At 65.6% G+C, this 50,642-nt stretch carries 47 protein-coding genes; 29 read left to right on the top strand and 18 right to left on the bottom strand.

Annotated features, from left to right (window positions below; genetic code table 11):
- Positions 1-78 precede the first annotated feature (78 nt).
- Both ggt and ACYP5B_RS33300 read right to left on the bottom strand, forming a co-directional pair.
- Positions 79-1,944, bottom strand: a complete 1,866-nt coding sequence (ggt, locus tag ACYP5B_RS33305; protein ID WP_459572470.1) for a gamma-glutamyltransferase — start codon at positions 1,942-1,944, stop codon at positions 79-81.
- A 29-nt stretch (positions 1,945-1,973) separates the two neighbouring features.
- Positions 1,974-2,846 carry a MurR/RpiR family transcriptional regulator gene (locus ACYP5B_RS33300; RefSeq protein WP_459572469.1) on the bottom strand — a complete coding sequence of 291 codons (873 nt, stop codon included), beginning with the start codon at positions 2,844-2,846 and terminating at the stop codon, positions 1,974-1,976.
- A 231-nt stretch (positions 2,847-3,077) separates the two neighbouring features.
- Here ACYP5B_RS33300 and pdxR point away from each other — a divergent pair, with 231 nt between their 5' ends.
- A complete protein-coding gene (gene pdxR / locus ACYP5B_RS33295) occupies positions 3,078-4,646 on the top strand; it encodes a MocR-like pyridoxine biosynthesis transcription factor PdxR (protein ID WP_459572468.1) in 1,569 nt (522 codons plus the stop codon).
- 56 nt (positions 4,647-4,702) lie between these two features.
- Here pdxR and ACYP5B_RS33290 read toward each other — a convergent pair whose 3' ends face one another.
- The gene (locus ACYP5B_RS33290; protein WP_459572467.1) at positions 4,703-5,620 is read right to left on the bottom strand and encodes an MBL fold metallo-hydrolase; all 918 of its coding nucleotides are present in this window, start codon (positions 5,618-5,620) and stop codon (positions 4,703-4,705) included.
- Between the two features lie 121 nt (positions 5,621-5,741).
- Here ACYP5B_RS33290 and ACYP5B_RS33285 point away from each other — a divergent pair, with 121 nt between their 5' ends.
- Positions 5,742-6,191, top strand: a complete 450-nt coding sequence (locus ACYP5B_RS33285) for a heavy metal-responsive transcriptional regulator (RefSeq protein ID WP_459572466.1) — start codon at positions 5,742-5,744, stop codon at positions 6,189-6,191.
- Positions 6,192-6,372: 181 nt separating this feature from the next.
- On the opposite strand, the gene ACYP5B_RS33280 is transcribed toward ACYP5B_RS33285, so the two are convergent.
- A complete protein-coding gene (locus ACYP5B_RS33280) occupies positions 6,373-7,335 on the bottom strand; it encodes a hydroxymethylglutaryl-CoA lyase (protein ID WP_459572498.1) in 963 nt (320 codons plus the stop codon).
- Positions 7,336-7,513: 178 nt separating this feature from the next.
- Between ACYP5B_RS33280 and ACYP5B_RS33275 the strand changes: the two genes are divergently transcribed.
- Positions 7,514-8,443: a LysR family transcriptional regulator gene (locus tag ACYP5B_RS33275; RefSeq protein WP_400103639.1), complete on the top strand. Its 930-nt coding sequence runs from the start codon at positions 7,514-7,516 to the stop codon at positions 8,441-8,443.
- A gap of 231 nt (positions 8,444-8,674) precedes the next feature.
- Here the strand turns inward: ACYP5B_RS33275 and ACYP5B_RS33270 are convergent, their stop codons facing one another.
- Positions 8,675-8,950 (bottom strand): tripartite tricarboxylate transporter substrate-binding protein, encoded by a 276-nt coding sequence (locus tag ACYP5B_RS33270; RefSeq protein ID WP_459572465.1) that lies wholly within the window; start codon positions 8,948-8,950, stop codon positions 8,675-8,677.
- A 107-nt stretch (positions 8,951-9,057) separates the two neighbouring features.
- Positions 9,058-9,648, bottom strand: coding sequence for a TetR/AcrR family transcriptional regulator (locus tag ACYP5B_RS33265; RefSeq protein ID WP_459572464.1), 591 nt, complete (start codon positions 9,646-9,648; stop codon positions 9,058-9,060).
- Positions 9,649-9,821: 173 nt separating this feature from the next.
- Here ACYP5B_RS33265 and ACYP5B_RS33260 point away from each other — a divergent pair, with 173 nt between their 5' ends.
- From ACYP5B_RS33260 to ACYP5B_RS33195, 14 genes are read left to right on the top strand one after another with little or no spacing between them, the layout of a single operon-like run.
- Positions 9,822-10,643, top strand: coding sequence for an alpha/beta fold hydrolase (locus tag ACYP5B_RS33260; RefSeq protein ID WP_459572463.1), 822 nt, complete (start codon positions 9,822-9,824; stop codon positions 10,641-10,643).
- A 4-nt stretch (positions 10,644-10,647) separates the two neighbouring features.
- On the top strand, positions 10,648-10,944 hold the full coding sequence (locus ACYP5B_RS33255) for a hypothetical protein (RefSeq protein ID WP_459572462.1): 297 nt from the start codon (positions 10,648-10,650) through the stop codon (positions 10,942-10,944).
- 20 nt (positions 10,945-10,964) lie between these two features.
- Positions 10,965-11,804 (top strand): DODA-type extradiol aromatic ring-opening family dioxygenase, encoded by an 840-nt coding sequence (locus ACYP5B_RS33250; protein WP_459572461.1) that lies wholly within the window; start codon positions 10,965-10,967, stop codon positions 11,802-11,804.
- Between the two features lie 34 nt (positions 11,805-11,838).
- Positions 11,839-12,183, top strand: a complete 345-nt coding sequence (locus tag ACYP5B_RS33245; RefSeq protein WP_416051952.1) for a non-heme iron oxygenase ferredoxin subunit — start codon at positions 11,839-11,841, stop codon at positions 12,181-12,183.
- A 19-nt stretch (positions 12,184-12,202) separates the two neighbouring features.
- The gene (locus ACYP5B_RS33240) at positions 12,203-13,603 is read left to right on the top strand and encodes an aromatic ring-hydroxylating dioxygenase subunit alpha (RefSeq protein WP_459572460.1); all 1,401 of its coding nucleotides are present in this window, start codon (positions 12,203-12,205) and stop codon (positions 13,601-13,603) included.
- Positions 13,600-14,151, top strand: coding sequence for a 3-phenylpropionate/cinnamic acid dioxygenase subunit beta (locus tag ACYP5B_RS33235; protein WP_459572459.1), 552 nt, complete (start codon positions 13,600-13,602; stop codon positions 14,149-14,151). The genes ACYP5B_RS33240 and ACYP5B_RS33235 overlap by 4 nt, the downstream gene beginning before the upstream one ends.
- Positions 14,152-14,153: 2 nt before the next feature.
- Positions 14,154-14,957, top strand: a complete 804-nt coding sequence (gene hcaB / locus ACYP5B_RS33230) for a 3-(cis-5,6-dihydroxycyclohexa-1,3-dien-1-yl)propanoate dehydrogenase (protein ID WP_459572458.1) — start codon at positions 14,154-14,156, stop codon at positions 14,955-14,957.
- 33 nt (positions 14,958-14,990) lie between these two features.
- Positions 14,991-16,052 (top strand): NAD(P)H-dependent flavin oxidoreductase, encoded by a 1,062-nt coding sequence (locus ACYP5B_RS33225; protein WP_459572457.1) that lies wholly within the window; start codon positions 14,991-14,993, stop codon positions 16,050-16,052.
- A gap of 54 nt (positions 16,053-16,106) precedes the next feature.
- Entirely contained in the window at positions 16,107-16,895 is a 789-nt protein-coding gene (locus ACYP5B_RS33220; protein ID WP_459572456.1) for a 2-keto-4-pentenoate hydratase, read from the top strand.
- 41 nt (positions 16,896-16,936) lie between these two features.
- Positions 16,937-18,085, top strand: coding sequence for an ABC transporter substrate-binding protein (locus ACYP5B_RS33215; RefSeq protein ID WP_459572455.1), 1,149 nt, complete (start codon positions 16,937-16,939; stop codon positions 18,083-18,085).
- On the top strand, positions 18,067-19,980 hold the full coding sequence (locus ACYP5B_RS33210) for a feruloyl-CoA synthase (RefSeq protein ID WP_459572454.1): 1,914 nt from the start codon (positions 18,067-18,069) through the stop codon (positions 19,978-19,980). The genes ACYP5B_RS33215 and ACYP5B_RS33210 overlap by 19 nt, the downstream gene beginning before the upstream one ends.
- A gap of 11 nt (positions 19,981-19,991) precedes the next feature.
- Positions 19,992-20,948, top strand: coding sequence for an acetaldehyde dehydrogenase (acetylating) (locus ACYP5B_RS33205; protein WP_459572453.1), 957 nt, complete (start codon positions 19,992-19,994; stop codon positions 20,946-20,948).
- Positions 20,949-20,983: 35 nt separating this feature from the next.
- Positions 20,984-22,021: a 4-hydroxy-2-oxovalerate aldolase gene (dmpG, locus tag ACYP5B_RS33200; protein ID WP_459572452.1), complete on the top strand. Its 1,038-nt coding sequence runs from the start codon at positions 20,984-20,986 to the stop codon at positions 22,019-22,021.
- Positions 22,005-23,060, top strand: a complete 1,056-nt coding sequence (locus ACYP5B_RS33195) for an FAD-binding oxidoreductase (protein WP_459572450.1) — start codon at positions 22,005-22,007, stop codon at positions 23,058-23,060. The genes dmpG and ACYP5B_RS33195 overlap by 17 nt, the downstream gene beginning before the upstream one ends.
- A gap of 220 nt (positions 23,061-23,280) precedes the next feature.
- Here ACYP5B_RS33195 and ACYP5B_RS33190 read toward each other — a convergent pair whose 3' ends face one another.
- Both ACYP5B_RS33190 and ACYP5B_RS33185 read right to left on the bottom strand, forming a co-directional pair.
- Entirely contained in the window at positions 23,281-24,588 is a 1,308-nt protein-coding gene (locus tag ACYP5B_RS33190; protein ID WP_459572449.1) for an NAD(P)/FAD-dependent oxidoreductase, read from the bottom strand.
- Positions 24,585-25,217, bottom strand: coding sequence for an HAD family hydrolase (locus ACYP5B_RS33185; RefSeq protein ID WP_400103655.1), 633 nt, complete (start codon positions 25,215-25,217; stop codon positions 24,585-24,587). The genes ACYP5B_RS33190 and ACYP5B_RS33185 overlap by 4 nt, the downstream gene beginning before the upstream one ends.
- 125 nt (positions 25,218-25,342) lie before the next feature.
- Between ACYP5B_RS33185 and ACYP5B_RS33180 the strand changes: the two genes are divergently transcribed.
- Positions 25,343-26,341 (top strand): LysR family transcriptional regulator, encoded by a 999-nt coding sequence (locus ACYP5B_RS33180; RefSeq protein WP_318237104.1) that lies wholly within the window; start codon positions 25,343-25,345, stop codon positions 26,339-26,341.
- A 473-nt stretch (positions 26,342-26,814) separates the two neighbouring features.
- Here the strand turns inward: ACYP5B_RS33180 and ACYP5B_RS33175 are convergent, their stop codons facing one another.
- The 4 genes from ACYP5B_RS33175 to ACYP5B_RS33160 form a co-directional block, all read right to left on the bottom strand.
- Positions 26,815-27,738 carry an HpcH/HpaI aldolase/citrate lyase family protein gene (locus ACYP5B_RS33175; RefSeq protein WP_459572448.1) on the bottom strand — a complete coding sequence of 308 codons (924 nt, stop codon included), beginning with the start codon at positions 27,736-27,738 and terminating at the stop codon, positions 26,815-26,817.
- Positions 27,735-28,391 (bottom strand): RraA family protein, encoded by a 657-nt coding sequence (locus ACYP5B_RS33170; protein WP_459572447.1) that lies wholly within the window; start codon positions 28,389-28,391, stop codon positions 27,735-27,737. Before ACYP5B_RS33170 ends, ACYP5B_RS33175 begins: the two co-directional genes overlap by 4 nt.
- Before the next feature lie 9 nt (positions 28,392-28,400).
- Positions 28,401-29,762 carry an MFS transporter gene (locus ACYP5B_RS33165; protein ID WP_400101644.1) on the bottom strand — a complete coding sequence of 454 codons (1,362 nt, stop codon included), beginning with the start codon at positions 29,760-29,762 and terminating at the stop codon, positions 28,401-28,403.
- A 393-nt stretch (positions 29,763-30,155) separates the two neighbouring features.
- Positions 30,156-30,905: a FadR/GntR family transcriptional regulator gene (locus tag ACYP5B_RS33160; RefSeq protein ID WP_318237100.1), complete on the bottom strand. Its 750-nt coding sequence runs from the start codon at positions 30,903-30,905 to the stop codon at positions 30,156-30,158.
- 476 nt (positions 30,906-31,381) lie between these two features.
- On the opposite strand from ACYP5B_RS33160, the gene gabT reads away from it, so the two are divergent.
- From gabT to ACYP5B_RS33140, 4 genes are all read left to right on the top strand, one after another.
- Positions 31,382-32,644, top strand: coding sequence for a 4-aminobutyrate--2-oxoglutarate transaminase (gabT, locus tag ACYP5B_RS33155; RefSeq protein ID WP_459572446.1), 1,263 nt, complete (start codon positions 31,382-31,384; stop codon positions 32,642-32,644).
- A 104-nt stretch (positions 32,645-32,748) separates the two neighbouring features.
- Positions 32,749-34,476 (top strand): thiamine pyrophosphate-binding protein, encoded by a 1,728-nt coding sequence (locus ACYP5B_RS33150; RefSeq protein WP_459572444.1) that lies wholly within the window; start codon positions 32,749-32,751, stop codon positions 34,474-34,476.
- A 28-nt stretch (positions 34,477-34,504) separates the two neighbouring features.
- Positions 34,505-35,764 carry a Zn-dependent hydrolase gene (locus ACYP5B_RS33145; RefSeq protein WP_459572443.1) on the top strand — a complete coding sequence of 420 codons (1,260 nt, stop codon included), beginning with the start codon at positions 34,505-34,507 and terminating at the stop codon, positions 35,762-35,764.
- Positions 35,765-35,800: 36 nt separating this feature from the next.
- A complete protein-coding gene (locus tag ACYP5B_RS33140; protein WP_459572442.1) occupies positions 35,801-37,300 on the top strand; it encodes an aldehyde dehydrogenase in 1,500 nt (499 codons plus the stop codon).
- Between the two features lie 87 nt (positions 37,301-37,387).
- Here the strand turns inward: ACYP5B_RS33140 and ACYP5B_RS33135 are convergent, their stop codons facing one another.
- The 6 genes from ACYP5B_RS33135 to ACYP5B_RS33110 form a co-directional block, all read right to left on the bottom strand.
- The gene (locus tag ACYP5B_RS33135) at positions 37,388-38,134 is read right to left on the bottom strand and encodes a response regulator transcription factor (protein ID WP_459572441.1); all 747 of its coding nucleotides are present in this window, start codon (positions 38,132-38,134) and stop codon (positions 37,388-37,390) included.
- 324 nt (positions 38,135-38,458) lie between these two features.
- Positions 38,459-39,607, bottom strand: a complete 1,149-nt coding sequence (alr, locus tag ACYP5B_RS33130; RefSeq protein ID WP_459572440.1) for an alanine racemase — start codon at positions 39,605-39,607, stop codon at positions 38,459-38,461.
- A 111-nt stretch (positions 39,608-39,718) separates the two neighbouring features.
- Positions 39,719-41,059, bottom strand: coding sequence for an N-succinylarginine dihydrolase (gene astB / locus ACYP5B_RS33125; RefSeq protein WP_459572439.1), 1,341 nt, complete (start codon positions 41,057-41,059; stop codon positions 39,719-39,721).
- A gap of 31 nt (positions 41,060-41,090) precedes the next feature.
- The gene (gene astA / locus ACYP5B_RS33120) at positions 41,091-42,134 is read right to left on the bottom strand and encodes an arginine N-succinyltransferase (RefSeq protein WP_400101660.1); all 1,044 of its coding nucleotides are present in this window, start codon (positions 42,132-42,134) and stop codon (positions 41,091-41,093) included.
- A gap of 19 nt (positions 42,135-42,153) precedes the next feature.
- Positions 42,154-43,176: an arginine N-succinyltransferase gene (locus tag ACYP5B_RS33115; RefSeq protein ID WP_400101662.1), complete on the bottom strand. Its 1,023-nt coding sequence runs from the start codon at positions 43,174-43,176 to the stop codon at positions 42,154-42,156.
- A 172-nt stretch (positions 43,177-43,348) separates the two neighbouring features.
- On the bottom strand, positions 43,349-44,308 hold the full coding sequence (locus ACYP5B_RS33110) for a GlxA family transcriptional regulator (RefSeq protein ID WP_459572438.1): 960 nt from the start codon (positions 44,306-44,308) through the stop codon (positions 43,349-43,351).
- A gap of 448 nt (positions 44,309-44,756) precedes the next feature.
- Between ACYP5B_RS33110 and ACYP5B_RS33105 the strand changes: the two genes are divergently transcribed.
- The 7 genes from ACYP5B_RS33105 to ACYP5B_RS33075 all read left to right on the top strand — a co-directional run bounded on the left by ACYP5B_RS33105 (position 44,757) and on the right by ACYP5B_RS33075 (position 50,554).
- A complete protein-coding gene (locus ACYP5B_RS33105) occupies positions 44,757-45,545 on the top strand; it encodes an ABC transporter substrate-binding protein (RefSeq protein ID WP_400101665.1) in 789 nt (262 codons plus the stop codon).
- 110 nt (positions 45,546-45,655) lie between these two features.
- On the top strand, positions 45,656-46,900 hold the full coding sequence (locus tag ACYP5B_RS33100) for an NAD(P)/FAD-dependent oxidoreductase (protein WP_459572437.1): 1,245 nt from the start codon (positions 45,656-45,658) through the stop codon (positions 46,898-46,900).
- A gap of 59 nt (positions 46,901-46,959) precedes the next feature.
- The gene (locus tag ACYP5B_RS33095; protein ID WP_459572436.1) at positions 46,960-47,646 is read left to right on the top strand and encodes an ABC transporter permease; all 687 of its coding nucleotides are present in this window, start codon (positions 46,960-46,962) and stop codon (positions 47,644-47,646) included.
- Positions 47,646-48,359: an ABC transporter permease gene (locus ACYP5B_RS33090; RefSeq protein ID WP_440938316.1), complete on the top strand. Its 714-nt coding sequence runs from the start codon at positions 47,646-47,648 to the stop codon at positions 48,357-48,359. The genes ACYP5B_RS33095 and ACYP5B_RS33090 overlap by 1 nt, the downstream gene beginning before the upstream one ends.
- Before the next feature lie 86 nt (positions 48,360-48,445).
- Positions 48,446-49,201, top strand: coding sequence for an ABC transporter ATP-binding protein (locus ACYP5B_RS33085; protein ID WP_318237107.1), 756 nt, complete (start codon positions 48,446-48,448; stop codon positions 49,199-49,201).
- 189 nt (positions 49,202-49,390) lie between these two features.
- On the top strand, positions 49,391-50,044 hold the full coding sequence (locus tag ACYP5B_RS33080; RefSeq protein WP_459572435.1) for a helix-turn-helix transcriptional regulator: 654 nt from the start codon (positions 49,391-49,393) through the stop codon (positions 50,042-50,044).
- 48 nt (positions 50,045-50,092) lie between these two features.
- Positions 50,093-50,554, top strand: coding sequence for a RidA family protein (locus ACYP5B_RS33075; protein ID WP_459572434.1), 462 nt, complete (start codon positions 50,093-50,095; stop codon positions 50,552-50,554).
- The last annotated feature ends 88 nt before the right edge of the window (positions 50,555-50,642 follow it).

Below are 50,642 nucleotides of genomic sequence, written 5' to 3'. Positions count from 1 at the left end.
GTCCGGCCCTAGGGCCGGCCTTCTGCATCGCAGTCCCGGCGCTCCGAAAGCACCGAAGGCACCATCGCACAACCGCGCTTAATCCCCCAGTGCCACCCCCTCGCGGCGCGGGTCGGCGCCGCCGGCCCAGGCCCACGTGCCATCGGGGCGCTGGCGGCGCATGATGGCCTGCGTGCCGCTGGTCATCTCGATCTGCGCGACCTCATGCCCACGGTCTTTCAGGCCCTGCACCAGGGCTGGGCTGACGAGGCCGGCTTCCACTTCCGTCGGTCCGTTGCGGCTGCCGAAGTTGGGCATGTTGATGGCCGCCTGCACGTCCATGTTCCAGTCCAGCAGGCCCACCAGCGTCTTGGACACGTACTCGATGATCTGCGAGCCGCCGGGCGAGCCCACGGTTGCGACCAGCTTGCCGCTCTCGCGGTCGAACACCAGCGTGGGTGCCATCGACGAGCGCGGACGCTTGCCGGCCTGCACCCGGTTGGCGACGGGCTTGCCGTTCTCGCTCGGCGTGAAGGAGAAGTCGGTGAGCTGGTTGTTCAGCACGAAGCCGCGCACCATCAGGTGCGAGCCGAAGTAGCTCTCCACGGTGGTCGTCATGGAAATCGCGCCGCCCGTGTTATCCACCGCGACGATCTGCGAGGTGGACACGCGCGGCGGCGAGCGGTCCGGCGCCAGTGCGAGACTGGTTCCGGGTGGCACGCCGGCCTGCGCCTTGTCCATGCTCTCATCGCCGATCAGGCTAGCGCGACTTGCCAGGTAGTCGCGGCTCAGCAGCCCCGCCACATTGACTGGCACGAAATCCGAGTCCGCCACATAGAGCCCGCGGTCGGCATAGGCCAGGCGCCCGGCCTCGGAAATCGCGTGCACGGCGTCGATACCCGGCTCGACACCGGCAGGCGTTGCTACCTGTTTAGGCTTCAGCGCGGCGAGCGCGTATTTCGGGTTCCTGGCCTCCAGCGCCTGCAAGGAGCCGAGCATCTGCGCGATCGCGATGCCGCCTGACGAAGGCGGCGGCATGCCGCAGATCGTCCAGCGCTTGTAATCGCTGCAAATGGGCGCGCGCTCCTTGGCGCGGTAATCTTTCAGGTCCACCAGCGACAGTGAGCCCGGATTGGCGCTGCCGTTGACCTGCTTGACGATCTCGCTGGCAATGGGGCCGGTATAGAGCACGTTCGGCCCGCGGTGAGCGATCTCGCGCAGCGTCTTGGCCAGCGCCGGATTCTTCAGCATGGTGCCGACGGGCTTGGGCTTGCCGTCCGACGTCAGGAAGTAGGCCGCCATCTCGGGCGAGGCCGGGAGGAACTTGTCGGCGGCGATCTGCGTATAGAGGCGCGGCGAAATCGGGAAACCCTGCTCGGCCAGCGCGATGGCCGGCTCGAACAGCTTGGCCCAGGGTAGCTTGCCGTGTTGGCGATGCGCCAGCTCCAGCGCGCGCAACACGCCGGGGGTGCCCACCGAGCGCCCGCCGATCTGCCCTTCGCTGAAGCTCATGGGCTTGCCGTCGGGGCGCATGAACAGGTTCTCGTCGGCACCGGCGGGCGCGGTCTCGCGACCGTCATAGGCCTGCACGCGCTTGCCGTCCCAGTACATGATGAAGGCGCCGCCGCCGATGCCGGTGGCTTGCGGTTCCACCAGCGTCAGCACGGCCTGCATGGCAACGGCCGCATCGATGGCCGTGCCGCCCGCGCGCAGGATCTTGCGGCCGGCTTCGGTGGCCAGAGGATTGGCGGCCGCGGCCATGTGCTTGTCGGCGTAAGCGGTCGTCATGCCCTGCCGGTAGCCGGACGACACCTCCGGGGCCGGGGGCAGGGCAGCCGCCGCGGGGACGGTAGTAGCCGGCGGGGCTGAAGACACGCCGGTCTGCGTCGAGCATGCGCTTAGTAGGGCGAGCGCGACGGCCAGCGGGCTGCCGCGGCGCATCAATGAAAACTGCTGAGTGGCCATTTCATCATTCTCCTGAAAGGAAAGACATTCTAGAAATCAATGGATGCGCCTTCGGGCGTGGCAGATCTGCGCATCGCCTCGATGGCTTCGAGCCGGAGCTTTGCTTCTTCGGGATCGCGGGCAATGAGCGCGGCAATCAACGTCTCGCATTGCGCCAGCGCGGGTACCTTGGTATCGAACGGCGAGTCGGTCTGTACAAAACTGCTTAGCGTGGCCGTGGCGAAGCTGGCAATCGGCGACTTCCACTCGTCGGTAAACAGAATGATCGTTGCGCCGAGACGATGCGCCGCCGCCGCAAAGTCGATCACGCTTTTCTGATAGCGGCGGTAATCGAAGACAACCAGCGCATCGTTTGGCCCGATGTCGACCAGCACCTCGTTCGCGCGCTCCAGGGCAGGCTCGACGAGACGGACCTTGGGCCGGATATGCGTCAGGTGCGAGGCAAGCCGGGAGGCCAGAAACAAGCTCGCCCGCCCGCCGGTGCAGAACACGGCGGACCGCGCATTGCCAAGCAGTTCGACTGCGGCATTGAAGTCATCCGGCGCCGCGCGCTGCGCCACGCGCTCAACCGACATCGCCAGGCTTGCCAGCGAGTTCTTCTGGAAGTCCTCTCCCGGTGCCATGGTGCCCAGCGCGCCAAGCCGGGAGAGCGGCGAGTTCATCGCCTCGTCGACCTCCGCGAGAAGCGCTCGCTGAAACGATGGGTAGCCGTCGAAGCCAAGCTTTACGACCAGCCGGTACACCGTCGGGTCGCTGACCCCCGCTTGCGCCGCGAGGCTCGAGATGGATGTCAGCGCGGCACTCGGATAGCAGGCGAGCAGCGTTTCCACCACCTTCAACTCCGACGCGGTGAATCCGGCGGCTTGGCCTGCCAGCATTTCCCTGATTGACGCGTTGGCCAAGCGCTCTCCGAAAAGTGGCATGTGAGGCACTGCCGCACGCCAACGTGGTGTAATAAACATTACAGTGCCTGAAACAAAACGGAGAATATCATCTTGGTAGCCAGGTCAAAGCGCGTATAAACCCTCGGTTTCGCCTTGCCAAGGCTGCGTGTATCGTCTGTCAATGCAATGCCTGACTCAACGCTGTGAAGTTTTTTGTAGCGTACGTTACAAGGTGCTGTACGCAGGGTGATGCCGGTAGTCACCAGCCCAGAGTCAAGGCTCAACGAGCAAGAGGGAGCGAAGACTTTGAAAGAGACGCCACTAATCGACTGGCTTCTCGGGCGCAGTCACTGGGCTCTACCCGACCGATCGGGCCTCCCGGGCCTTCCCTTAAACCGGCAGTTGTTTGACGACATCCGCGGCGCGATTCTTGCGGGCCAGTTGTCCGCCGGTACGCGCTTGCCGCCGACACGCGAGGTTGCCAAAGGCCTGAGCATCGCCCGCAACACGGTCCTGTATGCGTATGAGCGCCTCACCGAGGAGGGCTATACGCTGACACAGGGCGGCAGTGGCACCTACGTCGGCAAGGCCCCGCCCGATCCCGCGCTGCGCGAGCGTGTGTTCGGCTTGAGCCAGGCGAGCGAGATCGCGCCGCCACACGAGGCATCGCGCTTGTCTGCCAGAGCACGCGAGTTGCTCGATGGCGCCGGCGCATCGGACCGGCAGGTTGGCTCGTTCGTGCTGGGCATTCCGGATGTCCGGCAGTTCCCGCGCGCGACATGGCAGCGCCTGATCACGCAGGTCTGGAAAACCGCCTGCCAGGAACAGCTGGGCTATGGCACGCGGCACGGCTGCCCGCCGCTCAAGCGTGCGCTGGCGCAATACCTGGCGCTCGCGCGCGGCGTCGACTGCTCGCCCGAGCAGATCGTGGTGACGCAGGGCAGCCACCAGGCCATCGATCTGTGCGCCCGCTTGCTCGCCGATCCGGACGATGTGGTGTGGGTGGAAGACCCCGGCTACTGGGGCGCGCGCAGCGTGTTTCGCGCCGCGGGCCTGAAGGTCGAGGCGGTGCCGGTGGACGCGCAGGGCATGCAGCCTCCCGCCGCACCGCAAACCGCGCCCAAGCTCATCTTCGTGACCCCGTCGCACCAGTATCCCAGCGGCGTGGTGATGAGCCTGGCGCGCCGGCGCTTGTTGACGGAGCTCGCGCATCGCCACGATGCCTGGATCATCGAGGACGACTACGACAGCGAGTTCCGCTACCACGGCGCGCCCCAGCCGTCGCTGCAGGGCCTCGATCCCCATCGCAACACCATTTACGTGGGCAGCTTCTCCAAGGTGCTGTACCCCGGCCTGCGGCTTGGCTTCCTGATCCTGCCCCCGTCACTGGTGGATGCCTTCGCCGTAGCGCACTCCGAGCTGTATCGCGGTGGGCAACTGCAGATTCAGACCGCGCTAGCGCTGTTCATCGCGGACGGGCATTACGCCGCCCATATCCGGCGCATGCGCAAGATCTATGGCGAGCGCCAGGCCCTCCTGACGCACGAATTGCAGCGCCGGCTGGACGGCGAGATCGATATCGTCGGCACCGATACCGGGCTGCACCTCACCGTCCTGCTGCGCCGGGCCAACGATCACCTGGTATCCCGTTGCGCGCTGGCCAACGGGATCGTGGCGCGCCCTCTGTCGTCCTACTACGCCAATCCCCTGCGCTCGCGCAACGGCCTGGTGCTGGGCTACGGCGGGGTCAGCGAGGAGGAGATCGGGCCTGCGGTGGCCAAACTGGCGTTGGCCATCGAGTCGGTCAGCAGCGCCTGATGCGGGCGTCAGGAGAGTCTGCACGGAATGGGGAAGGCGCCGGCCTGAACGTCACCTCATTCCACCCAGGCTGGGAAGTATCCCAGTGACGTCTGTACCGGCCCATCGTGCGCCGGAACCACGACAATATCCGGATGCCTGCCCGCCAGCGCGCGAATCTGATCCACGGCATCCTGGGTTTGTTCAATGTCGCCATCCACCAACCAACGTGCTGCCCAGAACTTCGGGCTGCCAAGCTTCAATGCCTTCGCATTCCAGACTGCATCGCCCACCAGGAAGTACTGTGCACCGGAGTCGACAGAGATGAACATGCCGATCGAACCGGGGGTATGACCTAGAAGAGGAACGAGCACGACCGTGCCGTCTCCATAGAGATCCCGGCTGTTCGCGAACCCTTTGTATGACACCGGTTCGAATGCCAAGCTTTTCCATTTGATCGATTGCGCGCTGACTTGCGAGGGCCAGCTGCCGCCGACGCCAGCGGTAGGGCGCCTGATCACCGACAGCTCCGCCGGATGCACCAGCACCGTGGCATTCGGGAAGTCGCTAATGCCGCTGGCATGATCCCAGTGACTGTGGCTCAGGATAATCGTTTGAACGGGTTCCATGCCGGCGCGCAATAGCTGGTCGATCACCGGGTCCACCGGATTCTCGTACTTGAAAAACAGACTTTGCCACCAAGGCATATCTTGCCGATATTGATCGGCCACCTGCGAGCCCAGCCCTGCGTCAAACAGCAGCGTGTCAGTGCCGTGTTTCACCAGGAACGCGGAGAAGTTATTGCTCACCTTGCGCGTGAAGCTCCCGCCGGAGTAGACCAAGGCCTCGGTAACGGATAGCTCCGCGGTTCTGATGATCGCAAAAGCTACCTTGGGTTGGCCCGAAGTCGATGGGCTGCCTGGTGCCGAGCCATTGTCGGCGATAGCAGGCATGGCAATAGCAGACAGCAGTAGAAGAGCAAGCATACGAAACATGGCGTCACCTTTGTCGATGGTTCCGAGATCCTGTGGAGTGCATCCCGCGCGCACCTTAAACCTTGGTGTAGACTCCAAGGTCAAGACAAATCAGGGACGTCGCGTTTGACGGGGGCCACAGGTGAACATCAGCGAGTTGGCGAAGGCAGTTGGCACGACTACAGATACCCTGCGTCACTACGAAAAGGTGGGACTGTTGGCGCCGCCCGCTCGGCTGGGCAATGGCTATCGTTCATACGACACCAAGGCCGTTCGGCACATTCAATTCATCCGTAGCGCGCAAACGCTCGGGTTCTCGCTTGCCGAGATTCGGGAAATCATCCCGCAATTGATTGACGGCAGGTTTGGCCGGGCCGAGATAGAGCAACGCTTGAGCGCCAAGATCGGACAAATCGATGCCCATATCAAGGCGCTTCAGTCCTTGAGAAAGGAGTTGGTCGCAACGGCCAACTCCTTATCCTGTCCTCCGGGGGCTCCGGTCACCATGGCATCCGCGACTAAAGTTCCCGTGATCCATAAGGACAAGTTGCATACGGATAAGAGAATCTCACCGCGCCCCGGCAAGCGATGACGCCGTCGGACAAGGCGCGTTCTCCTCGACTCTCGCGATGAACTTCTCGATGGTTCTCATGTTCCGACCACACGACCCGCCATCAGCGGTCGCGGTAGTGGTCGTGGTGTTGAGGGCAAGGAAGTGCACGCGCATTGCCGGATGCTGCAGGCCGGGCGGGACGTCAATATCCCGCCCAGGCTCAGCGCGCAAGCGCAGCCTGGCGAATGGCCTCGAAATCCGCCGGCGGGGCGTGCCGCGTCAAGCGCGGGCCGGCCTGCGATACCTGCGCGGGCAGATCGTGCCGGAGCAGCCGGCGCAGGGTGGCTGCGGCGTCGAGCAGGCCGGGCAGGTGCATGCCGGTGTCATAGCCCATGCAGTCGAACATATGCACCATGTCCTCGGTGGCGACGTTGCCGGTGGCGCCCGGCGCGTAGGGGCAGCCGCCGATGCCGCCAAGCGACGTGTCGAAGCGGCGGATGCCGGCTTGCGCGGCGGCCACCGCATTGACCAGCCCCATGCCGCGCGTGTTGTGGAAATGGGCGGTGAATTCCAGCTTGGGAAAGCGTGCCTGCACGGCCTCGCACAGTGCCTGCACCTGGTTGGGAAACGCCATGCCGGTGGTGTCGCACAGCGTGATGCCGTGCACGCCCAGCGCGGCAAAGCGGGCGATCCATCCGAGCACCGCTTCGGCCGCGATCTCACCCTCCATCGGGCAGCCGAATACGCAGGACAACGAGACGTTCACCGGCACGCCGTGCTGCGTGCCGAGCGCGATCACGTCCTGCAACTGGCTGAACGACTGCTCCTGCGTCATGCGCAGGTTGGCCAGGTTGTGGGTTGCACTCACCGACATGACAAGGTTGAACTCGTCGGTGGCGGACGCCAGCGCGCGCTCGCCGCCGCGCACGTTCGGCACCAGCGCGGTGTAGACCACGCCGGGCGTGCGCCGGATGCGGTGCATGACCGCCTCGGCGTCCTTGAGCGCCGGGATGGCCTTGGGCGACGTGAACGAGGTGACTTCGATCTTGGCGAAACCCAACCCGCTCAGCGCGTCGAGCAGGGCGACCTTGTCATTCGTCTCGATGAAATGGCATTCCATCTGGAAGCCGTCGCGGGTCGCCACTTCATTGAACTGCAGGCGCACGCCATTGCCGTGATTCATGCCGGCGATCAGGTGGCCGAATTCCAGTACCTTGAGGTTCTTCAATGCATCCATGGGGAGTCGCGCAGGGCAGTTGGCTTTAATGGCGCCACTTTATGGGCGCGGCGCTGCCGGCGGAATTGCTAGTCTCCACAATCCGGCTTCGCAAAACGCGAAGGCCACGCGCTAGAATGCACCCATGACCTGGCCCCTCAATCCCGCCCGAGTAGATTTCGTGACGCTGCGTTTGTTCTGCGCGGTCGTGCAGACCGGCAGCATCACGCAAGGCGCGGCCGCCTGCCACCTGGCCTTGTCGGCAGCCAGCCGGCGCTTGTCAGACTTCGAGGAGACCACCGGCTTCCAGCTGCTGGAGCGCACTTCCAAGGGCGTGACGCTCACGCCCGTGGGCCATATGGCCATGCAGCACGCCATGCGGCTGTTCCAGGGCTTCGAGCGCTTCAGCGCGGAGCTGCAGGACCATTCGCGCGGCCTCCTGGGCCATGTGCGGCTGTGGGCCAATATGTCCGCCCTGACGGAGTTCCTGCCCGCCAGGCTAGCCACCTTCCTGGCGCAGCACCCGGGGGTGCATGTGGAGGTCGAGGAGCAACTCAGCGGCGATATCGCCCGCGCGCTGGTGGACGGCCTGGCGGATATCGGTGTGTTCTCCGAAGGCACGCCCACGGATGGGCTGGACATCAGCCATTTCCAGACCGACACGCTGGTGCTGCTGTGCTCGCGCCGCCATCCCCTTGCGCGCAAGCGCCGCGTCGATTTTGCGAGCTGCCTGGAATACGACATGGTCGGGCTCAATCGCGGCAGTGCGTTGCTGGAACTCACCTCGCGCGCGGCGGAGCAGGCCGGGCGGCCGCTTCGGCTTCGCATCCAGGTCCGCAGCTTCGACGCGATGTGCCAGATGATCGCGGCCGACCTTGGCATCGGGGTCCTGCCGCAAGCCGTGTGCCGTGCCCAGGCCAAGGCGCTGGGGCTGCATATGGTTGGCTTGTCGGACGATTGGGCCAGCCGGCGGCTTCTGCTGGCAACGCGCTCGGGCGTGCCCTTGTCGTCCGCCGCGCGGCTTCTGGGGGAGCATCTCCGGCGGGCCGGCGGGCCGGATGCCAGCGCGCCCTGACTGCTCCTCCCGCAGGCTTACTCCACCTTGGCGCCAGACTCCTTGATGATCCGGCCCCAGCGCGTGGCCTAGCTCTTCATGTAGGCCGTGTATTGCTGCGGCGTGCCGCCAAGGATCTCGGAACCCTGCGCAACCAGCTTGGCGCGCACCGCCTCGTCCTTCAACGTCCTGTCCGTTGCTTCCCGCAGTTGCTTGACGATCGATTCCGGCGTGCCCTTGGGTACCAGGATGCTACGCGCCCATTTCCAGCGAGCTCATGCCGGTCGCTTCCTTGATCGTCGGGATCTCCGGCAGCAGGGTCGAGCGTTTGGCGCTGGTGATGGCCAGGGCCTTCAGCTTGCCGCCCTTGATCAGAGGCTGGGCGTCGCTCAGCGGCAGGAGCATGAACTGCGTCGAGCCGGCGATCAGGTCGGTGATCGCGGGCGCGCTGCCTTGTACGCGACATGGGTCACCTGGATGCCGGTCTCCTTGGCAAAGAGCGCTCCAACACGCTGCCGTAACGAGCACCCGCCCTCTCCCCCAGCCCCTCTCCCGCGCGCGGGAGAGGGGGAGCACGACAACGCAATCCGGCTTTGTCAGCAAGCTGAGGGGCACACTGGTGCCCCTTTTTCGATTCAGGGCGCCAGCAGCAGCCGTTCGATGCAGGCCCTGCGCTCTTCCTTCTGCGCTGCGGTGCCCTGGTGGGAAAGCAGGGACTCCGACAATTCATAACTGTATAGTGCGAACGCCCTTGCCCGTGCTTCGGGGATGTCGAACCCGAGTGCGCTGAAGCACTGCGCGATATAGGACAGGCGCTTGGCGTCCACCTCGTCGAGCACCTGGCGCACGCGCTCCTCGCGCCGGGCCCAGGCGCGGATGGCAAGCTCCGTTGACGCTGCCTCCTGCGCAGCCGTTCCCCGGAACGGCAACGAGAGCAGATCCCGGACAAGCTCCCGGGGCGCCAGCCCGCGGCGCTCGAAGCGGTAGATGATCTGCTCGGTAGCCTCATCGCGCCATGCGGTCAGCATACGCTGCAACAGGTCTTCACGATCCTTGAAGTGCCAGTAAAAGCTGCCGCGCGTGACTTCCAGCTCCTTGGCCAGCACCTCGACGCGCACGGCGTCGACGCTGCGGCTGACCAGCAGATTGCGGGCAGCCTTGATCCAGTCTTCCGGCGTAAGTTGGTTGCGAGGGGCTGCGGAACTTGTCCCCGTGCCTTTTGGCATAGTGCCTCCAATAAAGATGGTGAGGATTGTACTTCCCCCTGTCAATACACATATGCACGGTAAGGTTTGCGGCGTCTTTCGGGTAAACGCCAATAAATAAGCCGAAATTCTTGCTTGACCGGATCTCCTTCGCTTCCTACCATACACATACGTATGTGTATGGAGAAATTGAGATGACTCAGCATGAAGGCGTCGGCTTGACCTTGACCGCCGCGGAACACCAAACCAACTACTTCGACCAGGGCACGGGCAAGCCGCTGTTCCTGCTGCATGGATCGGGGCCGGGCGTGTCCGGCTGGTCGAACTGGAAGGGCGTGATGGGCGAGCTCGCCAAGACCTTCCGCGTCATCGTTCCGGACATCGCCGGCTTCGGCTTTACCGAATTCAAGGAAGACACGAAGTACGACATCAAGCTCTGGGTGCGGCATCTGGTCGGAATCATGGATGCGCTGGACATCGAGAAGGCTTCGTTCGTCGGCAACTCCTTCGGCGGGGCGCTTTCCGTCGGCCTGGCAGTGTTCGATCCCAAGCGCGTCGAGCGCCTCGTGCTGCTCGGCACGCCGGCAGGGGAGTTCGAGCAGACGCCGGGCCTGCGCTCCGCGTGGGAGTACGAGCCGTCGCCGGAGAACATGGAAAGAACGATGCGTCTGTTCCCTTTCGACCAGTCGATCATCACTCCGGAAATGGTGCAATCCCGCTATGCGGCCAGCGCCCGTCCCGGCGCGCAGGACGCGCTGCGCAAACTGATCCCGCAGCCCAATGCGCAAGGCCCGACCATGGTCAAGGGCTTCCCCGAAGCGGCACTAGCCAAGATCGAGGCGCCCACGCTGGTGCTGCACGGACGCGAAGACCGCGTGGTACCGCCGGCTTGCGGCCAGTTGCTGGCCCGCACCATCCCGCAGGCGGACCTGCACCTGTTCGGGCAATGCGGGCACTGGGTCCAGACCGAGCGGCGCGCCGATTTCCTGAACCTGGTCAGTAACTTCTGCGCGTAAGACCATGAGCCGCAACGTCCTCGAAAAGGTCCTCCACCAGCTCACGGTGGATCGCTCGGCCAAACAGCGCTTTCGCGAAGATGCCGATGCCTACCTGCAGCGCTTTGCCCTGAACGAGGCGGAGCGGGCCATGTTGACCCGGTTCGATGTGCTTGGCCTGCAGCAGGCTGGCGTCAACCCGATGCTGACCATGGGCTTCTGGCAGGAGCTGTCCCCGGAGCGCGACATGCGCGCCTACATGAAGAAGCTGCGCCCGGTCGGATCGGCCCAGGCGTTGCACAGCGCCGCATTGAAGCGCTAGGAACAGGAGCAGGAACAAAGATGGGAAAGATCGTAGGTGGCTTCCTGGTGCCCCATGACCCGGTGATGTTCGTCGCGCCCGAGGCGCCGGCACCCGCGGTGCGGGAGCGCATGTGGAATGCCTTCAAGACTTGCGCGGCGCGGCTGGCGGAGCTGGCGCCGACCAGCGTGGTGATCGTGGGCGCCGACCACTACATGCTGTTCGGCACCGGTTGCCTGCCCAGCTACCTGATCGGCACGGGCGATGTCGACGGCCCGCTGGACGCCATGCCGGGCCTCAGGCGCGGCGTGATACCGAACAGCGAAGCGCTGGCATCGCATATCGCGAGCGCTGGCCACGCGAGCGGCTTTGACTGGGCGGTGGCGCGCGCGCTGACGGTGGACCATGCCATCGGCATTCCGAACCAGTTGATGGTGCAGCCGATGAGGGAAGCGGGCCACGCCGTCGGCACCATCCCGGTGTACCTCGCCGCCGGTGTCGACCCCTATATCCGGATGGCGCGCGCCATCCAGGTCGGCCGCCAGATCCGCGATGCGGTCAGCGCCTATTCGGAGAATGAGCGGGTCGTGGTGATCGGCAGCGGCGGCCTCAGCCACTGGGTCGGCACCGCGGAGATGGGCTGGGTCAACGAGGCTTTCGATCGCGAGATCCTGGCCTATGCCGAACGCAACGACCTGCAGGCGCTTGGCGCCCTCAGCGACGAGTACATCCTCGCCAACGGCGGCAACGGCGGCATGGAGATCCGGAACTGGGCCTGTGCCATGGGCGCGCTGGAAGGCGCGCGCGGCGAGATCATAGCCTACGAAGCCGTCCCGGAATGGGTGACCGGCCTGGGATTCGTACAGCTGCATCTGCAGTGACCGGCTCCGAGCCGGGCAAGAAGGAATTACAGCAATGAGCAATAAAGTCTTCCTGATCCAGCGTGAAGCGCTGGCGCCGGGCCAGGTGTGCAAGGTCGAGACATCGGGCTGCCCACTGGCCGTCTACAACATCGACGGCGAGTACTTCGCCACCAGCGATGTGTGCACGCATGCCACCGCATCCCTGTCCGAAGGCGAGATCGTCGATGGCGACCTGATCGCCTGCCCGGTCCACGACGGCCAGTTTCATATCCCGACCGGACAGGCCGTCGGGTTCCCGTGCACCGTCGACCTGCGCACGTACAAGGTCATCGTCGAGGCTGACCAGATCTACGCCGATCTGGACGAAGAATCCGAAGCGGCGTCATCGGCTATCTGAAGCCATTGAGAGACTGAACATGACACACGACTGCAGCGGCAACTGCGAGCGCTTGCGCAAGGACCCCACCAGCGCGCCCCTGCGCGATCTGGATCGCCTGTTGGATCTCAACGCCGGCAGGCTGTCGCGCCGCGTCTACTGGGACCAGCGCATCTATGAGCAGGAACTGGAAAAGATCTTCGCGCGCAGCTGGCTCTTTCTCGCGCACGAATCGCAGATTCCCAAGGCTGGCGACTACGTCACCACCTATATGGCGGAAGACAACGTGATCGTGGTGCGGCAGAAGGATGCTTCCATCCGCGCGTTCCTGAACACCTGCCCGCATCGCGGCAATAAGCTGAACTTTACCGACGCGGGCAACGCGCGCAGCTTTGTCTGCAACTACCATGGCTGGAGCTTCGGCATCGATGGCGCCTTGCGCGGCATGGCGGGGCAGGAGCTGTTCGAGGCGAGCGGCATGGACCGCTCTGAGCATGGGCTGCATCCGGTGGCCAAGGTGGCGAGCTACAAGGGGCTGGTGTTCGGCAACATGGACCCGGACGCGCCGTCGCTGGAGGAATTTCTCGGCGATTTCCGCTATTACCTGGACGTCATGCTGGACATGGATGGAGAGGGCACGGAGTTTGTCGGCAGCTGCGTGAAGTCTGTGATCAACTGCAACTGGAAGGTCCCGGTCGAGAACTTCATCGGAGACATCTACCACGCGCTGTGGACCCATGACTCCGCCGCCCGCGCCATGCTGGGCGGCCCGGTGGCCGAGGTCTTCAAGGATCCGGATTCTTACCACGTCAACTTCAACGGCCATGGCTGGGAGTTCAACCTGGATGTGGTCGGCAATGCCGCGACCCTTGGCGACAAGGAGATCCGCAAGTACCTGTATGGGATCCAGCCGCTGGTGGCGCAGCGGCTCGGCGAGTTCCGCTCCAAGATGATCGGTTCGATCTCTTCGGTGAGTGTTTTCCCCAACCTTTCCTTCCTGCCGGGACAGAACACCTTCCGCGTCTGGCATCCGCGCGGCCCGGGCAAGATCGAGCTGCACACCTGGACCATCGTCAACAAGAGCGCGCCGCAAGACATCAAGGATCGCTGGCTCAAGGGCACCATGCTGACGTTCTCGCCCTCCGGCGTGTTCGAGATGGACGATGGCGAGAACTTCGAGTTCTCCACCCGCACCAACGCCGGTTTCGTCACGCGCCAGCAAGACCTGTACATGGGCCTTGGCCTCGACTCCAGGCTGGAAGGTAGCGAACTGCCGGGCAATGTCTATCGCAACCAGGTGAACGAGGCCAACCACCGGGCGTTTTATCAGCGCTGGCTGGACCTGATGCAGGCGCGCGCCTGGGCTGAAGTCCCGGTACGCGACAAGCCGAGCCTGCCCGAGAGCGCGTTCGTCAACGACAGCCTGAAGGAGGTCGCATGAGCACGCTCCCGCAACGCCAGCCCCAGGTGCCGGCGCCCCAGCCGGTGGACCTTGCCACCGCCCATCGGGTTCAGCAGTTCCTCTACCGCGAGGCGCGCCTGCTCGACAGCGAGGCGTGGAGCGACTGGCTGGCACTGATGACAGACGACATCCACTACTGGATGCCGGCCATCGAGAACCGCCGCCGCGCGGACAAGCTCGGTGCCTACGGTGTGGGCCGTGGCGCGTATTTCGACGACAACCACTTCGACCTGTCGCGCCGCGTTGCCCGCTTCAGGCAACCCTCCGCGTGGGCCGAGGATCCGCCGACTCGCCACGTGCACGTGATCAGCAATATCGAAGCGTACGCGGGTGAGGCAGATGACGAGTTCATTGTGCACTCGGTATTTGTCAACTACCGCAGCCGGGGTGAGGCGGACAACGATCTGCTGCTTGGCCGGCGCGAAGATGTACTGCGCGCCCATGGCGAAGATTTCCGCATCGTCCGCCGCAAGATCGTCATCACGCAGTCGCTGTTGATGTCCAAGAACCTCAATACCTTCTTCTGATCATGGGCTGGCTCGATAACGATGTGGCATTGGTGACCGGTGCCAACTCAGGCATTGGCCTGGCGGTCACGCGCAGGTTTCTTGCCGAGGGCGCGGCCGGTGTCGGCGTGCTGGTGCGCAATGCGCAGAGCGCGGACGCCATGCGGGCCGAGTTTGGCGATCGCGTGGCGATCACCGTGGGCGACGTGCGCTCGGAAGACGCCAACGCGCAGGCGGTGCAAGCCACCGTCAAGGCCTTCGGAAAGCTCGACACCCTGGTTGGCAATGCCGGGGTATGGGATCACTTCGCCACGTTGCGCAAGCTGGAGCCAGGCGTGGTCAGCGCGACCTTCCGGGAGGTGTTCGACGTCAACGTGCTGGGCTACCTGCTGGCCGCCCACGCCGCCGCGCCCGCACTGCGCGAGAGCCGCGGCAGCATGATCTTCACGCTGTCGAATGCCAGTTTCTATGCCGGCGGCGGCGGCCCGGTCTACGTAGCCTCCAAGCATGCCTGCGTGGGCCTGATCCGGCAACTTGCGTTTGAGCTGGCGCCTGAGATACGCGTGAACGGCGTGGCGCCCGGCGGCACGGTGACGCCGCTGAAGGGCCCGGAATCCCTTGGCAAGCAGGAGACCAGGCTATCGGAAATCCCCGGCTTCTCGGACACCGTGGCCAACGCGGTGCCACTGGGCTTCATCGCCCAGCCGGAGGACCACACCGGGCATTACGTGCTGCTGGCCTCGCGCACCAATTCCCCGGCCACCACGGCCGCCATCCTGCAAAGCGACGGCGGCTGGGAAGTCCGCGGGCGGCCCGGCCGGCGCTAGCCGGACATCCTCAGACAGGCAGGAACAGAAAAGATGAACGCCCCCAACGCATCACCGAACACATCACCCAACGCATCACCTGGCTCCTCGCACGCCGCCGTGCGAAAGGTCTTTGCCAAAGCACGCTTGCCGGTCATGGGCGCGCCCATGTTCCTGGTCTCCGGCCCGGAACTGGTGAGCGCCAGCCTCAAGGCCGGCATCGTCGGCACCTACGCGGCCCCGAACGCGCGCAACCTTGCCGCGCTCGATGCCGCGCTGGCCCGCATCGCAGCCGAGGCCGCCCACCACCCGCAAGTGCCGTGGGCGCTGAACATGATCGTGCACAGCAGCTATGACCGCTTCGATGCGGAAATGGAGCTGGTGGAAAGGTATCGCCCCGGCATCGTCACCACGGCGCTGGGCAGCCCGCGCCGTGTGCTGGAGCGCGTGCACGGCTACGGCGGGCTGGTGATGGCGGATGTCATCTCGCCGGCGCTGGCCCGCAAGGCGATCGACGCTGGCGTGGACGGCCTGGTGCTGGTCACCAGCGGCGCCGGTGGCCACACCGGCACCTATCACCCCTTCGCCTTCCTGGCGGAAGTCCGCCGCTTCTGGGACGGTCCCATCGGTTTGGCGGGCGCCATTTCCAGCGGCGCCGAGATCCGGGCCGCGCAACTGCTGGGCGCCGATTTCGTGGTGGTCGGCACCCGCCTGATCGCCACGCGCGAGAGCATGGCCGCGCCCGCCTATCGGGACATGCTGGTGGCCAGCAGCATGGAAGACCTGGTGCAGTCCACAGCCGTTTCGGGCGTGATGGCGAACTGGCTCAAGCCGACCGTGGCGGCGGCGGGCTTCACCCCGGACAAGCTCAAGGAGGAAAAGAAGATCGACTTCTCCGGCGACATTGCTTCGGCACCGAAGGCGTGGCGGGACGTGTGGTCGGCGGGCCATGGCGTTGGCGCCATCGAAGCCGTCGGCTCGGTCGAGGATGTCGTCACTGCGCTGGCTGACAGCTATGCCGCTTGCCTGGCCGGGGAAGCGGAGCAGGTCCTGCAACTCCTGCCGAGATATCGCCGCGGATCCGCGACAGCCGCGGAACGTCTCGCCGCCGCCTAGCGCGGCGAACGGGCAGATGACAACCAGACAACAGGCATCACGAGGTCGACAACGATGAAAGACACCCCCATCCAGCAAGCCGCCGACGCCCTGTACCAAGCCCGGCGCGAGCGCAGCCCCATCGCCAGGGTCTCCGAGGCCTTCGGCATCGACGGACTGGAAGCGGCCTACGCCGTCGCCGCCACCAACACCGCCCGCGCGCTGGCCGAAGGCCGTGCCTTCAGCGGCAAGAAGATCGGCCTGACGTCCAAAGCCGTGCAGGCGCAGCTCGGCGTGGACCAGCCGGATTTTGGCGTGTTGTTCGCCGATATGGAGTTCCTGTCAGGCGCGGCGATTCCCTCGGGCTCGCTGATCCAGCCAAAGGCGGAAGGGGAGGTGGCCTTCGTCATCGGCCGCGACCTCGACCTTGACGACGAGACCCTTACCTGGGGGCGTTTCCTTCGTGCCATCGAATTTGCCTTGCCCGCCATCGAGATCGTCGACAGCGCGATCCAGGATTGGAAGATCACGCTGGTCGATACGGTGGCGGACAACGCCTCCTGCGGGCTCTACGTGCTCGGCACCGATCCGAAGCGCGTGACCGACCTGGCGCTGGCCGGTTGCGCGATGCGTTTCACCCGCAATGCCGAGCCGGCTTCGGAGGGCAACGGCGCCGCCTGCCTGGGCCATCCGCTGCATGCCGCCTGGTGGCTGGCCCGCACCATGACCGAGATGGGCGAGCCGCTGCGCGCTGGCGATGTCGTGCTCTCGGGCGCGCTTGGGCCCATGTTCAAGATAGGCCGTGGCGACGCACTGCATCTGGAGATCGAAGGGCTGGGGCAGGTGCGCTGCCACGTGGATTGACGCTAACGCCCGTCGCAAGAACGGGCAACCAGGAGACTGCAATGCAAATCAAGTACGCTGCGATCGCGGCGGGGATCGCCATGTCCATGTGGGCTGCTACGGCACCCGCGCAAACCACCGAGGTGACCATCGGCGTCACGGTATCCGCGACCGGCCCCGGCGCGTCGCTGGGCATCCCCGAGAAGCAGGCCATCGCGATGCTGCCGAAGACGCTGGGCGGAAAGCCGGTGCGCTACATCGTCCTTGACGACGCCACCGACCCCTCCGCCGCCTCGAAGAACGCGCGCCGGCTGATCCAGGAAGAGAAGGCGGACGCCATCATCGGCTCGTCCACCACGCCGGCCTGCCTGGCGGTCGCGGCCGTGGCCGCGGAAGGCAAGACGCCATCCATTGGCCTGTGCCCCTTCGTGCCCAAGCCCGAGCTGATGAGCTGGGCCTTCTCGCTGCCGCAATCGGTGGCGGTGATGTCGACGGCCCTGGTCGAGGACATGAAGGCCCGCAAGTTCGCCACCCTGGGTTTCGTCGGCTATAACGACTCCTACGGCGAAGCCTGGCTCAAGGACATCCAGCCGCGCGCGCAATCCGCCGGCATCCGCGTCTCGGCGGTCGAGCGCTTCGCGCGCACCGATCAATCCGTGGCCGGGCAGACCATCAAGCTGCTGGCCGCCAAGCCCGACGCGGTGATCGTCGTGGGCAGCGGCACGCCAGCCGCGCTGCCGATGGCGACCTTGCGCGAGCGCGGCTTCAAGGGCGCGATCTACCAGACGCACGGCGTCGCCAACAACGACTTCCTGCGCGTGGGCGGCAAGTCCGCCGAGGGCGTGGTCCTGCCCGCCGGCGTCTTGCTGGTGGCGGAACAACTGCCGGCGGACCATCCCAGCAAGGCGGTGGCGACCGAGTTCGTCAAGCGCTACGAGGCAAAGTACGGCGCGGGCTCGCGTGATCTCTTCGCGGCCTATGCCTATGATGCCTACCTGGTGCTGGAGCGCGCCGTGGCCACCGCCGCCAGGACGGCGCAGCCGGGCACGCCGGGCTTCCGGCAGGCGCTGCGCGACGCGATCGAGGGCACGACCGACCTGCCCGGCGCACATGGTGTGATCAACATCAGCAAGACCGATCATTCCGGCTACGACGCGCGCGGCCGCATCCTGGTCAAGGTGCAGGAGGGCACATGGAAGCTAGCCAAGTGATCCACATGCCCGCCACCGCCTCTCACGCCTCTAACGCCTCTAACGCCTCGAGCCGCCGCGCCGCCGGACCCGATGCCGGCCTTCGGCTGGCAGAGCCTAGCATCCTGCGGACCGACCTGCCCGATGGCAGCTTTGTCCTGCGCTCCTCGGTACCGCTGGAAGATTTCGATCGCTGCGTCGGCGATTGGCTCGTACGATGGGCGGCCAAGGAGCCTTCGCGCGTCTTCCTGGCGGAGCGCCGGGATTCGGGCTGGCATACCATCAGCTACGGCGAGGCGCATGCCACGGTCCGCGACATCGGCCAGGCGTTGCTGGATCTCGATATTCGCCCGGAAGATCCGGTGGTCGCGCTGTCGGACAACAGCGTGAACCTGGCGCTGCTGTCGCTGGCGGCCATGCACGTGGGACTGCGCATCGCCGTGGTGTCATCGGCCTATACCAGGATGAGCCGCGATCACGGGAAGCTGCACGCCATCCTCGCCAGCCTGCATCCCGGCCTGGTCTACGCGGAGGACGCTGCCGTGTACGGAGCGGCGATTCGGGGCGCGGGCCTTTCGTGTCCCGTGGTCTATACGCAGGGCGCCGCCGGCGGCGAGTTGCCGTTCTCCGCGCTGTGCGCGGCCAGCGCCGGGCCCGGCATGGACGAGGCGTTCCGCGGCATCACGGGTGCCACCATTGCCCGCATCCTGCTGACTTCCGGCTCCACGGGGGCGCCCAAGCTGGTGCCGAACACGCACCAGATGCTGTGCGCCAACCAGCAGATGATCGCGCAGTGCTGGCCATTCGTCGATGAAACGCATCCCGTGGTGCTCGACTGGCTGCCGTGGAGCCATACCTTCGGCGCCAACCACAACTTCAACCTGGTGCTGCGCAACGGCGGCGCTCTTTACATCGACGACGGCCGCCCGGCGCCAGGCCTGATCGAGCGGACCATCGAGGGAATCCGCCAGGTTCGCCCGACGCTGTTCTTCAATGTGCCCAAGGGCTATGACGCGCTGCTGCCCTACCTGGAGGCGGACGAAGCCCTGGCCACGGCACTGTTCGAACGGCTGGACATGCTGTTCTTTGCCGCCGCGGCGCTGCCGCAGAAGACGGCGGACCGCCTGCGCGCGGTGGCGCGTGGCGCGCGGCAACAATCGTTGTTCTTCACGACGGAGTGGGGCTCGACGGAGACCTCGCCGGTGGTGACCAGCGCGCATTTCTCGTCCTCGGACACGCGCAACATCGGCGTGCCCGTCCCCGGCGTGGAGCTGAAGTTCGTGCAGTGCCAGGACAAGCACGAACTGCGGGTGCGGGGGCCGTCGATCTTCCCGGGCTATCTCGGTGACGAGGAGAAGACGCGCGCCGCGTTTGATGAGCAAGGCTTCTACCGCATGGGCGATGCGGGCCGGCTCGCCGATCCGGCCGACCCGAACAGCGGCGTCATCTTCGATGGCCGGGTGTCCGAAGACTTCAAGCTGACGACAGGCACCTGGGTATCTGTTGGCGCGTTGCGCGTGCGTGCGGTCTCGGCGATGTCGCCCTATGCGCTGGATGTCGTCGTGACCGGTCACGATCGCGATGAGGTAGGCCTGCTGGTGTTTCCGAGCGCGAAGCTGCGCAGCCTGGCCAACGACCAGGACGGCACGCTTTGCGGCAAGTCGCTGGGGTTGGTGCCGGCGGTGAGGCGAGCGCTTGGCGCCGTGCTGGCCGACCTCTGCCGTGGCGCGGGGTCTTCCCAGCGGCCGGCGCGTGCGGTGCTGCTGTCCACAGCGCCAGCCATCGAGCAGGGCGAAATCACCGACAAGGGCTACATCAACCAGCGTGCGGTACTGACGCTGCGCGCCAGCGATGTGGACCGCCTGTATTCGGACTGCCAGTCCGTGATCTATCCAAACAGAAAGTCTCAGGGCTAACGGAAGCAATCATGACCCAAACACTGAAGGCCGCGATCATCGGCTCCGGCAATATCGGCACGGACCTGATGATCAAGATCCTGCGCCATGGCAAACACCTCGAAATGGGCGTAATGGTCGGCATCGACCCCGCCTCGGATGGCCTTGCGCGCGCAGCCCGGCTTGGCGTTGCCACGTGCGCCACGGGCGTGGCTGGCCTGGTCGACATGCCGGCGTTCGCCAATATCGACATCGTCTTCGATGCCACCTCGGCCGGCGCCCATATCGAGAACGACAAGCTGTTGCGCACGCGCAAGCCCGGCATTCGCGTGGTCGACCTGACGCCGGCCGCCATCGGGCCGTATTGCGTCCCCGTGGTCAACCTCGACGCCAACCTCGATGGCCGCAACGTCAACATGGTCACCTGTGGCGGGCAGGCCACCATTCCCATCGTCGCGGCCGTTGCCTCGGTGGCACGGGTCCACTACGCGGAGATCGTGGCATCGATCTCCAGCAAATCGGCTGGACCGGGAACCCGCGCCAATATCGACGAGTTCACGGAAACCACCTCCCGTGCGCTGGAGGTAGTGGGCGGCGCCCGCAAGGGCAAGGCCATCATCGTGCTCAATCCCGCGGAGCCGCCGCTGTTGATGCGCGACACGGTGTACACGCTGTCGGCTCTGGCGGACACCGCGCGCATCGAGGCCGCGGTGGAGGCCATGGTGGCTCGCGTCAACGCCTATGTGCCCGGATACCGGCTCAAGCAACGGGTGCAGTTCGAGCAGTTCGATGAAAGCCAGCCGCTGAATATCCCGGGTGTCGGGCGCATGGGCGGGCTGAAGACGTCGGTCTTCCTCGAAGTAGAGGGTGCCGCCCACTATCTGCCCGCCTATGCCGGCAACCTCGACATCATGACTTCGGCCGCGCTGGCGACCGCCGAGCGACTCGCGCAGCGCGACCTTGCCGCCACCGAGGCGGTCATCGCGTGACGAACCCAAGCCCAGGACAAAGCCCAGGACAAAAGATGGAAACCAAGCTCTATATCTCCGACGTGACGCTGCGGGACGGCTCGCACGCCATCCGCCACCAGTACAGCATCGCGCAGGTCAAGGCCATTGCCCGTGCGCTGGACGAGGCAAACGTCGACTCAATCGAAGTCGCCCACGGTGACGGCCTGCAAGGGTCCTCGTTCAACTACGGATTCGGCGCGCATAGCGACGTCGAGTGGATTGCCGCCGCCGCCGAATCGGTGACCCGCGCCAAGATTGCTACCTTGCTGCTGCCGGGCATCGGCACCACTCATGACCTGCGCGCGGCCTACGATGCCGGGGCGCGCGTGGTTCGGGTGGCAACACATAGTACCGAGGCGGACATCTCCCGGCAGCATATCGAGTATGCGCGCGAGCTCGGCATGGATACGGTGGGCTTCCTGATGATGAGCCACATGACCACGCCGCAGGCGCTCGCCCGGCAAGCCAAACTGATGGAGAGCTACGGGGCGACCTGCATCTACGTGGTCGACTCCGGCGGCGCACTGACCATGAACGACGTGCGCGACCGCTTTCGCGCCTTCAAGGACGTACTCGATCCCGCCACGCAGACCGGCATGCATGCGCACCACAACCTCAGCCTGGGCGTGGCCAACTCCATCGTCGCGGTCGAGGAAGGCTGCAACCGGATCGACGCCAGCCTGGCCGGCATGGGCGCGGGCGCGGGCAATGCGCCGTTGGAAGTCTTCATCGCCGCGGCCGAGCGCCAGGGCTGGTCGCATGGCTGCGACCTCTACAAGCTGATGGACGCCGCCGACGACCTGGTGCGCCCTTTGCAGGATCGTCCGGTCCGGGTTGACCGTGAGACGCTTGCCCTGGGCTACGCGGGTGTGTATTCGAGCTTCCTGCGGCATGCGGAGACGGCGGCAGCCCAGTATGACCTGAAGACGGTCGACATCCTGGTCGAACTCGGCAAGCGCCGCATGGTGGGCGGGCAGGAGGACATGATCGTGGACGTCGCCCTGGATCTGAAAGCACGGCAACCGGAAGGTCGAGATGGCGCCCGACGCTGAAGCGCAGCTGGCAAGGCCCGAAGACGAGGCCGGACCGTCGGTGATGCTGACCATCGCGCCAGCGGGTGTCCAGTTGCGCTGTGCTCCAGGCGCGTCGCTGCTGGATACGGCCGTGTCGCAAGGTTTTTTCCCGAAGCACAGTTGCCGCCGGGGCGAGTGCAATTCGTGCGAGGCACGCGTGATCGCCGGGAAGGTTGCCTATCCCGCCGGCTTCATCCCGGAAGGGGTGCGCCCGGGGCACTGCCTGACCTGCGTGGCGCGTCCGGTCACCGATGTCACCATCGAGGCGCCGGAGGTCTCCGCGATTCCGGGCCGGCGGGTGGTGCAAGCGCCGGCGCGGGTGGCGCAGGTGCGCCGGGTGAGCGCGGACGTGGCCATCGTGTCGTTGCACGTGCAGGGAGGGACGGATTTCTCGTTTTCGCCCGGCCAGTATATGGACGTGATCCTGCGCGACGGCACCCGGCGCAGCTACTCCATGGCAAACGCGCCCGATACGCAAGGCACCCTCGAATGGCATGTCCGCGCGATGCCCGGCGGGCGGTTCTCGCCGCATGTGTACGAGAAGCTGAAGCCAAGGGATGTGCTGCGGCTGGAAGGGCCCTTCGGCGCGTTTGCCCTGCAGGATTCCGATGCCCCGGTCATCCTGCTGGCATCCGGCACGGGGTACGCGCCAATTGCCTCGTTCATGCGTAGCCACCACGAGGCGCTCGCAAGACGGGGCGCCACGCTTTACTGGGGAGGGCGGCGCAAGGAAGACCTCTACGCCTATGAGGAAGCGGCGCTATGGGCGACTTTGGGCGAGCGCCTCCGGTTCGTTCCCGTATTGTCCGAACCGGATGGCCCGTGGACAGGACGGACTGGCTTCGTGCACGAGGCAGTAGCGTGCGACTTCCCGGATCTCTCGGCGCACGAGGTGTACGCCTGTGGAAATCCGCTGATGGTGGATGCAGCCAGCCATGTGCTGACGCGCGACAACGGATTGGTTCCTGCGAGGTTCCACAGCGACGCGTTCATCACGGCAATCAAGCCAGCGCGATAGCCTGCGCGCTGTTCGCCACGGAAGGTGCGGTCGGGCTTCGCACAAGACAAAAGAACATAGATAGCCGCCACGCGAGAGGAAAGCAGGAACCTCCGCGAAGAGCGGCATCTGGAGGAGACACAATGGATTCGACCATCGCGATCCAGTTGCCTTCGGGGCGCTCCCCCTGGTTGCCTTTCCGCATCCTTCGGGGCCGGATTCATCGGCCGCCGCGCCATCCTCAATGCAGCCGCGTCCCCGCGGCCAGCAAACGTTCCAGCCCCTGGGCCAGCGTCATGCCCAGCGCGCGTCCCCAGCCGTGGATGGCGAGCACGTGCCGGCGATAGACGGCATGGTGGAGCAGGGCGGCGAGGCGGCCTTCGATATGCCAGCAGCTGTCCTTGCCAGGCGCAGCCAGGTTGGCGATGGTGCGGCTTCCCGCCAGCGAGACCAGCGAGCCATAGTCGCGGTAGCGGAACCCCTCGATGGGCTTGCCGGCCAGGCGCCGTGGCAGCGCCTGCGAAAGATACAGCGCTTGCTGATAGGCAACCTGCGCGCGCGTCGGGAGTTCCGCTTCGAGATCCTGGGGCCGGCAGCTCGCGCAGTCCCCGATCGCGTAGATATGCTCGTCCTCGACGCTCTGCAGGGTGGGCAGCACGCGGATCTGCCCTTTGGCATTCACCGGTAGCCCGAAGCTGGCCAGCATGCCCGGCGCGGCAATGCCGGCCGCCCACACCACGACGTCCGCCTGCATGGGTGGCTGCCCCGCAATGGTCAGGCCGCTCTCGCTGACGGAGGTCACGCGGGCGCTGCACTGCACATGGATGCTCAGCCGCGCGAGCTGCTCGCCGACGCGATCCGCAATCCGGGTTCCCAGGCCGGGGAGAACGCCGGCGGAGGCCTCGATCAGGCAGATTTCCACCCCCTTTACCGGGTCGAGCCGGTGGATGCCATAGCGATTGAGCACGCTGGAGGTGCGACGCAACTGCGCTGCAAGCTGCACACCCGTCGCACCCGCGCCGACGATGGCTACCCGGACCTTTCCCGTGGGCGCTTGCGGTTGGGCATCAGCCTGCGCGGTCCGGCGGCGCAAGGCGGTGAACACACGGTCGCGCACCTGCTCCGCGCTGCTCACGCTGTCCAGCGTCAGGGCGTGTTCACGCGCGCCGGGCACGCCGAAGTACTGCGTCACGCCGCCAACGGCTAGCACGAGCTTGTCGTAGCCGATCGACTGGACCTGTCCGTCCTCGCCATGCCCTGTGCCGGCAAGGGCCACGCAGATGGTGCGGTTGATGCGGTCCACCGCTTGCAGATCGCCCTGCACGTAGCGGAACCCGTGGCGCTCGGCCTGCAGCGCGAAAGACGTATGGTGAACCACGGGCTCGAGCCTGCCCGCGGCCACTTCATGCAGCAAGGGCTTCCACAGGTGCGTGGAGCTGCGGTCGACCAGCACGATCTCGGCTTGCCCTCGCTTGCCCAGCCGCCTGGCGAGACGGGTGGCTACCTGCAGTCCGGCGGCGCCGCCGCCAACGATCACAATGGTTGTCATGGGAAGCTCCGGGGTTGTTGTCTTGTTGCCGCGTGCGCATCCGGTTGCCGCTGGCCGGCCACGCTGCATTCCAGCGCGTGGAAGTCCGGCCAGACGGCATCCGGGGAGCCGCACAGCACGGTCGATCCGCCTGCCTGGCGCGGCGCATCGTCATAGGCGGGCCGGACAGTGGCCGTATGCATGCCGACGGCCTGCGCGGCGCGCAGGCTGCTCTGCGTGGCACCGACCAGCAAGGCGCGGTGCGCCGGCACGTCGGCCGTGTGCAGGATCAGCCGGTAGAGTTCGATCTCGGTTTCCCGGGGAGACAGCGCATCCGCCGTGGCGATGACCGCAAAGCGATCCATCCAGTCAGGCCCGATGGCGCCATCGAGCAAGACCCGCAGCTTGCGCGAAGAGATGGGCGCGGCAAGCGCCAGCCGCACGCCGTCCAGCTCCGCGCTGCGCATGAGCTGCAGCGCCTGGCCACGGATCCGGATTGACTGGCCGGCACGCGCTTCGGTGCAGGCATCCTCATGCCAGCGGAGCAGGGCGTCGCGTTCTCGTGGTGCTGCGTCGAAGCCGGACTTGCGCGGATCGTCCGCGCGGATGAGCACATCGTCCAAGGTAAGCACCAGCAATTCAAGCGACATTTCCCGTCTCCATATGCACTGCGTTTCGATACGCGGACGCGATTGCGTTTCCGGTCAGGGCACTATAAGGTAGCCGCTTCATATTGAAAAATTGGTTTATAAAACCGACCGATAGGTTTTCTACTATGAATCGCACCACCACCTTCCGGCAGCTCAATGCCATCGACGCCATTGCCCGCCTGGGGGGCGTTTCCCGCGCGGCGGAGGAGTTGCACATCACGCAGCCAACGGTTTCGCTGCAGCTCAAATTGCTCGAAGAAGCGATCGGGGCGCCGCTGCTGCAGCGTGCGGGCAGGGGCACGCAGCTCACGCCCGCGGGCGAGGTGATGGCGGGCTACGCCGGGCAGATCCTGCGCCTGTGGCGCGAAGCCACCGAGGAGGTGGCGGCGCTCAAGGGCAACCTGGCCGGCACGCTGCGGGTCGGCGCCATCACGACGGCGGAGTACCTGCTGCCGTCGATGCTGGTGGCATTCACGGCGGACCAGCCCGACGTCAAGATCAAGCTCCATGTGGGCAACCGCGAGGAGATCTTGCGGATGCTGGCCATGCATGAGATCGACCTTGCCATCATTGGCCGGCCGCCCACGGATATCCGCACGCAGGCGACGCCGTTCGCCAAGCACCCCATGGCATTTATCGCGGCGCCGGACCATCCATTGATGGCGCGCCGCAATCTCACGCTGCAGGACCTGGTGGAGGAGAACCTGCTGGTGCGCGAGCGCGGCTCGGGCACGCGCAACACCGTGGAGCGTCTGTTCAGGGAGGCCGGCCTGCGGCTGCCGCTGGGTTCCGAGCTGTCCAGCAACGCGGCGATCAAGCGGATGGTGTCGGCAGGGCTGGGTGTTGCGTTTCTCTCCCTGCACGCCTGCACGCTGGAGTTCCAGGCAGGGCTGATCGGCCTGCTGCCGCTGCAGGGCAATCCCATCGAGCGCGACTGGTACGTGCTGAACCTGCCGGGGGTGCGCCTGCCGCGCGTGGCGGTTGCCTTCCGTGGCTACCTGGTGGAGCAAGGCCAGGCGGAAATCACCCGGCAGCTGGAGTCGTTTGATGTGATACTGCGCCGCCTGCACGCCCGCGCCCGGCGCCAGCGCAAGGCAACGCCTGGAGAGAGAGCGCGGCCATGAAGCGCCCTCTCCCCCAGCCCACAAGTGGGAGAGGGGAGTAAACCGGCGGGAATAGTGAACCATTCGGTGTAGCCGTGATTTCCGCCGCCTAGGCGGAAATCACCCACGCGCGATGCGAAGCGAGCCGTGGAGGTTTGAATCTCCCGTTATGCGACGAGGGGTCTTTCGCCGCATCCGGGTCGCCTTCTTTGCCTACTTTCTTGGCGAGACAAGAAAGTAGGTCGCCTCCCCGCAGGGGAGGTGAAACTGCCTTTGACTTTGACGTTAAGCCGTTGAATTTGCAGTGAAGCAGCACGGATGGTGAACAAGTAGGCATCCGACAAGCCAACGCCACATCCAACACCCGCCCTCTCCCCCCGCCCCACTCGACACGGTTGCTCATCCGCTGCGCGGGAGAGGGGAGCACGACAACGCAGTTCCGGCTTTGTCAGCGGTCTGGCTCGCCGCCTGGCGGGCACCCGCCGCTCCGGATCTCAGCTGCCGGGCGCAGGCCGCACCGTAGACGCAGCGGCCTGCGCCCATTGCACGAACCTGTCATGGCGCGATAGCAACCGGCGTGCCGTGTTGTAGTCCGGCGAATCGATGCGCGGGCCCTGCGCGGGCTTGCCGTCGCGCACCGCCTCATACCTGCCAACCACGTCTTGCGCTTGCGCGACTTGCTGCGCCGATGGTGTCAGCGCGGCGTGTATCGCGGCGACCTGATGCGGGAACACGGTGCATTTCGCCTTCAGCCCGATCCGCCGGGCCCAGGCGAGGTCCGCAGCCAGCGCCGCTGCATCCTGGTAGTTGAAGGGACAGTCGATCGGCACGCAGCCTGCCGCAATGCAGTCCACCAGGAAGCGCGCACGCACATGATGCAGCTCGACCCCGTCCGGGCCGCGTACGGCATCGAGATCCGCGCTCAGGTCTTCCGCCGCCAGCAGGCAGGCGCTGACGCGCGCGCTGGCCGACAGGATGGCTGCGGCGGCAACGATGCCCCGCGCGGACTCCAGCGTTGGCACGATCTCGGTCTGTCCATGCGGCAGGCCAAGCTCGCGTTCCATCGCTGTGATGTGCTGGTCGAGCGCCAGGATCTGCGCGCCCGACTCAGCGTGCGGCAGCAGGATCGCCGCGGGCGCGCCCGGCAGCACGCCGCGCAGGTCCTCCAGCCCATCGCCATCCAGCTTGTTGACGCGCACGGCGCCGACAATGCCGCGCGCCCGGCATTCGCCCATCAGGGCGACGATCCGCGCGCGCGCCGCCGGACGGTCCGTGGGGCTGGTGAACTCCTCCAGGTCGGCGACCACCACATCCGGGCCGCTCTCCAGCGCCGCATGCTGGCGCACGGGGTCCAGGCCGGGCACGAACAGCCAGCTGCGCCGGAGCTCCGGCGGCCGTCTTGTCGCTTGAGCGCTCATCGGGTTTCTCTTGTAGCGGGCGCGTGGCAGTTGCCCTGGAACAGCACGGCGCTGGCCGGCTCACCCGCCTGCAGCCGGGCGAGGATCGCCGGTTCGGCTGCATCGGAAGCCAGCGCCTCGCCGATGATGCCGGCGGCAACGTCCGGCGCCAGGAACAGCACGCCGTTGTCGTCCGCCAGCACGATGTCTCCCGGGTTGACGGTGACGCCGCCGCAGATGACGGGCTCATTGACGGCGCTGCCGCCGTCGTCGATGCGCTTGGTGGTCAGGACACTGGTGCCGCGAGCGAACACCGGCATCCCCATGGCGCGCAACTCCAGGATGTCCGTCACCACGCCGTCCACGATGATTCCCCTGGCGCCCGCGCACAAGGCCGCGGTGCCGGTGACGGCGCCAACGGGAGCATGCGCGTGGTCGCCGCAGGCGTCGATCACCAGCACGTCGCCGGCCGCGAGGCTGGCCAGCGCCCGGTTCACGGCAATGGCGTTGGGCGTGGCCAGGCGCAGCGTCACGGCACGGCCAACGACCTTCACGTTGGGCGCGAGCGCGCGAATCTCGTGGCTGGCAAAACCGTCTTCAAGGAAGTGCCCCAGCGTGGGGAAACTTACGCGTTCAAGCTGGCGCAGCAGCGCGGTGTCGAGTCTGGCTCGCATGATCGGCGCTCAGGACAGCGAGGTGGTGGCATCCACCCCGGAGGCCGACGCCGCCGGGGCATGCTTCCTGAGCGTCTCGGCCAGCAGCAACAGCGCAGCGGCGGAAATCAGCGCGGAGCCGATCATGTACCAGGCAACGGAAGAGCCGCGGCCCGTGGCGGACAGCAGCGCGGTGGTGATGATCGGCGTGGCGGCGCTCCCCAGCAGCCCGGACAGCATGTAGCTGATCGACAGGCCCGAGTAGCGCACCTTGGTGCCGAACAGCTCCGCCAGGAACGTGGCAATCGGGCCATAGTTGGCCGCGAAGGCGCTCATCATCAGCAGGTAGCCGAGCAGGGCGAACGAGAATACCTTGGTGTCCAGCAGCCAGAACAGCGGGAAGGCGAGCAGCGCCTCGGCGATGATGCCGCCGATGATCACGGGCTTGCGGCCCACCTTGTCGGACAGCAGGCCAAACAGCGGCAGCAGCACGACGCACAGCGCGCACGAGATCAGCGCGATCGTGAGCATCTGGTTGCGGGAGAAGCCTAGGGTCTGCGTGCCATACGTCAGCCCGAACGCCACGATCAGGTTGAAGGCCGTGCCGGTCGACATCGTCGCGATACCGCCCAGCAGGACTTGCTTCCACGATTTGGTCAGCACCTCCATCAGCGGAATCTTCACCTGCGCGGCGGTGGCCTTGACCTTGCTGAACGACGGCGTTTCCGAGGTGTTCAGGCGGATGTACATGCCTACGCCCACGAGCAATACGCTGGCCAGGAACGGAATGCGCCAGCCCCAGGACAGCAGTGCCTCATTCGATAGCACCGCATTGCAGAGCAGGAACGCCAGGTTGGCGATCAGCGTGCCGGCTGGCACGCCGATCTGCACCCACGATCCGTACAGGCCGCGCTTGTCCGCCGGGGCGTGTTCCACGGCCATCAGCACCGCGCCGCCCCACTCGCCGCCCAGGGCCAGGCCCTGTATCACGCGCAAGGTGAGCAGCAGGATGGGCGCCCAGATGCCGATCGAGCGGTAGTCCGGCAGCAGGCCGATGGCGAAGGTGGCCGAGCCCATCATGATGAGCGAGATCAGCAGCATGGACTTGCGCCCGACCTTGTCGCCGAAATGCCCGAACAGCGCAGCGCCGAGGATACGGGCGACATAGGCCGACGCGAAGGTGCCGAAGGCCAGCAGCGTGCCGGTGAGCGGGTCGAAGGCCGGGAAGAAGACCTTGTTGAAGACCAGGGCTGAAGCCGTGGCGAAGATGAACAGGTCGTACCACTCGACCGTGGTGCCGATGACGCTGGCCGCGGCAATCTTCTTCATGCTGCGAGGCGGTTGCCCGGCTTCAGGCTGGTGGGTGGGGGCGGGGGCGTGGTCGGGGTTCATGAGGCTTTCCAGTAATGCGGGCAGGCTTTGGCACGCGTGTGGGCTAGGGGGCCGATGCAGCGATGCGTCGTCGAAAGGGTGATGCGTTGATGGCTTTGTGTTCTGGTGGTCAGACCAATATAGCGTAGATGACCCAGAATTTGAACGTAATAGGTAGTTGCTCTAGGTCTGGTGGGCGGGTGGTCCGGCCTGTTGTGCCGAATTTCAGCACTTCAGCTTGGTTAACGCAAGCCACGTGCCAGCGAAAAAGTGACTAAATAACACTTTTCACCGAGGTCTGTGCGTGGGATTGGTGCGAATGTGGGCGGCTGGGGGAGCTGGAGTGGAGCCTGGCTTGCACCAGTGATGTGCGCCCGGGCCGGGTTGCCCGGACCAGGCGAGGGCCTGTATGGTCTACTCGGCGATGTCCTCGGACAAGCGCGACACGATCGCCAGCAGGTGGAACGACATGGCGTGGCGCGCCCGGATGGGGTCCCGGGCCACAATCGCACTGACGATGCGGTCGTGCTCCCCAACCGCCGCACGCCAGGCGGACGCATCCACGAAGTGCTTGTCGAGCCGCTTATACAGGGGGCTGGCCTCGCACAGATCCCAGACGTGCGTGACCACCGATGCCAGCGCCGCATTGCCGCAAGCATCGGCGATCGCCTGGTGGAAGGCCCGGTCATGCGCGAAGTCGCCAGCCTCCGGCGACTGATCGGGATTCATCTTCCGGTGCGCTTCTTCGATGGCGGCGATCTGCTCCGGGGTGCCTTGCTGGGCCGCCAGCGCGGCGCATTCCGGCTCGAACAGCGTGCGCGTCTCGATCAGCTCGAACGGGCTGGCTTCCAATGCCGCGCCCAGGCGGGCATCGATCTCGGCAGCCGGATCGGGCTCGGCGCCGTTGGCGGCCGCTTGCCCATTCTCCTTGGGTTCCAGCACGAACACGCCGCTGCCAACGCGCACCTCGATATAACCGCCGATCTCGAGAGCGATCAACGCTTCGCGCAATGTCGAGCGCGCCACGTTGAGCTGCTCGGCCAGCTCGCGCTCCGCGGGCAGGCGCTCACCGGGGGCAAACTCGCCGGCGCTGATTTTCTTGGCAATCTGGTCGGCGATCAGCCGGTAAAGGCGCTGTGCTGAAACCGCTTGAAGTAAGGACATGAGGGCAAGGCCGCTGCAAATTGACTGGTGGTCTGATCAATACAGCAAAACCCGGTGTCTGTTCAAGGGGCGCGGCGGGTTTCCCCCGGCTTTCTGGGGCGACGGCGGGAGTGGTCCGGCCAATATGGCGTCGCATCGGCAGCCCGGTGTCGGGCAGTTCCGCGGTTGAGGGCTCGGCTTTTCATCACATTGCAAGCGGGGGCTAGCGTAAAAGGTGGATCAATCGGCATCAACTGGACGGACCACCAGTCAAATAATCAAAAGGCTTGGCAATTTTTCGGCGAAAGCCATAGAATTGGTCCGGCCACCGGTTGAGTCGCAATGATAGTGACATGCAAAAGCGGCTTCAGCGCCATCCGGAGGGGCGCACTGGTCAGACCCGAAGCGCTTTCCCCCGATTTCCCGGTCGGCCCCTCATGGCGCCGACCGCCCGGATCCAGACAAGACAGCAAGACACCAATGCAATGGAGCATGTAATGAAGAACGCAGACCTGGTACGCCGCAAAGATGCCGCCACGCCCCGTGGCGTTGGTGTGATGTGCAACTTCTATGCCGAGCGCGCCGAGAACTCGGAGCTGTGGGATGTCGAAGGCAACCGCTACATCGACTTCGCGGCCGGCATCGCCGTGCTCAATACCGGTCACCGCCATCCGCGCCTGGTGCAAGCCATGCAGGCGCAGATGGAGCGCTTCACGCACACGGCCTACCAGATCGTTCCCTACACCAGCTACATCGAGCTGGCCGAGAAGATCAATGCTCGCGCGCCGGGCGCGTTCGCCAAGAAGACCGCGTTCTTCACCACCGGCGCCGAGGCCGTCGAGAATGCCATCAAGATCGCCCGTGCCGCCACCGGGCGCCCCGGCGTCATTGCCTTCTCCGGCGGCTTCCACGGCCGCACCATGATGGGCATGGCGCTGACTGGCAAGGTCGTGCCGTACAAGGTGGGGTTTGGCCCGTTCCCGGGCGATGTGTTCCACGCGCCGTACCCGTACGGCTTGCATGGCGTGAGCGTGCAGGATTCGATCAACGCCCTGCACCAGTTGTTCAAGGCGGATGTGGACCCGAAGCGGGTCGCGGCCATCATCTTCGAGCCGGTCCAGGGTGAGGGCGGTTTCAACGTAGCACCCGCCGAGTTCGTGCGCGCGCTGCGCGGCATCTGCGACGAGCACGGCATCCTGCTGGTTGCCGATGAAGTGCAGACCGGCTTCGGCCGCACCGGCAAGCTCTTCGCGATGGAGCACTACGACGTCACGCCGGACCTGACCACCATGGCCAAGAGCCTGGCTGGCGGCATGCCTTTGTCGGCCGTATGCGGCCGGGCCGAGATCATGGACGCGCCGGCCCCCGGCGGGCTGGGCGGCACCTATGCCGGCAACCCGCTGGCGGTGGCCTCGGCGCTGGCGGTGCTGGACGTGCTGGAGAGCGAGAATCTGATCGAGCGCGGCGCGGCGCTTGGCCAGCGGCTGCAGGACAAGCTCGATGGCCTGAAGTCGCGCGTGCCGGAGATCGGCGAAGTCCGCGGCGTGGGCGCGATGATTGCCGTGGAGTTCCGCAAGGCCGACGGCAGCCCCAATCCCGAATTTACCCGGCAGGTGCAAGACCGTGCGCTGGAGCGCGGCCTGCTGCTGCTGTCCTGCGGCGTGTACGGCAACGTGGTGCGCTTCCTGTTCCCGCTGACCATCCCGGACGCTGTGATGGAGGAAGGGCTGGGCATCCTGGAAGCCGCACTGCTGCAGTAATCGCCCGACCGCAAGCCCAAGCTCACAGACATCGCATTCAAGACATCGAAGGATCGCCGCGCATAAGCTGAAGCGGCGGCGATCGCACAACGGAATCCACGACCATGACCAAGCAATCGCCGCATGCATTGCCGGCGCGCCAAGAGCGCAACGGCGGCCAGATCCTCATCGACCAGCTGATTATCCAGGGCGTGAAACGCGTCTTCCTGGTGCCGGGCGAAAGCTACCTGCCTTGCATCGACGCGCTGTACGACCATCAGGACAAGATCCAGCCCATCGTCTGCCGGCAGGAAAGCGGCGCCGGCTACATGGCCGAGGCGCAAGGCAAGCTGACCGGCGAGCCCGGCATCTGCTTTGTCACGCGCGGGCCCGGCGCCACCAACGCCAGCATTGCCGTGCACACCGCCTACCAGGATTCGACCCCCATGATCCTGTTCGTCGGCCAGGTCGGCAACGATTTCTACGAGCGCGAAGCGTTCCAGGAGGTCGATTACCGCCGCATGTTTGGCCAGATGACCAAGTGGGTGGCGCAGATCGACCGTACCGAGCGCATTCCCGAATTCATCGCGCGCGCCTTCGCGGTGGCCACCAGCGGACGGCCCGGCCCGGTCGTGCTGGCGCTGCCCGAGGACACGCTGTGGGGCAAGGCCACGGTGGCCGATGTTCCGCGCTACCGGCGTGCCCACAGCGCGCCGACTCCTGGCGCCATGGCCTTGCTGGCCGAGCTGATCGAGCAGGCGGAGCGCCCGTTCCTGCTCGTCGGCGGGTCGGGCTGGACGCCGGAAGCCTCGCGGCAGATGGAAGGGTTTGCCGAGCGCTTCGCGCTGCCGGTCGGGGTGGCCTGGCGCCGGCTGGAGTGCTTCGACAATCATCATCCCAACTTTGCCGGCCACGTGGGCTGGGCCATGCCGGATTCGCTGCGCAAGCGCGTGCAGGAAAGCGATCTGCTGATCGCCGTGGGCACGCGCATGGGCGAGGCCACGAGCGAGGGCTACACGGTGGTGGAAAGCCCGCTGCCCAGGCAGCGCCTGGTCCATGTGTACCCGGACGCGAGCGAGCTTGGCCGCGTGTTTCATCCCACGCTGCCCATCGCCGCGGATGTGGTCTCGTTCGCCGCCGCCGTGAGCGAGCTCTCCCCATCGGGCCCCCCGGGGGCGCGCAACGCCGGGCACGACGCCCACCAGGTCTACCTGGCCGAGCAGGAACCCAACGCGGCGCCGGGCGCGCTCAACCTCAATGTGGCCGCGTGCCACGTCCGCGACAACGTGCCGCAGGACACCTGCATCACCGTGGGCGCGGGCAACTACGCGCTGTACCCGCATGCTTACTACCGCTTCAAGGGCGTAGGCACCAGCCTGGCGCCGACCGTGGGATCGATGGGCTACGGCCTGCCGGCAGCCATTGCCGCCAAGCTCGAGAACCCCGATCGCACCGTGATCTGCTATGCGGGCGATGGCTGCTTCCAGATGAACCTGCAGGAACTCGGCGTCGCCATGCAGTACCGGGTCGGCATCGTCGTGCTGGTGTTCAACAACGGCATCTGGGGCACCATCCGCGCGCACCAGGAGCGCGAGTTCCCTGGCCGCACCGTGGCCCTGGGCTTTGACAACCCGGAATTCAGCGAACTGATCCGCGCCTATCGCGGCTATGGCGAAGTCGTTTCCAGCGACGCCGAATTCGGTCCCGCCTTTGCCCGCGCGCTGGCGTTTGCCAACAGCGAGCAACTGCCGGCCTTGCTGGAGCTGCGCTACGACGCGGACGGCATTGCGCCGGGCATGACCTTGTCGCAGATCCGCTCGGACGCATTGGCCCGGCAAGCGGACGCAAAGTAATGGCCATGACGGCGCAAGGAGAGAGAACATGAACATACTGGCAATCAATGGCGAGCGCCTGTGGCAGTCGCTGATGGACCTCGCCGCGATCGGCGCCACGCCCAAGGGCGGCAACGCGCGCCTGGCGCTGACGGCGCTGGACGGGCAGGGCCGCGACCTGGTGGCCGGATGGATGCGCGAGGCTGGACTGAGCGTGACGGTCGACCAGGTCGGCAATATCTTTGCCCGCCGGGCAGGGCGCAACAATGCGCTGGCCCCGGTCATGACCGGCAGCCATATCGACACGCAGCCCACCGGCGGCAAGTTCGATGGTTGCTACGGCGTGCTGGCGGGGCTGGAAGTCATGCGGACCCTGAACGACCACGGCATCACCACCGAGGCACCGCTCGAAGTGGCCATCTGGACCAATGAAGAGGGCTCGCGGTTTGTCCCGGTGATGATGGGCTCCGGCGTGTTTGCCGGCGTCTTTCCGCTGGAGACCGCGCTGTCGGCCACCGACGTGGCGGGCAAGCGGGTGGCGGACGAACTGGCGGCCATCGGCTATGCCGGCGACGCGGAAGTTGGCCGCAAGGTCGGCGCCTACTTCGAGGCCCATATCGAACAGGGGCCGGTGCTCGAGGCCGAGGACAACGTGATCGGCGTGGTGACCGGATCGCTGGGCCTGCGCTGGTACGACGTCACCGTGACCGGCATGGAGGCGCACGCCGGCCCCACGCCGATGCCGCTGCGCAAGGACGCGCTCTATGGCGCCACGTTCCTGATGCAGGAAGTGATCCGCATCGCCAACGACTTCGCGCCGCACGGGCGCGGCACGGTGGGCGTGGTCAATGTCCATCCGTCGTCGCGCAATGTCATCCCCGGGGCGGTGAAGTTCACGGTCGACCTGCGCCACCTCGATCCGGCGCGGCTGGCCGAGATGGACGCGCGCTTTCGCGCGGCCTGCGCCGCGGTTGCGGATGGCACCACCACCGGCGCGGCCCTGGATGTGGCCGTGGAAGACGTGCAGTACTTCGCGCCCACGCCGTTCGCGCCGGAACTGATCAGCCACGTGCGCCAGGAAGCGGCCGCGAGGGGCTACAGCCACCAGGACATCGTCACGGGCGCCGGCCACGACGCGGTCTATATCGCCGGCATCGCGCCCACCGCGATGATCTTCGTGCCCTGCAAGGACGGCATCAGCCACAACGAAATCGAAGACGCCGAGCCGGCGCACCTGGAAGCCGGTGCCAACGTGCTGCTAGGCGCCATGGTGGCGCAGGCCAACGCGAACACGAACACGAACACCTGAGCGTGCCGAAAACCCGATGAATGCCAGGAACCCACGATGAGCGATCTGAGAGATCTCGCCTATTGGCGCAAGCAGGCCGCGACGGTGCCGATCCGTTCGCAAGCCTATATCGACGGCCGCTGGGCTGACGCCGCTGACGGCGCCACCTTCGAGACCATCAACCCCGCCACCGGCACGGTGCTCGCCAGCGTCGCGGCCTGCGGCGCGGAGGACGTCAACCGCGCCGTGGCCGCCGCGCGCAAAGCGTTTCAGTCCGGCGTGTGGTCTGACATGCCGCGCAGCGCCAGGAAGGCCACGCTGCTCAAGCTGTCGCAGCTGATCGACACACACCGCGAAGAACTGGCGCTGCTTGAGACGCTCGACATGGGCAAGCCCATTGCCGAGACGCTGCAATACGACATCCCCGAAGCCGGCCGCACCTACGCCTGGTACGCCGAAGCCATCGACAAGATCTACGACGAGATCGCGCCGACCGGCCCCGACGTGCTGGCCACCATCACGCGCGAGCCGCTGGGCGTGGTGGCGGCGGTCGTGCCCTGGAACTATCCGCTGCTGATGGCCAGCTGGAAGGTGGCGCCCGCATTGGCTGCGGGCAACAGCGTGGTGCTCAAGCCCGCGGAGCAGTCCCCGCTCACCGCGCTGCGGCTGGCCGAACTCGCCGAGCAAGCCGGCATCCCGGCCGGGGTCTTCAACGTGGTGCCGGGCCTTGGCGCCGCCGCCGGCCAGGCGCTGGGCCGCCATCCCGACGTGGACTGCATTGCCTTTACCGGCTCCACCGCCACCGGCAAGCGCTTCATGGAGTATTCCGGGCAGTCCAACCTCAAGCGTGTCTGGCTCGAGTGCGGCGGCAAGTCCCCGCACATCGTCTTCGACGACTGCCCCGACCTGGACCGCGCCGCGCAAGCCGCCGCCATCGGCATCTTCAGCAACCAGGGCGAGATCTGCATTGCCGGCTCGCGCCTCTATGTGCAAAGCGGCATCTACGACGCGTTCATGGAGAAGCTGGAAGCGCACGCGGCGCGCATGCAACCGGGCGACCCGCTCGACCCCGCCACTGCCATGGGGGCGATTGTCGATGGCGCCCAGCTGCAGCGGGTGATGTCCTATGTGAAGAGCGGCGAGGACGAAGGCGCCCGCCTGCGCGCCGGCGGCAAGCGCGCGCACACGGACAGCGGTGGCTTCTACATGCAGCCCACCATCTTCGAATGCCCCACGCAGTCGCTCACCATCGTGCGAGAAGAGATCTTCGGCCCGGTGCTGGCGGTGACCCGCTTCGAGTCCGAGGAGGAGGCCATCCGCATGGCCAACGATTCGCCCTACGGACTGGGCTCGGGACTCTGGACCTCCAGCCTGTCCCGCGCTCACCGCGTTTCGCGCAAGTTGCAGGCGGGGCTGGTGTGGGTCAACTGCTATATGGACAGCGACGTGACGGTGCCGTTTGGCGGGGTCAAGCAGTCGGGCTCGGGCCGGGACAAGTCCTTGCATGCGCTGGACAAGTACACGGATTTGAAGGCGACGTGGATCAGCCTGGCTTAGCGGAGCGATTAGCCGATCGGACGCCGGGTTCACCCGGCCAGGGGACGAGGCCCGTGCTGCCGCTCGTCATTCCTGGTCCGGATCAACTCAGATCAACGCAGCCTGCCGGCTTGTGGGCGTGCCATGGCCGGCCAGAGCCAGCGGTGCCACGCCGCCAGCCGGCCATGCCAGGGTGATGCCCTGTTGCCGCGCCTTGTAGGCAGCCTCCTCCTTGCCGGTCACCTGGAGGTGCTTGTACATGGCGCGAGCATGCGTCTTGACCGTAGGCACGGAAATATTCAGCAGGCGGCCTACGGTCTTGATCGCATGGCCTCGGGAAAGCAGCACCAACACGTCATACTGGCGTTGCGTCAGTCCCAGCTGCATGGCCTCTGGCGCAAACCGCTTGCTCCCGGCGGCGGGTTGCGATGCCTGCGCAGCCGCGGCCAGGGCGGGGAACAGGGGTAGCTGGCTGGCACCGGCACGCTCCGATTGGCCGCTGGCGATCAGGTGGATGGCCGTCCTGAGTACATCGAGTGGCGCCGATTTCGGGAGGCAGCCACGGAATCCCGTCGTGATTTCAGTCTGGGGCAACGGCAGGGGAACGACCTCGGAAAGCACGAGCAGGCGCGGTGCGGTCCATACCCTGCGCGCCATGCCGAGCCATTCCCAGCCCGTGTCCGCATTGCCGGGCATGCCGAAGACCATCAGATCGACGTCACCGCCGGCATCCCGGTGCGCGGGGATTTCCCCGGGGTCGATGGCAAGGACATGAGAGATACCTGCAATACCCTCCAACAGCTTGAGCAGTGCGATCCGGAGTAATGGATAGCTTTCGACGAGCACCACGTTCATGCCGCAACTCCCCGTACAAATGCAATGGCAAATGCAATGGAGACAGGCTGAACCCGGGAGGATGGTGCGGCGCTGCCAGCGCCGACCAGCGCTCGCGGCAGGTTTTGCAATCCCCGGATTTTCGACCCTATCCTGGCAGACTCGCCAGGACGGCTCTGTGCGTCGTAGAGCCTGCCCGAATATGTAATGTATTTTTACTCGGAGGATATTAGGTTCGGACTATGTTTGAAATCAAGCGAGCATGTTGCATGGATGAAACAGCAATATGGTCGCTATGCAAGTCAAATGCGGTCTTCCGGATCCCTTCATGCGGAAATCACGGTGTCAAGCACCTCGCGCCTCACCATCCCGCGTTGCAATCTTGGCGACGGAGTTTCCCCAGCCGACGCACAGGTCGGGGTAGATGGTGCCGGAGATCGTCTCGATGTCCGCGACGTCGATCCGGTCATCGCCTTGCTGGCCGCAGAGGACCACCTCGTCGCCCGGAAAAACGGCCTCGCACGCGGTCACGTCCACCATCAAGGTATTCATCGTCACGCGCCCGACGACGGGAAAGCGCTTTCCCCGGATCAGGGCAAATCCCTTGTTCGAGAAGTCCCGCCGGTAGCCATCCGCATAGCCGATCGGGATGTTGGCAAGCCGCGAGTCGCGCGCCAGCGTCAGGGTACGGTCGTAGGCCACGGTATTGCCGGCGGGATAGGCATTCACGGATGCCACCCGGGATTTCAGGCTGGCAATGGCCTTGAAGGCGGGGTAGGCGGGCAGGCAGCCGTAAAGGATCGCGCCCGTTCTCACCATGTCGAGGTGGCTGCCGGGCACTTCCAGGGTGGCGAATGAATTTGCGCAATGCAGCTGCACACGGCTGCGATCCAGTCCAGCGTGCTCGACGATCCAGCCGGCTTCCTCGCGGAAGCTGGATAGCCCGCGCGCTACGTCCTCGGTGTCCGGCACAGGGAAATGCGTCATGATCCCGACGATCTCCAGGTTCGGGAGCGCCGCGGCGGCCAGGGCCTTGGCGCGCTCTTCGACCGCCTTGAGATCGAAGCCATTGCGGCTCATGCCGCCGGAGTTCAGCTCAAGATGGACGCGGACCGAACGCGCACGGCGCCCGGCGATCTCGTTCATCTGGCTCGCATAATCGAGATTGCCGGCAATCTCCTCCAGCTGGTACTGCAGGCCATCTTCGATCTCCGCCGGCGTGGCTGCGCGCACGCGCAGCAGCCGGCCACGAAAGCCCGCCGTGCGGACAATCCCTGCCTCGTCGTTGCTGGCAATCCCGATCGCTGAAACGCCTAGCGCAATCGCGGAGGCCACCAGCAGCGCGATGCCATGCCCGCAGGCATCGGCCTTCATGACCGCGCACATCTCGGTCCGCGGCCCGATCAGGGCCTGGATGCCACGGACATTGGCTTCAAATTTCCCGAGATCGATCTCGAACCACGCGTTGCTTTCGTTGTTTTCCTTGCTTTTCATATGAGCTCTGATTTCCTGATGTAGCGATTTGCGCGACGTGGCACGCGCCCGGGCAGCGCGCCACGCGAGGCGATGAGGGTTTTGCGATGATCGGAGTGGCGGCAGCCGCCCTCAGTCCACCGAATAGAATCCCGGCAGGGCCAAGATGCCTTCGAGCTCGTGCAGTGCCCCCCGGATCTCGTCAAGCAGTTGGGGGTCGCGCAGGTCCTCCGGGAGCAGGCGATCGCGATAGTGGCGGGTGACCCAGTCAGCCAGCGTGCCGTACAGCGCTTCGTCGAGGAAGACCCGGCTGGTGATGGCGGCGGCCTGCGGCGCATCGAGTACGACCCGCAGGCGCAGGCACGCCGGCCCCCCGCCGTTGCGCATGCTCTCGCGCAGGTCGAAGGACAGGACTTCCGCGATGGGGCCGCCCGACGCCGTAAGTGTTTCCAGGTAGCGCCGGCAGGCGGCGTGGTCCTGGCACTCGGCGGGCACCACCATCAGCTTGCGGCCGTCCGGGCCGCACAGCAGCTGGCTGTTGAACAGGTAGGTCGCAACGGCGTCCTGCAGCGACAGCTGGTCATCGGCCACACGGATGCAGTTCAGGCTGAAGCCGGCCGCGTCGCACGCTCCGGACAGCGTGCGAATGACCTTGGCTTCATCGTCGAAGGCCGCCTGGTGATACAGGAGCGTATCCAGATGCCCGACGGCGATGACGTCGTTGTGAAAGACCCCGGCATCGATTGCCGCCAGCGATTGCCTTGCGTAGACCGTCCGCGCCGGGTCAAGCTGGTGCAGGCGGGCCACGGCGCGGCTGGCTTCGGCGTACTGGCGGGGCGCGAACCGTCGCGCTGCGCTTTGCTTCGAGGCAAAGGCTTCGTCGCCGTAGACGAAGAAGTGGACGCCGGCCTCGCCGTGGCGCCGGGCGAAGCGCGTATGGTTGGCCGCGCCCTCGTCGCCGAGGGCGGCCACGCCGGGTATGGCGTCGTGAACGACGAAATGCGTCGCGTCGCTGAATATTTGCCTTAGCAGCCTTGCCGTGTCGGGGTGTTCCACCGAGCGATGCAGCTTGGCGCTGAGATTGGCGGGGGTAAAGTGCACCTTTGCGTCGGCGCAATCCGTCGCGGGGCTGACTGTCGCGGCGTTGGCCGTCCACATCGAGGAGGCCGAGTAGGCCGCCGACAGCAACTGGGGCTCCAGTTTTCCCGCCTTGGCAATCACGGCCGCGTCGCTGCCGTGAAAGCCCAGCGCGCGCAGCAGCCGCAAGTTCGGCCTTGCAAGGGGAGGCAGCACGCCCTGCGGAATGCCCCGCCGATGCAGGGCCAGCATTTTTTCCAGGCCTTGCAGCGCCGCCTTGCGCGGATTCGCGGCGCTGCCGCGATTGCGCATGGACGCAACGTTTCCGGTGGCCAGGCCAGCGTGGTGGTGGCTAGGCCCGACCAGGCCGTCGAAATTGATCTCTTGCGCGCTCATGCTGCCTCCCGCCTCTGAGCGATGACGATCGCTATCCATTCAGTCTTTCTCCCGGCTTGAGGGTGACCACGCGCACGGGGTCGCCTGCGTTGATGGCGAGCGCAGCGCGCTCTTCGCTGGTCAGCGCCAGGCTGCCAAAGGCCGGCGCCGCATGGCTGACGATGGCCCGGAAGTCGCCGCGCCGGGTATTGCCGACCAGCACCGGGCGCGTCCCGGCGGTGGGTTCGGTGCCGGATGCGGGGCGGGCGATGGCCAGCATGCTGTCCTTGGTGATGCGCAGATGCTTGATATGCCCCTGCACAACCGGGCCGGCGTCGAAGATATCCACCAAGCCCTCGTAGTCCAGGCCTTCCTGCTCCAGCATGCGCCGCGCCGGCTCGGTCGCCGCATGCGCCCGGCCAATGACCTCGCGTGCCTCTTCGGTCAGGAAATCCGTGTAGATGGGAAAGCGCGGCATCAGCTCCGCGATAAAGGATTTGGCGCCGCCCCCGCTCTTGTCGTCGGCGGCGGAGAAGTCCATCTTGAAGAAATGCTTGCCGAGGCTTTCCCAGAATGGCGAAGTGCCGTCAGGGCGGAGGAATCCCCTCAGTTCGGCGCAGATGACTTCAGGCAGCAGGTCGATAAAACTGGCGGCAAACAGCAGCCGGCCCTTGGAGAGCAGTTTGCCGTTGGTGCCGCTGCGGTAGGCGGGGTCCAGGAACAGGGTGCAAAGCTCGGCGCAGCCGGTGAGATCGTTCGACAGGAAGAGGGTTTTCTTGTTGGAGTAGACGCCAACCTCGCGGCTGGAGTGCACCAGCTGGCCCAGGCGAAAACTGTAGAACGCGTCCTCCAGGCCCACCGCGGCCTTCAGCGCGCTGACGCCACAGACCTGGCCGGTAGCCGTGTCCTCGAGCACGAAGACATAGTCGCATTGCGCCGGCGGCAGGTCCCCGTTGAAGGAGGCTTCGGCGACGGCGATCCGCTTTTCGAGCCCGGCGGGATCCGCCTTGAGAGTTGTCATGCCGGGGCCCACCTTCTCCGCCAGGGATAGCAAGGCGGGCAGGTGGCTGGCATGGATGGAGCGCAGGACGATCATGAGGGTTCCTGTTGGCGCGTCAGGCGGCCGAGACGATGACCGCGTCGCCGGGAGCGACGCGCAGCGATGCCAGCGCTTCGGCGCAAAGCGTGATCCTGCCCCGGTCCAGCTCGATCGCGCCGTTGGCCATCGTGCAGCGGAATTTGGCCAGCGGGCCGGTCGATGCGACCAGGCAGGCTTCGGCAGGCTGGTCCACGGTGCCGAGTTCGGCGGTCAGCTTGCGGGCGGTGGCGAGCGTTTGCAGGCGGGAGGCATGCGCCTCGAGCACCGGGCCGCCGTCGAATATGTCGACATAGCGCTCCGCTTCGAAGCCTTCCGCGCTCAGGATATCGAAAGGGGCGGCAGCGGCCGGGTGAAGCTGGCCGATGACCTCGCGGGCGTCGTCAGGCAGCAAGGAAACGTACACGGGATAGTGCGGCATCAGTTCCACAAAGAGCGTGCCATTGCGCGCGCCATGGACCACGCGCTCCGCGGACAAGTAGTCCATGTTGAAGAACTTGCGCCCGATCGCATCCCAGAAGGGCGATGAATCGTCCGCGCGCGTCTGCCCTGCGAGGCAGACGAAGAAATCGTCGGCGAAGCGCCGCCTGTCGGCCGCGGCCAGCATCAGGCGGGAGCGCGACAACAGCGGTCCCGCCCAGGCATTTTCCTCAGCGGCATCCACCAGGAACCCCGACAACTGCGAGTGCGCGGTGAGATCGGAGCTCAGCGTCAGCACATGGACATTGTTGGTGATGCCCAGGTCGCGGGAGACATGGTGGATGACGTCGTTCCTGTAGGCAAAATACGCACCCGCCGCGCCGGCAGTGGCCGAGATGGATGCCGCGCCGGCAAGCGTGCCGTCCGGGCGCTCCAGCACCATCTGGTACCGCTCGTCGCCGGGCATGTCGACGGATCGCGCCAGCGCGTCGGCACTGCGTGCGATCGCGTCTTCGATTCGCTCGCGTGTGCGGGGCAGGGTGTGCACGTTAGGGGTCGCGCGTTGTGCAAGTTCGAACAGCGCGGGCGCATCCTGGTCAACGGCGGGGCGGGCGATCCACATGGTGCTCCTGCTTAAGTGGCGAATGGTCGGTTGCATTGCGCATGCCGGGTTGGTCTGGGCGGTCCGGCAGCGCTCTGAACTCTACGTGTTGCAAGCCGCGGCAGAAACCACGAATGCGACGCCGCATTTCAGATCTGCGCCGTCGCGGCTGCGATCGGCCTCGATGCATCGCTCACGGCGCCGCCCGGAGCATCCGCTGCCGCTCCTCGCGCGGGGTCAGCCCAAAGACCGTCCGGTAGGAAGTGGAAAAATGCGATCCCGACGAAAAGCCGCACATCAGCCCGATCTGCAGCAGCGAGTGCCGCGATTCCCTGAGCAGGCGGCGAGCCTTTTCCAGCCGGATCTCCAGGTAATAGCGTGACGGGACAGCGTTGAGGTGCTGCTTGAACAGCCGCTCCAGCTGGCGCCGCGATACGCCAACCAGGCTCGCGATCTCCTCGGCCTGCAGCGGTTCCTCGATGTTGGCTTCCATCAGGGCGACCGCCTCGGAGAGCTTGGGCGCCAACCCGCTGAACTGAGTTTGCAGCGCGACACGCTGGCGCTCTTCCGGGGCGCGGATGCGCTCAATGCACAGGAGGTCCTGGATGGTGCTGGCCATCTGCGTGCCAAGTACGTCGCGCACAAAGCCCAGTGCCAGATCGACGGCGGCCGTGCCGCCGCAGCACGTTGTCCACTTTCCCGTGTGCTCGATGATGGCTGGCGACAGGATGGCCTTGTCGGCCGGCGTGTCCAGGATCATGGCGTCATGCCAGTGCAGCGCAACGCGCATGCCGGCCGACCATCGGGTGCCCAGGAGCCACAGCACGGCGTTGCCGATCACGATGACGTAGGTGGCTCTGTCGATGAGTTCGTCCAGAGGGCCGGCTGCCGCGGCGGCGACCGGCGGCGGCTGCTCCCACAGGACAAGCACGTCGCACGGCGGACAGGCATGGGCTTGCGCTGCGAGCGCAGCCGTGACGCGCATGCCTGGATTGCCCCCCAACGTCTGGCCAAGCTGCAGGATCTTGTGCAGCAGCGCGATCTCGGGGGGCATGGCTGCACCCCAGCCGTAGAGCAGGACCTCTGTCCGGGGCGCGCCAAGCAGTTTGCGCCAGGGGGTCCCGCTGACTGCGGTTTCAATCCTCGCGCTCATCGTCCGTTCTTCCTTTGGCTTTTTGTGCGGGTGCGGCCGCGACCGATGTCTGCCGGCCAGGGATGCAACTGCAATCCATCCTAATCAAAGTCCCGTTTGCCGGTAAGGGCCATTTGCAGGTTCCGGCGTAAGGCCACGCCATCGCCGGATCTGCCCACGCCACACATGACCGCTTTTTGGGGATGCCTGCGTGAACCGGGGGCGAATGCTAGCGTATACCCGATTGTCCATAATGGAATTTGTGTCTATATTTCAGTCCGCGCCAGGGCAGTGCATTGCCTGCCTTTCGCAAGTCGCCAGTCCGGCGCGAGCGCTGCCGGGCCGGGCAATACCGGGTTCAGCCGATCCTTGAAGTGAGTCGCGCCGAACTTTGACCAATAGCTTTGATCGTCGCTGACATGCCGTGAGGATGGAGCGAGGCTCGCAAGAAATCGGAGATGCAAACGCTATGAAGTGGAATACAAAGCTCTTCCTTGGACTGGTTGCATCGGGTGCGATGCTGTCGCTGGCCAATGCCCAGCAGCCCCAGGTCCTGCGCATGGGCCTGAACCCGACCTATCCACCGTTCGAGAGCAAGTCGCCATCGGGAGAGCTGCAAGGTTTCGACATCGATGTCGGCAATGCCATCTGCAAAAAGCTGAACGTCAAATGCGTCTGGGTGGAGAACGACTTCGACGGCCTGATCCCCGCGCTGCAGGCACGCAAGTTCGACGTAGTCAACTCCGCCATGAACATCACTGAGAAGCGCAAGCAGATCATCGATTTCACGCCCCCGCTCTACGTGGTGCCGATCCAGATGGTGGCCAAGCGTTCGGCAAAACTCCAGCCGACCGTGGAAAGCCTGAAGGGCAAGTCGGTTGGCGTGATGCGGGGCACCACGCAGGAGGCCTACCTGCAAAAGTACTGGGCCAAGGGCGGGGTTGAGATCGTCTCGTACCAGGACCAGGCGCAGGTGTTTGCCGACCTGATCGCCGGGCGTATCGACGGCGCGGTACAGGAGTCCCAGACCGCGCTGGACGGCTTGCTTGGCAAGCCGGAGGGGCGTGACTTCGATTTCGCCGGCCAGGCACTGGTCGACCCCGCCACGCTCGGCGTGGGCACTGGCCTTGGCTTTCGCAAGGGCGACGATGCGCTGCGCGAAAAGCTGCTTGGCGCCGTCGCGGCCCTGAAGAAGGACGGCACCTTGTCGGCGCTGTCGAACAAGTACTTCAAGCGCGACATCATCGTCAAGGAGTAAGCCTTGCAGGCCCGGCGGCGAGCCGGGTATCGCAGCCGAACGGGACGGGGACGCGGCGGGGTTCAGGCAGGATTCAGGCGTTGGAAGGCGTTGATTTGCGGAGTGTTGGCGTGGATGCAGATGTGGTGGTGATCGGGGCCGGCATTGTCGGCGTCAGTGTGGCGGTTCACCTGGCGCTGCGTGGCCGCCGGGTGATCCTGGTGGACCGGCGCTCGCCTGGCGAGGAAACCAGCTTTGGCAATGCAGGCCTGATCGAGCGGGCGTCGGTGGTGCCCTATGGCTTTCCACGGGACCTGGCGACGCTGGTCCGCTACGCGGGCAACAGGCAGACCGCCTTGCGCTATGACGTGCGCGCGTTGCCGTCATTCTTGCCATGGCTGGCGCGTTATTGGCATCACTCGGCGCCGCAGCGGCTGGCGCGCGCGAGCCAGGACATGCTGCCCCTGATCGCGCATAGCGTGTCCGAGCACGACAAGCTGATTGCGCTTGCCGGCCTGCAGCCGCTGGTCAGGTCCGGCGGATGGATCGAGGCGTTTCGCACCGCCGCTGCATTCGAGAAACGCCTTGCTATCTGCCGGCCGGTTGCGCTGCATCACGGGCTCGAGATGCAGCCGCTGGACCAGGCGGGGCTGGAAAAGTCGGAACCCGGTCTCGGGCCCGGCTTTTGCGGCGCGATTCACTGGATCGACCCGAAGAGCGTCACGGACCCGGGCTTGCTGACCAAGGGCTATGCAGGCCTGCTCGCGCGCCTGGGTGGGCAGATCGTCGGGGCGGAGGTCTCGCAGATCACGCCAGGCGGGGAGATGTGGCGCGTGCATGCCGATGGCGCGCAGATCGCGGCCCGCGAAGTGGTCATCGCGCAAGGGCCCTGGTCCGGCGAGCTCATCGCGCCGCTGGGCTATCGCATCCCGCTCATGGGCAAGCGGGGATACCACATGCACTACCAGTCCGAATCCGAGGTGGCCCAGCGCTTCCCGGTGGTCGACAGCGAGGTCGGCTATGTGGTCGCGCCGATGCGCAGAGGGCTGCGGCTCACAACCGGCGTAGAGCTGTCGTCTGCGGCCAGGGCACCGACGCCGATCCAGCTGGAGAGGGCGGAGCGCAAGGCGAAAGGCATCTTCAGGCTCGGCAGGCGGCTCGACGATCAGCCGTGGATGGGGCGCCGGCCCTGTACGCCGGACATGCGGCCGCTGATCGGCCCGGCGGGGCGGCACAAGGGGCTTTGGTTCGCGTTCGGGCACAACCACCACGGATTGACGCTGGGTCCCGTCACCGGACGCCTGCTGGCGGAAATGATGACGCAAGGCAAGCCTTTCACGGACCCGACGCCCTACAGCCCCGGGCGCTTCGGCTAATGCGTCGATGCGTGCGAACGAAAGCATGAGTCAGAAACACAGGACGAAAGGAGTTACCAATGCTGCATGGATACGGCTGGGTGATAGCGCTAGGGACGTGGCAGACCGTCAAGCTGGCGCTGCTCTCCCTCTTGCTGGCCATTGTCTTAGGCTTGCTCGGCGCGAGCGCCAAGGTGTCGAAGGTCGGCACGCTTAACAAGGTCGCGTCGGTCTATACGACGCTCATCCGCGGCGTGCCGGACCTGGTGCTGATGCTGCTGCTGTTCTACAGCATCCAGATGTGGCTGAACCGGGTCACGGACTATATGCAGGTCGAGCAGGTTGATATCGATCCCTTTGTGGCGGGCGTGATGACGATCGGCTTCATCTACGGCGCTTACTTCACCGAGACCTTCCGCGGGGCGTTCATGTCGGTGCCGGCCGGGCAGATCGAGGCGGGCGTGTCTACCGGCATGTCCGGCCTGCAGGTATTCCGCCGCATCCTGTTTCCGCAGATGATGCGGTTCGCGCTGCCCGGCATCGCGAACAACTGGCAGGTGCTGGTCAAGGCCACGGCACTGGTCTCGCTGATCGGGTTGACGGATCTGGTGAAGGTCGCGCTGGATGCCGGCAAGAGTACGTTCAGCATGTTCCATTTCATCCTGGTTGCGGCACTCATTTACCTGGCGCTGACATCCATTTCCAACCTGGTGCTGGTGTGGCTGGGCAAGCGCTACTCGCTCGGCGTAAGGGAGGCAAAGATCTGATGGACCTGCTACTTGAATACTGGAGGGCTTACCTCTATTCGGACGGCACCAAGATGACCGGCCTGGCCATGACGCTCTGGCTGCTGGTGCTGTCGCTTGGCATCGGCTTCGTGGCGGCCGTGCCGCTGGCGGTGGCCCGCACCTCGTCATGCCGTGCCTTGTCGATGCCGGTGCGCTTCTATACCTATCTCTTTCGCGGTACGCCGCTGTATGTGCAGCTGCTGTTGATCTACTCCGGGGTGTATGGCCTTGGCGTGGTGAGGGACGTGGATATGCTCAACCACTTCTTTCGCAACGGGTTCAATTGCACGGTACTGGCGTTTGGCCTGAACACTTGCGCCTACACCACGGAGATCTTTGCCGGTGCGATTGCCAGCACGGCCTATGGCGAAGTGGAAGCGGCGAAAGCCTATGGCATGTCGCGCCTGACGCTCTACCTGCGCGTCATCCTGCCGTCGGCGCTGCGCCGCTCGCTGCCCAACTACGGCAACGAAGTCATCCTGATGCTGCATGCCACGACCGTTGCCTTTGTCGCCACCGTCCCCGACCTGCTCAAGGTGGCGCGCGACGCCAACGCAGCGTCGTACCGATCGTTCGAGTCCTTTGGCATTGCCGCGTTGCTGTACCTGGTGGTGTCCCTTGCCATCGTTCACTTGTTCCGCAAGGCGGAGCACAAATGGCTGGCCTTCCTGCGGCCGGTGGAGAAAAAATGATGCCTTCAATAGCCATGCAGTCAGACTTACAAGCGTTGCCTCGCCACGCTACGCCCGCGCAGGCATCGCAAGCGCGCGCCGCGCTGATGGCGAGCGACATACACAAGAGCTACGGTAGCCACCAGGTGCTCGACGGCGTGTCGCTGCGGGCCGTTCCCGGCGATGTGATTTCCATCATCGGGTCCAGCGGTTCCGGCAAGAGCACGTTTCTGCGTTGCATGAATTTCCTCGAGCAACCGGATGCCGGGCAGATCGTCGTGAACGGCGAGCAGGTGAAGATGCACACCGGCAAGGACGGCAAGCTGCGCGTCTCGGACGCCAGGCAGCTACGCCTGATACGGACCAGGCTGGCCATGGTCTTCCAGCACTTCAACCTGTGGTCCCACATGACCGTGCTGCAGAACGTCACGGAAGCCCCGCAGCACGTGCTTGGGGTGAAAAAGAAAGAGGCGCAGGAATGGGCCGCGCATTGCCTGGACAAGGTCGGGTTGACCCAGCAAGCCATGGGCGCCTACCCGGCGCATCTCTCGGGCGGGCAGCAGCAACGCGTCGCGATTGCCAGGGCCCTTGCCATGCGGCCCGATGTGCTGCTGTTCGATGAACCGACCTCGGCGCTCGACCCCGAACTGGTGGGCGAGGTGCTCAAGGTAATGCAGCAACTGGCCTCCGAGGGGCGGACCATGGTGGTGGTCACCCACGAGATGGGCTTTGCGCGCTCGGTTTCCACGCAGGTGGTGTTCCTGCACAAGGGCAAGGTCGAAGAAACGGGAGTCGGCGAGCAGTTGTTTGCGAGCCCGCAGTCGCCGCGCCTGCAGCAATTTCTCTCGAACAACCTGAAGTAGGCCGGGGCACCTGGCGGGCGCCCCTTTGGGGGAGGAGACAACGATCGCACCCGGCGTTTCGTTCGGCATCGGGCGGGGCATAAGGTATCGTTCTAGGTTTGGCCACGCATGGAGCAAGATGCGCAGGCGAGAGGGCTTCGTACAGAGGCCTGCCTCGCGGCCAGGCCAGCGGACCAACGGGGAGCGACGATGAAGAAGAACAGGGAGACGACCAGGAGTGCCATGCTGCTCAAACGCTATGCGGCCATTGCGGACAGCATATCCACGCTGTTTTTTCCGTACGCCGAAGTGGTCATACATGACACGGCGGACCGGAAGGTCATTCATATCTCGAACAACCTCTCCCGGCGCGAGGTGGGTGACGACTCGTCAATCGATGAGCTGGACATCAACGCCAAGAAGAAGATCTACGGGCCCTATGAGAAGCTGAACTGGGACGGCCGGCGCATGCGGTCCATCAGCGTCACGATCGACGGGGAAGACGGCAAGCCGGCTGGCGTGATGTGCGTGAACTTCAATATCGCCGTGTTTGAAGATATCGGGGCTGCCCTGGAACTCTTCGTCAAGGGGGTCGGTGTGGCCTCCCGCCCGGTCGACCTGTTCAAGGACGACTGGCAGGAGCGGATCAATATTTTCCTGCACGAATGGCTGCAGAAGCGCCAACTGGCGTTGAACACGCTCACCCGCGATCACAAGCGTGAGCTGGTGGAGGCGCTATACGCGGAGGGCGCGTTCAACGGCAAGAGCGCGGCTAACTATGTTGCAACTATTCTTGGCATGGGGCGGGCAACTGTTTACAAGCATCTCAAGGGAATGCGCGACGACGCCGAACCGGCGGAATAGCCGCTCGGATACCCCCCATGCATCATCAAGCAGTTAACGGAGAGACCTATGAGTGATTCTGTGTATGACAAGCTGGCCCAGCTGGGGATAACGCTGGATCCGGTGTCAGCGCCGGGGGCGCTGTTCGAGATGGCTGTCCAGACGGGCAAGACCTTGTTCGTCTCCGGCCACATTGCGCGCAAGAATGGTGCGCCCTGGGTCGGCAAGCTCGGGCAGGGCGTGGGTACCGAGGAGGGCGGCTCAGCGGCAAGAGCGGTGGCCATCGATCTGCTTGGCACGCTGCATGCAACGCTCGGTGATCTCAACCGGGTCACGCGAGTCGTCAAGGTGATGAGCCTGGTGAACTCCGCGCCGGACTATACCGAGCAGCATATCGTCACGAATGGCGCCTCGGCGCTGTTGCTGGAGGTCTTCGGCGAAAAAGGGCGCCATGCGCGCAGCGCCTTTGGCGTGGCGCAGTTGCCGATGGGAGCGTGTGTAGAGATCGAGATGGTGGTGGAAGTCGCCTAGCCCTTGCCAAGGGTGGCCCGCGGGCTGGTGCAACCGACCGGAAGCCGGCCGTTCAGGCCTTTGCGTCCTGCGCGCCGGGCGCAAGGCA

This window comes from Cupriavidus sp. 8B, assembly GCF_054589115.1.
The sequence above is the reverse complement of the archived record's forward strand: the minus strand, read 5'-3'. Positions and strand labels throughout refer to the sequence as shown.

What these genes read in the sequence shown, in the direction of transcription:
- ggt (WP_459572470.1), bottom strand. Translation starts at nt 1,944, where the DNA reads ATGGCCACTCAGCAGTTTTCATTGATGCGCCGCGGCAGCCCGCTGGCC.
- pdxR (WP_459572468.1), top strand. Translation starts at nt 3,078, where the DNA reads ATGCCGGTAGTCACCAGCCCAGAGTCAAGGCTCAACGAGCAAGAGGGA.
- ACYP5B_RS33290 (WP_459572467.1), bottom strand. Translation starts at nt 5,620, where the DNA reads ATGTTTCGTATGCTTGCTCTTCTACTGCTGTCTGCTATTGCCATGCCT.
- ACYP5B_RS33280 (WP_459572498.1), bottom strand. Translation starts at nt 7,335, where the DNA reads ATGAATCACGGCAATGGCGTGCGCCTGCAGTTCAATGAAGTGGCGACC.
- ACYP5B_RS33275 (WP_400103639.1), top strand. Translation starts at nt 7,514, where the DNA reads ATGACCTGGCCCCTCAATCCCGCCCGAGTAGATTTCGTGACGCTGCGT.
- ACYP5B_RS33265 (WP_459572464.1), bottom strand. Translation starts at nt 9,648, where the DNA reads ATGCCAAAAGGCACGGGGACAAGTTCCGCAGCCCCTCGCAACCAACTT.
- ACYP5B_RS33260 (WP_459572463.1), top strand. Translation starts at nt 9,822, where the DNA reads ATGACTCAGCATGAAGGCGTCGGCTTGACCTTGACCGCCGCGGAACAC.
- ACYP5B_RS33255 (WP_459572462.1), top strand. Translation starts at nt 10,648, where the DNA reads ATGAGCCGCAACGTCCTCGAAAAGGTCCTCCACCAGCTCACGGTGGAT.
- ACYP5B_RS33250 (WP_459572461.1), top strand. Translation starts at nt 10,965, where the DNA reads ATGGGAAAGATCGTAGGTGGCTTCCTGGTGCCCCATGACCCGGTGATG.
- ACYP5B_RS33245 (WP_416051952.1), top strand. Translation starts at nt 11,839, where the DNA reads ATGAGCAATAAAGTCTTCCTGATCCAGCGTGAAGCGCTGGCGCCGGGC.
- ACYP5B_RS33240 (WP_459572460.1), top strand. Translation starts at nt 12,203, where the DNA reads ATGACACACGACTGCAGCGGCAACTGCGAGCGCTTGCGCAAGGACCCC.
- ACYP5B_RS33235 (WP_459572459.1), top strand. Translation starts at nt 13,600, where the DNA reads ATGAGCACGCTCCCGCAACGCCAGCCCCAGGTGCCGGCGCCCCAGCCG.
- hcaB (WP_459572458.1), top strand. Translation starts at nt 14,154, where the DNA reads ATGGGCTGGCTCGATAACGATGTGGCATTGGTGACCGGTGCCAACTCA.
- ACYP5B_RS33225 (WP_459572457.1), top strand. Translation starts at nt 14,991, where the DNA reads ATGAACGCCCCCAACGCATCACCGAACACATCACCCAACGCATCACCT.
- ACYP5B_RS33220 (WP_459572456.1), top strand. Translation starts at nt 16,107, where the DNA reads ATGAAAGACACCCCCATCCAGCAAGCCGCCGACGCCCTGTACCAAGCC.
- ACYP5B_RS33215 (WP_459572455.1), top strand. Translation starts at nt 16,937, where the DNA reads ATGCAAATCAAGTACGCTGCGATCGCGGCGGGGATCGCCATGTCCATG.
- ACYP5B_RS33210 (WP_459572454.1), top strand. Translation starts at nt 18,067, where the DNA reads ATGGAAGCTAGCCAAGTGATCCACATGCCCGCCACCGCCTCTCACGCC.
- ACYP5B_RS33205 (WP_459572453.1), top strand. Translation starts at nt 19,992, where the DNA reads ATGACCCAAACACTGAAGGCCGCGATCATCGGCTCCGGCAATATCGGC.
- dmpG (WP_459572452.1), top strand. Translation starts at nt 20,984, where the DNA reads ATGGAAACCAAGCTCTATATCTCCGACGTGACGCTGCGGGACGGCTCG.
- ACYP5B_RS33195 (WP_459572450.1), top strand. Translation starts at nt 22,005, where the DNA reads ATGGCGCCCGACGCTGAAGCGCAGCTGGCAAGGCCCGAAGACGAGGCC.
- ACYP5B_RS33190 (WP_459572449.1), bottom strand. Translation starts at nt 24,588, where the DNA reads ATGACAACCATTGTGATCGTTGGCGGCGGCGCCGCCGGACTGCAGGTA.
- ACYP5B_RS33185 (WP_400103655.1), bottom strand. Translation starts at nt 25,217, where the DNA reads ATGTCGCTTGAATTGCTGGTGCTTACCTTGGACGATGTGCTCATCCGC.
- ACYP5B_RS33180 (WP_318237104.1), top strand. Translation starts at nt 25,343, where the DNA reads ATGAATCGCACCACCACCTTCCGGCAGCTCAATGCCATCGACGCCATT.
- ACYP5B_RS33175 (WP_459572448.1), bottom strand. Translation starts at nt 27,738, where the DNA reads ATGAGCGCTCAAGCGACAAGACGGCCGCCGGAGCTCCGGCGCAGCTGG.
- ACYP5B_RS33170 (WP_459572447.1), bottom strand. Translation starts at nt 28,391, where the DNA reads ATGCGAGCCAGACTCGACACCGCGCTGCTGCGCCAGCTTGAACGCGTA.
- ACYP5B_RS33165 (WP_400101644.1), bottom strand. Translation starts at nt 29,762, where the DNA reads ATGAACCCCGACCACGCCCCCGCCCCCACCCACCAGCCTGAAGCCGGG.
- ACYP5B_RS33160 (WP_318237100.1), bottom strand. Translation starts at nt 30,905, where the DNA reads ATGTCCTTACTTCAAGCGGTTTCAGCACAGCGCCTTTACCGGCTGATC.
- gabT (WP_459572446.1), top strand. Translation starts at nt 31,382, where the DNA reads ATGAAGAACGCAGACCTGGTACGCCGCAAAGATGCCGCCACGCCCCGT.
- ACYP5B_RS33150 (WP_459572444.1), top strand. Translation starts at nt 32,749, where the DNA reads ATGACCAAGCAATCGCCGCATGCATTGCCGGCGCGCCAAGAGCGCAAC.
- ACYP5B_RS33145 (WP_459572443.1), top strand. Translation starts at nt 34,505, where the DNA reads ATGAACATACTGGCAATCAATGGCGAGCGCCTGTGGCAGTCGCTGATG.
- ACYP5B_RS33140 (WP_459572442.1), top strand. Translation starts at nt 35,801, where the DNA reads ATGAGCGATCTGAGAGATCTCGCCTATTGGCGCAAGCAGGCCGCGACG.
- ACYP5B_RS33135 (WP_459572441.1), bottom strand. Translation starts at nt 38,134, where the DNA reads ATGAACGTGGTGCTCGTCGAAAGCTATCCATTACTCCGGATCGCACTG.
- alr (WP_459572440.1), bottom strand. Translation starts at nt 39,607, where the DNA reads ATGAAAAGCAAGGAAAACAACGAAAGCAACGCGTGGTTCGAGATCGAT.
- astB (WP_459572439.1), bottom strand. Translation starts at nt 41,059, where the DNA reads ATGAGCGCGCAAGAGATCAATTTCGACGGCCTGGTCGGGCCTAGCCAC.
- astA (WP_400101660.1), bottom strand. Translation starts at nt 42,134, where the DNA reads ATGATCGTCCTGCGCTCCATCCATGCCAGCCACCTGCCCGCCTTGCTA.
- ACYP5B_RS33115 (WP_400101662.1), bottom strand. Translation starts at nt 43,176, where the DNA reads ATGTGGATCGCCCGCCCCGCCGTTGACCAGGATGCGCCCGCGCTGTTC.
- ACYP5B_RS33110 (WP_459572438.1), bottom strand. Translation starts at nt 44,308, where the DNA reads ATGAGCGCGAGGATTGAAACCGCAGTCAGCGGGACCCCCTGGCGCAAA.
- ACYP5B_RS33105 (WP_400101665.1), top strand. Translation starts at nt 44,757, where the DNA reads ATGAAGTGGAATACAAAGCTCTTCCTTGGACTGGTTGCATCGGGTGCG.
- ACYP5B_RS33095 (WP_459572436.1), top strand. Translation starts at nt 46,960, where the DNA reads ATGCTGCATGGATACGGCTGGGTGATAGCGCTAGGGACGTGGCAGACC.
- ACYP5B_RS33090 (WP_440938316.1), top strand. Translation starts at nt 47,646, where the DNA reads ATGGACCTGCTACTTGAATACTGGAGGGCTTACCTCTATTCGGACGGC.
- ACYP5B_RS33085 (WP_318237107.1), top strand. Translation starts at nt 48,446, where the DNA reads ATGGCGAGCGACATACACAAGAGCTACGGTAGCCACCAGGTGCTCGAC.
- ACYP5B_RS33080 (WP_459572435.1), top strand. Translation starts at nt 49,391, where the DNA reads ATGAAGAAGAACAGGGAGACGACCAGGAGTGCCATGCTGCTCAAACGC.
- ACYP5B_RS33075 (WP_459572434.1), top strand. Translation starts at nt 50,093, where the DNA reads ATGAGTGATTCTGTGTATGACAAGCTGGCCCAGCTGGGGATAACGCTG.